Annotated in this window: 50 protein-coding genes and 1 pseudogene (1 of these 51 running past the window's edge); 26 read left to right on the top strand and 25 right to left on the bottom strand. The window is 53.9% G+C overall.

What is annotated here, in order from left to right; all coding sequences use genetic code 11:
• The 6 genes from BBA90_RS00250 to fdhF all read right to left on the bottom strand — a co-directional run.
• Positions 1-492, bottom strand: partial view of a glycoside hydrolase family 5 protein gene (locus BBA90_RS00250; RefSeq protein WP_240484861.1) — the 5' portion only. It extends 702 nt beyond the left edge of the window; only the first 492 of its 1,194 coding nucleotides appear in the window; its start codon is at positions 490-492; the stop codon falls past the left edge of the window.
• 178 nt (positions 493-670) lie between these two features.
• Positions 671-1,585 (bottom strand): alpha/beta fold hydrolase, encoded by a 915-nt coding sequence (locus BBA90_RS00245; protein WP_065647335.1) that lies wholly within the window; start codon positions 1,583-1,585, stop codon positions 671-673.
• A 246-nt stretch (positions 1,586-1,831) separates the two neighbouring features.
• Complete coding sequence (locus tag BBA90_RS00240) at positions 1,832-2,779, bottom strand: cytochrome d ubiquinol oxidase subunit II (protein ID WP_075050685.1); 948 nt, start codon at positions 2,777-2,779, stop codon at positions 1,832-1,834.
• A gap of 7 nt (positions 2,780-2,786) precedes the next feature.
• Positions 2,787-4,154 carry a cytochrome ubiquinol oxidase subunit I gene (locus BBA90_RS00235; RefSeq protein ID WP_065647333.1) on the bottom strand — a complete coding sequence of 456 codons (1,368 nt, stop codon included), beginning with the start codon at positions 4,152-4,154 and terminating at the stop codon, positions 2,787-2,789.
• Positions 4,147-4,632: a DUF1641 domain-containing protein gene (locus BBA90_RS18975; protein WP_065647332.1), complete on the bottom strand. Its 486-nt coding sequence runs from the start codon at positions 4,630-4,632 to the stop codon at positions 4,147-4,149. The genes BBA90_RS00235 and BBA90_RS18975 overlap by 8 nt, the downstream gene beginning before the upstream one ends.
• Positions 4,632-7,604 (bottom strand): formate dehydrogenase subunit alpha, encoded by a 2,973-nt coding sequence (gene fdhF / locus BBA90_RS00225; protein ID WP_065647641.1) that lies wholly within the window; start codon positions 7,602-7,604, stop codon positions 4,632-4,634. The genes BBA90_RS18975 and fdhF overlap by 1 nt, the downstream gene beginning before the upstream one ends.
• 301 nt (positions 7,605-7,905) lie before the next feature.
• Here fdhF and BBA90_RS00220 point away from each other — a divergent pair, with 301 nt between their 5' ends.
• Together BBA90_RS00220 and BBA90_RS00215 are read left to right on the top strand one after the other, a co-directional pair.
• The gene (locus tag BBA90_RS00220) at positions 7,906-8,799 is read left to right on the top strand and encodes an SDR family oxidoreductase (RefSeq protein WP_065647331.1); all 894 of its coding nucleotides are present in this window, start codon (positions 7,906-7,908) and stop codon (positions 8,797-8,799) included.
• Between the two features lie 76 nt (positions 8,800-8,875).
• Positions 8,876-10,690, top strand: coding sequence for a glycoside hydrolase family 15 protein (locus BBA90_RS00215; protein WP_065647330.1), 1,815 nt, complete (start codon positions 8,876-8,878; stop codon positions 10,688-10,690).
• A 53-nt stretch (positions 10,691-10,743) separates the two neighbouring features.
• On the opposite strand, the gene BBA90_RS00210 is transcribed toward BBA90_RS00215, so the two are convergent.
• Together BBA90_RS00210 and BBA90_RS00205 are read right to left on the bottom strand one after the other, a co-directional pair.
• Positions 10,744-11,376 carry a hypothetical protein gene (locus BBA90_RS00210; protein WP_065647329.1) on the bottom strand — a complete coding sequence of 211 codons (633 nt, stop codon included), beginning with the start codon at positions 11,374-11,376 and terminating at the stop codon, positions 10,744-10,746.
• Between the two features lie 113 nt (positions 11,377-11,489).
• On the bottom strand, positions 11,490-12,197 hold the full coding sequence (locus BBA90_RS00205; protein ID WP_065647328.1) for an OBAP family protein: 708 nt from the start codon (positions 12,195-12,197) through the stop codon (positions 11,490-11,492).
• A gap of 238 nt (positions 12,198-12,435) precedes the next feature.
• On the opposite strand from BBA90_RS00205, the gene BBA90_RS00200 reads away from it, so the two are divergent.
• From BBA90_RS00200 to BBA90_RS00190, 3 genes and pseudogenes are all read left to right on the top strand, one after another.
• Positions 12,436-13,326: an oxidoreductase gene (locus BBA90_RS00200; RefSeq protein ID WP_065647327.1), complete on the top strand. Its 891-nt coding sequence runs from the start codon at positions 12,436-12,438 to the stop codon at positions 13,324-13,326.
• Positions 13,327-13,704: 378 nt separating this feature from the next.
• Complete coding sequence (gene proP, locus BBA90_RS00195; RefSeq protein WP_065647326.1) at positions 13,705-15,138, top strand: glycine betaine/L-proline transporter ProP; 1,434 nt, start codon at positions 13,705-13,707, stop codon at positions 15,136-15,138.
• A gap of 128 nt (positions 15,139-15,266) precedes the next feature.
• Positions 15,267-16,550 (top strand): annotated as a pseudogene (locus BBA90_RS00190) (MFS transporter).
• Between the two features lie 114 nt (positions 16,551-16,664).
• Here the strand turns inward: BBA90_RS00190 and BBA90_RS00185 are convergent.
• Entirely contained in the window at positions 16,665-16,874 is a 210-nt protein-coding gene (locus BBA90_RS00185) for a CsbD family protein (protein WP_065647325.1), read from the bottom strand.
• A 325-nt stretch (positions 16,875-17,199) separates the two neighbouring features.
• Here BBA90_RS00185 and treZ point away from each other — a divergent pair, with 325 nt between their 5' ends.
• The 6 genes from treZ (at position 17,200) to BBA90_RS00155 (ending at position 26,467) form a co-directional block, all read left to right on the top strand.
• Entirely contained in the window at positions 17,200-18,984 is a 1,785-nt protein-coding gene (treZ, locus tag BBA90_RS00180) for a malto-oligosyltrehalose trehalohydrolase (protein WP_065647324.1), read from the top strand.
• Positions 18,981-21,476, top strand: coding sequence for a malto-oligosyltrehalose synthase (treY, locus tag BBA90_RS00175; RefSeq protein ID WP_065647323.1), 2,496 nt, complete (start codon positions 18,981-18,983; stop codon positions 21,474-21,476). The genes treZ and treY overlap by 4 nt, the downstream gene beginning before the upstream one ends.
• A 60-nt stretch (positions 21,477-21,536) precedes the next feature.
• Positions 21,537-23,612, top strand: a complete 2,076-nt coding sequence (glgX, locus tag BBA90_RS00170; protein WP_065647322.1) for a glycogen debranching protein GlgX — start codon at positions 21,537-21,539, stop codon at positions 23,610-23,612.
• Between the two features lie 175 nt (positions 23,613-23,787).
• Positions 23,788-25,383 (top strand): methyl-accepting chemotaxis protein, encoded by a 1,596-nt coding sequence (locus BBA90_RS00165; protein ID WP_065647321.1) that lies wholly within the window; start codon positions 23,788-23,790, stop codon positions 25,381-25,383.
• A 343-nt stretch (positions 25,384-25,726) separates the two neighbouring features.
• A complete protein-coding gene (locus BBA90_RS00160; RefSeq protein ID WP_065647320.1) occupies positions 25,727-26,083 on the top strand; it encodes a hypothetical protein in 357 nt (118 codons plus the stop codon).
• Positions 26,084-26,137: 54 nt separating this feature from the next.
• A complete protein-coding gene (locus BBA90_RS00155; RefSeq protein ID WP_065647319.1) occupies positions 26,138-26,467 on the top strand; it encodes a hypothetical protein in 330 nt (109 codons plus the stop codon).
• Between the two features lie 34 nt (positions 26,468-26,501).
• Here BBA90_RS00155 and BBA90_RS00150 read toward each other — a convergent pair whose 3' ends face one another.
• A complete protein-coding gene (locus BBA90_RS00150; RefSeq protein ID WP_065647318.1) occupies positions 26,502-26,708 on the bottom strand; it encodes a type II toxin-antitoxin system MqsA family antitoxin in 207 nt (68 codons plus the stop codon).
• Between the two features lie 119 nt (positions 26,709-26,827).
• On the bottom strand, positions 26,828-27,106 hold the full coding sequence (locus tag BBA90_RS00145) for a putative quinol monooxygenase (protein WP_240484860.1): 279 nt from the start codon (positions 27,104-27,106) through the stop codon (positions 26,828-26,830).
• Positions 27,107-27,373: 267 nt separating this feature from the next.
• On the opposite strand from BBA90_RS00145, the gene BBA90_RS00140 reads away from it, so the two are divergent.
• A complete protein-coding gene (locus BBA90_RS00140) occupies positions 27,374-27,982 on the top strand; it encodes an NAD(P)-dependent oxidoreductase (RefSeq protein WP_065647316.1) in 609 nt (202 codons plus the stop codon).
• Between the two features lie 25 nt (positions 27,983-28,007).
• On the opposite strand, the gene BBA90_RS00135 is transcribed toward BBA90_RS00140, so the two are convergent.
• Complete coding sequence (locus BBA90_RS00135; RefSeq protein WP_065647315.1) at positions 28,008-28,889, bottom strand: LysR family transcriptional regulator; 882 nt, start codon at positions 28,887-28,889, stop codon at positions 28,008-28,010.
• A 138-nt stretch (positions 28,890-29,027) separates the two neighbouring features.
• Here BBA90_RS00135 and BBA90_RS00130 point away from each other — a divergent pair, with 138 nt between their 5' ends.
• On the top strand, positions 29,028-29,504 hold the full coding sequence (locus BBA90_RS00130; RefSeq protein ID WP_065647640.1) for a glutathione peroxidase: 477 nt from the start codon (positions 29,028-29,030) through the stop codon (positions 29,502-29,504).
• 32 nt (positions 29,505-29,536) lie between these two features.
• Here BBA90_RS00130 and BBA90_RS00125 read toward each other — a convergent pair whose 3' ends face one another.
• The gene (locus BBA90_RS00125) at positions 29,537-31,309 is read right to left on the bottom strand and encodes a chloride channel protein (protein WP_065647314.1); all 1,773 of its coding nucleotides are present in this window, start codon (positions 31,307-31,309) and stop codon (positions 29,537-29,539) included.
• 82 nt (positions 31,310-31,391) lie between these two features.
• Between BBA90_RS00125 and BBA90_RS00120 the strand changes: the two genes are divergently transcribed.
• On the top strand, positions 31,392-31,799 hold the full coding sequence (locus tag BBA90_RS00120) for a MarR family winged helix-turn-helix transcriptional regulator (RefSeq protein ID WP_065647313.1): 408 nt from the start codon (positions 31,392-31,394) through the stop codon (positions 31,797-31,799).
• Positions 31,800-32,375: 576 nt separating this feature from the next.
• On the opposite strand, the gene BBA90_RS00115 is transcribed toward BBA90_RS00120, so the two are convergent.
• Together BBA90_RS00115 and BBA90_RS00110 are read right to left on the bottom strand one after the other, a co-directional pair.
• Complete coding sequence (locus BBA90_RS00115; protein ID WP_065647312.1) at positions 32,376-33,233, bottom strand: manganese catalase family protein; 858 nt, start codon at positions 33,231-33,233, stop codon at positions 32,376-32,378.
• Positions 33,234-33,601: 368 nt separating this feature from the next.
• Positions 33,602-34,021, bottom strand: a complete 420-nt coding sequence (locus tag BBA90_RS00110; protein ID WP_065647311.1) for a bleomycin resistance protein — start codon at positions 34,019-34,021, stop codon at positions 33,602-33,604.
• A gap of 98 nt (positions 34,022-34,119) precedes the next feature.
• Between BBA90_RS00110 and BBA90_RS00105 the strand changes: the two genes are divergently transcribed.
• Positions 34,120-34,515, top strand: coding sequence for a prolyl endopeptidase (locus BBA90_RS00105; protein ID WP_065647310.1), 396 nt, complete (start codon positions 34,120-34,122; stop codon positions 34,513-34,515).
• 314 nt (positions 34,516-34,829) lie between these two features.
• Here the strand turns inward: BBA90_RS00105 and BBA90_RS00100 are convergent, their stop codons facing one another.
• Genes BBA90_RS00100 through iolE form a run of 3 tightly spaced genes read right to left on the bottom strand, consistent with a single transcriptional unit; the run spans position 34,830 to position 37,986 of the window.
• Entirely contained in the window at positions 34,830-35,870 is a 1,041-nt protein-coding gene (locus BBA90_RS00100; protein ID WP_065647309.1) for a Gfo/Idh/MocA family protein, read from the bottom strand.
• A 23-nt stretch (positions 35,871-35,893) separates the two neighbouring features.
• Positions 35,894-37,069, bottom strand: a complete 1,176-nt coding sequence (locus BBA90_RS00095; protein ID WP_065647308.1) for a Gfo/Idh/MocA family protein — start codon at positions 37,067-37,069, stop codon at positions 35,894-35,896.
• Entirely contained in the window at positions 37,066-37,986 is a 921-nt protein-coding gene (iolE, locus tag BBA90_RS00090; protein WP_430914163.1) for a myo-inosose-2 dehydratase, read from the bottom strand. Before iolE ends, BBA90_RS00095 begins: the two co-directional genes overlap by 4 nt.
• A 715-nt stretch (positions 37,987-38,701) precedes the next feature.
• On the opposite strand from iolE, the gene BBA90_RS00085 reads away from it, so the two are divergent.
• Complete coding sequence (locus BBA90_RS00085; RefSeq protein WP_065647306.1) at positions 38,702-39,427, top strand: pirin family protein; 726 nt, start codon at positions 38,702-38,704, stop codon at positions 39,425-39,427.
• Positions 39,428-39,557: 130 nt separating this feature from the next.
• Here the strand turns inward: BBA90_RS00085 and BBA90_RS00080 are convergent, their stop codons facing one another.
• From BBA90_RS00080 to BBA90_RS00065, 4 genes are read right to left on the bottom strand one after another with little or no spacing between them, the layout of a single operon-like run.
• Entirely contained in the window at positions 39,558-40,379 is an 822-nt protein-coding gene (locus tag BBA90_RS00080) for an alpha/beta fold hydrolase (RefSeq protein WP_065647305.1), read from the bottom strand.
• A gap of 45 nt (positions 40,380-40,424) precedes the next feature.
• Positions 40,425-42,050 (bottom strand): MFS transporter, encoded by a 1,626-nt coding sequence (locus BBA90_RS00075; protein ID WP_065647304.1) that lies wholly within the window; start codon positions 42,048-42,050, stop codon positions 40,425-40,427.
• Positions 42,037-42,459 carry a DoxX family protein gene (locus BBA90_RS00070; RefSeq protein WP_065647639.1) on the bottom strand — a complete coding sequence of 141 codons (423 nt, stop codon included), beginning with the start codon at positions 42,457-42,459 and terminating at the stop codon, positions 42,037-42,039. The genes BBA90_RS00075 and BBA90_RS00070 overlap by 14 nt, the downstream gene beginning before the upstream one ends.
• Positions 42,460-42,464: 5 nt before the next feature.
• A complete protein-coding gene (locus tag BBA90_RS00065) occupies positions 42,465-44,342 on the bottom strand; it encodes an amidohydrolase (protein WP_065647303.1) in 1,878 nt (625 codons plus the stop codon).
• Between the two features lie 323 nt (positions 44,343-44,665).
• On the opposite strand from BBA90_RS00065, the gene BBA90_RS00060 reads away from it, so the two are divergent.
• The 5 genes from BBA90_RS00060 (at position 44,666) to BBA90_RS00040 (ending at position 51,910) form a co-directional block, all read left to right on the top strand.
• Positions 44,666-45,358: a hydrolase gene (locus tag BBA90_RS00060; protein WP_065647302.1), complete on the top strand. Its 693-nt coding sequence runs from the start codon at positions 44,666-44,668 to the stop codon at positions 45,356-45,358.
• Between the two features lie 63 nt (positions 45,359-45,421).
• On the top strand, positions 45,422-45,658 hold the full coding sequence (locus BBA90_RS00055) for a DUF1427 family protein (RefSeq protein WP_065647301.1): 237 nt from the start codon (positions 45,422-45,424) through the stop codon (positions 45,656-45,658).
• 16 nt (positions 45,659-45,674) lie between these two features.
• Positions 45,675-45,929 (top strand): DUF1427 family protein, encoded by a 255-nt coding sequence (locus BBA90_RS00050; protein ID WP_065647300.1) that lies wholly within the window; start codon positions 45,675-45,677, stop codon positions 45,927-45,929.
• Between the two features lie 42 nt (positions 45,930-45,971).
• Positions 45,972-46,358: a response regulator gene (locus BBA90_RS00045; RefSeq protein ID WP_065647299.1), complete on the top strand. Its 387-nt coding sequence runs from the start codon at positions 45,972-45,974 to the stop codon at positions 46,356-46,358.
• A 41-nt stretch (positions 46,359-46,399) separates the two neighbouring features.
• A complete protein-coding gene (locus BBA90_RS00040; protein WP_240484859.1) occupies positions 46,400-51,910 on the top strand; it encodes an AAA family ATPase in 5,511 nt (1,836 codons plus the stop codon).
• Between the two features lie 76 nt (positions 51,911-51,986).
• Here BBA90_RS00040 and BBA90_RS00035 read toward each other — a convergent pair whose 3' ends face one another.
• The gene (locus BBA90_RS00035; protein WP_065647297.1) at positions 51,987-52,601 is read right to left on the bottom strand and encodes a response regulator transcription factor; all 615 of its coding nucleotides are present in this window, start codon (positions 52,599-52,601) and stop codon (positions 51,987-51,989) included.
• A 639-nt stretch (positions 52,602-53,240) separates the two neighbouring features.
• On the opposite strand from BBA90_RS00035, the gene BBA90_RS00030 reads away from it, so the two are divergent.
• Genes BBA90_RS00030 through BBA90_RS00020 form a run of 4 tightly spaced genes read left to right on the top strand, consistent with a single transcriptional unit; the run spans position 53,241 to position 54,991 of the window.
• Positions 53,241-53,906 (top strand): SUMF1/EgtB/PvdO family nonheme iron enzyme, encoded by a 666-nt coding sequence (locus tag BBA90_RS00030; RefSeq protein ID WP_240484858.1) that lies wholly within the window; start codon positions 53,241-53,243, stop codon positions 53,904-53,906.
• On the top strand, positions 53,903-54,142 hold the full coding sequence (locus BBA90_RS18965) for a carbapenem self-resistance protein CarG family protein (protein WP_139074142.1): 240 nt from the start codon (positions 53,903-53,905) through the stop codon (positions 54,140-54,142). The genes BBA90_RS00030 and BBA90_RS18965 overlap by 4 nt, the downstream gene beginning before the upstream one ends.
• Positions 54,036-54,449 carry a carbapenem self-resistance protein CarG family protein gene (locus BBA90_RS19620; RefSeq protein ID WP_430914156.1) on the top strand — a complete coding sequence of 138 codons (414 nt, stop codon included), beginning with the start codon at positions 54,036-54,038 and terminating at the stop codon, positions 54,447-54,449. The genes BBA90_RS18965 and BBA90_RS19620 overlap by 107 nt, the downstream gene beginning before the upstream one ends.
• Positions 54,446-54,991, top strand: coding sequence for a CpmK protein (locus BBA90_RS00020; protein ID WP_240484857.1), 546 nt, complete (start codon positions 54,446-54,448; stop codon positions 54,989-54,991). The genes BBA90_RS19620 and BBA90_RS00020 overlap by 4 nt, the downstream gene beginning before the upstream one ends.
• 297 nt (positions 54,992-55,288) lie before the next feature.
• Here BBA90_RS00020 and BBA90_RS00015 read toward each other — a convergent pair whose 3' ends face one another.
• Complete coding sequence (locus tag BBA90_RS00015) at positions 55,289-56,191, bottom strand: pyridoxal-phosphate dependent enzyme (RefSeq protein WP_065647296.1); 903 nt, start codon at positions 56,189-56,191, stop codon at positions 55,289-55,291.
• 161 nt (positions 56,192-56,352) lie between these two features.
• Here BBA90_RS00015 and BBA90_RS19445 point away from each other — a divergent pair, with 161 nt between their 5' ends.
• Positions 56,353-56,523, top strand: a complete 171-nt coding sequence (locus BBA90_RS19445) for a hypothetical protein (protein WP_240484856.1) — start codon at positions 56,353-56,355, stop codon at positions 56,521-56,523.
• 333 nt (positions 56,524-56,856) lie between these two features.
• Here BBA90_RS19445 and BBA90_RS00005 read toward each other — a convergent pair whose 3' ends face one another.
• Positions 56,857-57,204 (bottom strand): cupin domain-containing protein, encoded by a 348-nt coding sequence (locus tag BBA90_RS00005; RefSeq protein ID WP_065647637.1) that lies wholly within the window; start codon positions 57,202-57,204, stop codon positions 56,857-56,859.
• Positions 57,205-57,671 lie beyond the last annotated feature (467 nt).

Below are 57,671 nucleotides of genomic sequence, written 5' to 3'. Positions count from 1 at the left end.
CAGGTTATAGGCCGCAATAGCCGGATGATCGCGCAGAGCGGCAGCCAGATCGTGCCAGTAGCGCACGCTGGCTTCCCACCAGACCGTATCCTGCCAGAGCCGATCGTCAAATTTGCCCCCATTATTCTGCGCCCAGCGCATGCCGGGCAGAGAGAGAGGCGTAATAACCACGTGCAGGCCCGCCGCCCAGGCGCGGTCAAGTGTGCGGATGAGCGTCTGCAGATCGCCGTCATCCAGCCCGCGATAGTCGTCTGCGTTACCCAGTAAAAAGTCGCGCTGCTGCGTGGGCCATTTATCCCAGGAGAGCCGTACCCAGCTGGCACCATAGCCGCGCAGGGCCGTAAAATACGCGCTGTCCGGTGGCAGCCGGTTAAAGCTGTTAGCCCCCTGCCGGGGTGCTGACCAGAACGCCATCGCGTCTGCCGCCGTGGCGTTCCGGCCGGACAGGATGAGTATCGAAAACAGAGTGATAATTGCTATACATGCACGCACAAAAAACACCTTCTTTTTTGGCTGCATTTATAGCGATAAAACCGCGCTGGCTGGTGTTATTTTTTGTGAATGTTTCGCCTGCCAGACACTCACAATCCTTTCACGCCTGGCTGGTGCAACGTGTTCAGCCCGCCTCCGCTCAGACGCCTCTGCCGTGCAGTTAAACCTGCACTGTTCGCTATTCAAAGAAGTCACGCAGCACCCGTGCCAGCATCAGGGGCTGCTCATCCGGAATAAAATGACCGCAGTGCCGCAGCGTTTTTCCATAGACATTAACCGCGACGTTTCGCAGCGGAGCGGCCATATCGGCAATTGATCCCTGATCGGCGCTGATCGCCAGCAGCGGCAGAGTAAGCGGCCCCTTGTCGTGCAGCAGCTGCCGGTTTTGTGCAGCGGAAACACTGACCTCCCGGTAAGTTGCCAGCGCCGCGCGCAGCGCACCACGCTGCTGCAGCAGACGGGTATATTCGTGCATATCCTCATCGCTGAACACCATCGGACTGGCCGTTTTGCTTTTCAGAAACCACTCCAGATAGAGCGATTCACGCCCGCTGATTAATGCTTCAGGCAGATCCGGCAACATATGAAAGGCGAAATGCCAGGTTTTCCAGGCTTTATCAGGTGTTGCAGGCAGCATATCAGGCAGGGTTACCCCCGGGATACCGGCATCCAGCAGCGCCACCTTTTTCAGCGTATCCGCGGCCAGTATGGCATAGGGCCAGGCTACCCATGCCCCGACATCGTGAGCGGCCAGATAGTGGGCGCCAATATTCAGCTGTTGCAGCAAACCCTGCACTGTTCTGGCCAGTGACAGCGTGTCATAGCCGGTTAACGGCTTGTCTGACTCTCCCTGCCCCGGCAGATCGGGGGCAATAATCCAGTAACGATCGGCAAGCGCTGCCATAACGTGACGCCAGGCAAACCAGCTCTGCGGAAAGCCAGCCAGTAACAGCAGCGGCTCTCCTTCCGGATTACCGCCGCTCACCACGTGAAGACGTACTCCGCTGACGTTTACATAGCTGTGGGAGAAGCCGGTAAGTGTTGTCACGGGCTGTGACCAGTGTGCTGCCGGTTGTGCTGAAACAGAGGCCATAACTGCTCCGGTTATTTGACATTATGCCGCTGCCTGCACAGGGTGCCTTGCCGCATTTATCTGGTGCGGCAGATGGCTTCTGTATCAGGCATTAAAATAAGGAAATTAACGTTTCCAAAATTAGCAGACTCTTCTGTCATGCACAATTGCTTTTACTGAGGTTTAGCCGGCTGTGCCAGTGCATTGCACACCGGCACGCTGCTGGAAATCAGGCTTATACCTGTGCCAGCAGATCAGCCATATACATCAGTGGTGTGGCCGGCGTTTGAATACCCAAAAGGACCAGCTGTGGTAGAGCAGCGTCAGCGGCAGGAAAATCAGCATACCGGTCAGCACCACGCCCTGCGTTACCGGCGATGACGCTTCTTCCTGTATCTGCAGCTGAAACGGCAGTAGCCAGGGATAGAGCCCGAACGCCAGAGCAGTGACCACTGCGCCGACAAGCAGCAACGTTATCATCAGTAGTGCTACCATCGCTTCGCGCCAGAGTAATATGGCCTGAAGCACAATCAGCAGCGGGATAGCCATCAGGATCAGCCGGCCTGGTTCGCGCTGCCAGCTCAGCTGCCACAGCGTCGGCTCCAGCAATATGACTCCTGTCAGACAGATTACCGCGCAGGTCCATGCCAGCACGGCAAATGACCGGGCGCGTTCTCCTGCCGTCTCACCCAGACGCCAGCAAATCCAGCAGCAGCCCAGCAGCAAATCCACCGCCACCACGCCAGCACCACACAGCAGCGGTGCCAGTGAAAGATCGATGACAATTCCGGCGGGGGGACGCGAAACCAGGATTAGCCCGCTTATCCAGCCGGGCAGAAAGGCCGCCGCCAGCGAACTGATTATCATCAGACGATCGAGCCAGACGCGCCAGGCAGCGCTGACCTGCGCGCGATACGCCAGTGCCAGCGCACGCAGAAACAGTGCCAGTAGCAGCAGAAATACCGGCACCATCAGCGTCTGCAGCAGCAGGCTATAGAGCGCAGGAAATAGGGCCAGCATGCCACCTGCCATCAGGACCAGCCAGGTTTCATTGGCATCCCAGAGCGGCAACAAACTGTGCGCCATCCACTGCCGCTGCTGTGGCGTATCAAACGCGTAAAACAGCATGCCCACGCCAAGATCGGTGCCATCCAGCGCCAGATACATCAGCAGCGAAAAGATCAGCACGGCTGCAGAAAGGTCGGCAAGCATCATTATCTCCTCAGGCCGGCGTTTCAACGCGCTCGGCCAGCACCTCTGGGTCATCAGACAGCGGGGCGTTAATCTGGCGCACCAAATAGATCAGACCAAGCGCAAAACCCAGCGTATAGACCAGCACGATCGCGATAAAAATCGCCAGCGTACTGCTGAGCGACAGCGGTGAAAGACTATCAGCAGTGCGTATCACACCATAGACCGTCCAGGGTTGACGTCCCATTTCAGTGACCACCCATCCGGCCAGCAGCGCCATAAACCCGGCAGGCGACATCAGCGTCAGCAGACGCAACAGGCGCGGTGAATGGTATAAGCGGCCGCGCCAGCGCTGCAGGTTTGCCGTCAGACTGACCACCAGCATCAGCAGTCCACACCCCACCATCAGGCGAAACGCAAAAAATACCGGTAGCACTGGCGGCTGCGCTTCTGCCGGAAAATCACTCAGGCTTTTAATGTGCCCGGTGAGATTGTGGCGCAGATAGAGCGAGCCGATTGCCGGGATCGCCAGTTCAGCGTGGTTGCGCTGAGCATGCTGATCCGGGATGGCAAACAGCCGCAGCGGCTCTCCCTCACCTGGCGGCGGCGCGTGCCAGCTTCCCTCCATCGCCGCCAGCTTTGCCGGCTGCCAGGTGCGCGTATTCTCACCGTGTAAGTCCCCCACCACAATCTGTGCCGGTAGCGCCAGCAGCGTTATTGTCAGCGCGCTGCGCAGCATCAGACGACTCGCTGCTTCATCAGGCCGGCGACGTAAGCGCCACGCGGCTACGCCGCCGAGCAGAAAGCTGACGCTTATTATGGAGGCAAGCAGCATATGGGCAAAACGCCAGCCAAAAGAGGGAGCAGCGAGCAGGGTCCACGCGCTGTCGGGGAGCAGACGACCATCATCGGCCAGATGAAAGTCAGCGGGCGTCTGCATCCAGGAGTTAGCCGCGAGGATCCAGAACGCGCTCAGCACTGCGCCGAGTGCGACAAAGCAGGTCACGGTAAAATGAACGCCGGGCTTAACCCGATCAAAGCCAAACAGCATGACGCCGGTCAGGGCCGATTCAAGAAAAAACGCAATCAGCACTTCATAAAGCATCAGCGGGCCGAGCACGCCGCCCGCACGCGACGCCAGTCCGGACCAGTGCGTACCAAACTGGAACTCCATCACCACGCCAGAGACCGTACCGATAGCGACGGTCAGGGCAAATATTTTTATCCAGAACTGCAGCGCCTGCCGCGCCTCAGGACGTTTTCCCCACAGCCAGCGCGCTTCAAACCAGACCAGGAAGGGCGCCAGGCCCAGCGTCAGCGCCGCCAGCGTAATGTGCATGCCCATGGTCAGCGCAAACTGACCGCGGGCAATCAGCAGCACCCACTCCTGGCTACTCACGGGTCGGCTTACCGCTGTAGCGGGTAATCGGGGTCTCCTCTTCTTTCTGCATCTCGCGCGAAAAGGCCTCCAGTGCCGACAGCAGCGGGCGCACCCCCTGCCACAGCTTTTCATCATTCAGCAGTTTCATCACCCCTCTGATGCCGGGCGCCGCTTTCTCCTGCTGAACAGACTCCGTCGCCGGTTTCATCGCCACCAGGGCGTCACGCACCGCCAGCAGCACATGATTAAACCGCTCGGGCGGGATAGTACTCAGCATCATAAACAGCAGCGACATGTTCTGGATCGCGTTCTGAGTACCAGGGCGATTCAGTCCCCCGGCGAGGATCTTGCCAATATCATTGTTCGCTTTAACCACATCATTAGCGAGACGCAGAAAACCGTGCTGATGAAGATTTTCCAGCAGCGTGTTGAGCGACTCCTGCGCGGTGGGTTCTGTGCGCGCAGGTTCAGGCTGGTAGTCCAGCGGTTCGGCCATTAGCTTTTCTCCGGGTGCGAAACATGTTCAGGGGGTAAACGGTATTCCGGCTGCTGCCATTTCACCTCAATCGGCAGGTGATCAAGCGGCGTGCGCTGTCCGTGACGGAAGTTGTGCAGCGGCAATGGGTGCGGCTGGGGCTGACGCGCCAGCTTACGCAGGCTGACCGCAATCTCTTTATAGGCCGGCGTATTGACATCCGGGTCATGATGGTTGCCGGTCAGACCGTTGACGCCAGGTTTGCCGTAGTGAATCGGAATAAACAGCACATTGCCTGCTGCCCGATCGGTAACGACCACCGGCACCTCCAGCACGCCGCGCCGTGAACGGATTTCAACCCAGTCCCCCTCCTGTAGCTGCCTTTCTTTCGCCAGCTGTGGCGAAATCTCCACAAACCAGTTGGGCGACAGCGACATGATGCGTCCACCCTGTCCTGTCTGATTTGTCGACTGAAAATGCTCCAGCATGCGGCCATTGTTTAGCAGCAGATCGTACTCTGTGTCTGGCTGCTCTGCCGGTGGCTGCCATTCAAGTGCATAGAGACGCGCTTTACCATCCGGAAACGCAAACGCGTCGGTGTAGAGCAGCGGTGTACTGCTGCCATCTGCTTTAACCGGCCAGAGCTGCGACTGCCAGCCCACCAGCTGTTCATAGCTGACACCGGCAAACAGATCCGCAATGCCTGCTGCCTCAGCCATAATGGCGCCCGGATTTGGATAGTCCCAGCGATGACCAAGACGTGCCGCAAGGTCAGTCAGGATCTGCCAGTCGGGCCGGCTCTCACCCAGCGGAGCAAACGCCGGTGAGAAGTGCTGGATACGGCGCTCGGTATTAACGAAAGTGCCCTCTTTCTCCAGACTCGGGCAGCCGGGCAAGACCACATCGGCATAGCGCGCGGTTTTGCTCATGAAAATATCCTGCACTACCATAAAATCGAGCTGGCTGAATGCTTCATCCACTTTCGTGGAATTCGCATCTGAAAATGCGGTATCTTCGCCGATAATGTACATGGCGCGCAGCCGCTTATCGTGAGCGTGCTCAATCATCAGGAAGTTATCCAGCCCTTCCTCATCAGAGAGCGCGTCTGGCGCAACCTGCCACGCCTGCGCCCACTTCTCCCGCACCGCATCGTCCGTTACGCTTTCGTAGCCGGGGTAAACATTGCTCAGACAGCCAAAGTCGCTGGCGCCCTGCACATTATTATGTCCGCGCATCGGATAGCCGCCGGTGCCAGGCCGGCCGTAGTTACCGGTGACCAGCAGCAGATTAGAGAGCGCCGTGCTGGCATCCGCACCGTGGCTGTGCTGCGTGATACCCATTGCCCAGAGAATACAGGCGCTGTTAGCCTGACCGATCATCTCTGCTGCCTCTGTCAGCGCATCCACGCTCAGACCGGTTATTTCACTCGCCATGTCGAGCGTAAACGGCGCGAGCGAGGCGCGGTAAGCGTCAACATCATTTACCCGTTCAGCCAGAAATGCATCGTCCGCATAGTGATGATCGAACATGTATTTCGCCATCGCTGACGCCCATACCATATCGGTACCGGGCCGGATACGCAGATAACAGTCGGCGCGTTCCGCCATCTCATGTTTACGCGGATCCACTACCAGCAGCTTCTGTCCGCGATGTTTATGGCTCTGCTTGATATGTGAGGCGAATACCGGATGATTTTCTGCCAGATTACTGCCCACGGTAATGATGAGATCGGTCTGCTGGAGATCGCGCAGCGTACCGGCATCGCCGCCATAACCCACGGTACGGAATAGCCCCTGAGTAGCCGGGTTCTGACAGTAACGTGAAGAGTTATCGACATTGTTGGTGCCAAAAATCAGGCGCGCAATCTTTTGGGTCAGATAGGCTTCTTCATTGCTGGCTTTACTGGAGCCAATGAAACCAATCGCTGCGCCGCCATGCTGATGCGCAACGGCGCGCAGCCCTTCAGCTACCCGGTTCAGTGCCTCTTCCCAGGTGGCAGGCCGGAATGCTCCATTTTCGCGAATAAGTGGTGTGGTCAGGCGGTTCGGACTGTTAACAAAGTCCCAGCCAAACTTGCCTTTCACGCAGGTAGAGATGCCATTTACCGGCGCCTCAGCGACCGGCTGGACTTTCAGGATATGGCGATCGCGCGTCCAGACTTCAAAGCTGCAGCCAACGCCGCAGTAAGTGCAGACCGTTTTGGTTTTTTTGATTTCAGTTTTGCGTAAAGCGTCATCGATCAGGGAAATGCCGGTTATCGGCTCCATGCCGATGCTTTTCTCCATTTTTTTGATGGCATCAATAAATGGTCGCTTCAGATCCTCATCCATGCGGGTAAACGGACCGGCATCGGGCTGCATGGTTTTCTCCAGCAGCGCATTGCAGGGACAAACGGTGACGCAGTGACCGCAGCTGACGCAGCTTGAGCCGGCAATCTCCGTCCCGCCATCCCACAATACGCGCGGGTGCTCTGCACTGTAGTCGATGGAAAGGGTCTCATTTACCTCTACGTTCTGACACGCTTCCACGCAGCGGCCACAGAGAATGCACTGATCGGGATCGTAGGTATAAAACGGATTGCTGTGATCTTTGTTATAAGGTTTGCGTTCATAGGGATAGAACTGAATGGGCATGTGCATATCGGCTACCGCATTATGCAGCGTACAGTCGCCGGTATTGTGCTCACAAACGGTACAGTAGAGTTCATGACGATTCAGGATCCGATCCATGCCTTCCTGCTGTGCGGCAGCCAGTTCTGCACCTTCACTCACCACCTGTAAGCCTTCATATGTACGTAAGGTACAGCCACGTACCTGTTCTCCATCAGCTCTGACCCAGCAGACGTCACAGCTTTGCAGCGGCGGCAGCGCCGGGTGATAGCAGACATGCGGCAGTTTTTTTCCCTGCTGTTGCAGAAAATCGATCAGCGGTTGATCCGCTGCGCCACTCAGCCGTTCCCCGTTATAAATAATGGTACAGTGTGCTTCGCTCATTTTCGCCTCGTTGACGACAGTGCTCATTATGTTAATCCCGGCAAAAGCCCGGATATTTATTAAAGTTATTCAATGAGCTTAGAGCTAAATTTCTGCTCTGCAATGTTACCGACTCGCTTATTTTATAAAAGTAGACTAAGAGGCGATAAATAATCATTACGTTAGTGAAATTGTAAGGAAAAATAACTTTCTCCGCTGCGTGGTTATTGCACAAATAAAATTCATTCGCGGTTTTTTACGTGACAAATATCACATCTCTGCCAGGCTTATTTCTACACGTTCACTGTACAAGGAGCCCGTTATGAATTCGTTCACTAACAAAACGCTAATCACCAATGAATATCCGCAGCCACCGTTCAACACGCCGTCGCAGGATTTTCCAGGCTTAGCCAGCAAGATGGATCCGCTTCCCGATCACGGTGAAAAAAGCTATCGCGGCTCAGGCCGTCTGACCGGACGTAAGGCGCTGATCACTGGCGGCGATTCAGGCATCGGCCGCGCCGTGGCTATCGCTTACGCTCGTGAAGGCGCAGACGTTGCCATTAACTATCTGCCGGCTGAAGAGTCAGATGCGCAGGAAGTGGTAAAGCTGATTGAAGCTGAAGGACGTAAAGCTATCGCTATTCCGGGCGATATCCGTTCAGAATCATTTTGTCAGCAGCTGGTAAAAGAAGCCGCTGAAAAACTGGATGGTCTGGATATTCTGGTTAATAACGCCGGACGCCAGCAATTTAATGAGTCAATCCGTACGCTCTCTACGGAAGATTTTGATGCAACCTTTAAGACCAACGTTTATGCGATGTTCTGGATCACTAAAGCCGCGCTGGAATATCTGCCACAGGGTGCGTCTATTATAAATACGTCTTCTGTTCAGGCGTATGAACCAAGCGCAATTCTGCTTGATTATGCGCAGACCAAGGCCTCCATTGCTGCCTTTACTAAAGCGCTGGCCAAACAGCTGGCGGAACAGAAAATCCGCGTTAACGCTGTCGCGCCCGGTCCTTACTGGACTCCGCTTCAGGCGTGTGGCGGTCAGCCTGAAGAGAAACTGCAGCAGTTTGGTTCCGGCGCACCGATGGGCCGTCCAGGCCAGCCGGTGGAAATCGCCCCGCTGTATGTGACATTTGCTGAAAATCTTAATGGCTTTACCTCAGGCCAGGTATGGTGCTCAGACGGCGGTACCGGCACGCTGTAATTGCACATTCTGCCCGATACCAGCGTGGCTGCCCCTGTGGCAGCCACGCTGTCGTTTCAGCTGACAGGGAAGCATGATGAATAACCAGATTTTGCAGTCGCCGATGCGCGAAAAAGGGTTTGCGCGCCTCGGCGATTACGCGGCCATTGGTGAAGGCCGTTCCGTTGCGCTTATCGCACCGGATGGCGCTATCGACTGGTGGTGTGCACCTAATCTTGACTCCGCTCCGCTATTTGACCGCCTGCTCGATCCGGAGATTGGTGGCTTTTTCCAGATTGTGCCCACAGCTCCTTTCCGCACCGAGCGCGCTTATCGTGCTGACAGCAACGTGCTGGAAACGACGTTTATTACCGCAGAGGGCTCAGTCCTGCTGACTGAATCATTAAACAGTACGCTGGCCGGTCGTCTGCCGTGGAGTGAGCTGGCGCGGCGCGTCGAAGGCGTTGAGGGCCACGTTGAGCTGACGCTGACGTTACGCTTTGGTACGCTGGCTGAAACCTGCTCGCCGTGGCGTGACTGCACTGACCAGGGCGACGTTTATCATATTGCTGATCTGATGGCGATGCTGCGCACCAGCGACGCGTGGCAAGTGACGGAACGGGGCGATGAACGTATCACCGCCACGCTCAAAACCTCGCCCGGCAGCCATGCGCTGGTTGCCCTGCTGGTCACCGAGCGCGAGCCGCTGGCGGTGCCGGATTTAAGCGCTATCGATACCCGTATAGAAACCAGCCACACTGCATGGTGCGACTGGACGCGCAGCCTGAGTTATCAGGGACGCTATGAGCAGCACGTACGGCGTTCGGCGCTGTCGCTGAAATTCCTCTGGTACTCTCCCACCGGTGCCCTGGCGGCAGCAGCCACAACGTCCCTGCCGGAAGGTATCGGCGGCGAAAAAAATTATGACTATCGCTACGCATGGGTGCGCGACGCCTGCCTGATCATCAAATCCTTTGTTTTTCTGGGTGCGCTGGAAGATTGTAAGGCGGCGTTCTCATGGCTATCAAAAACGATTATTCGTCACGGTACCGCGCTGCGCGCCTGCTATACCCTCGAAGGGGATGAAGTCCCGGCTGAATCTTATCCGCCGCTGCGCGGTTACCACCATTCACAGCCGGTGCGCATCGGCAATAACGCGCGCGATCAGCTCCAGCTCAGTATGTATGGCGACATGCTTGCCACCGCCGATCTGTTTATACAGGCTGGTCACGTGCTCGATCTCTCGACCTCGCGCATGCTGGGTGAGCTGGCAAACCACTGCGCTGATTCATGGCGTCAGAAAGATTGCGGGATCTGGGAGCTGCCCGATGAGCATCACTATACCCATTCCAAGATGGCCTGCTGGCTGGCGCTGGATCGTGCCGTAGCGCTGGCGAAAGCGAAACATATTGAGCCGACCTGGCTCGAGCGCTGGCAGCGCGAGCGCGATCGCATCAGTGAGTGGGTGGAGGCGCACTGCTGGAGCGAAGCCAGACAGGCTTATCTGTTCTATCCCGACAGCGAAGATAAACTGGATGCGGCGCTGGCGCTGATGCACCGTTATGGCAACCAGGTTAACCCGGACCGCATGCGCGCCACCTATCGCGCGATCCGTCAGGATCTCGGACATAACAGCGCAATGGTGTATCGCTACTCCGGCGTGGAACAGGAAGAGAGCACCTTCATTGCCTGCTCTTTCTGGCTGGTAGAGGCGCTGGCCGCGGTGGGTGACGTCCCGCAGGCAGAGCAGGCGATGGAAGAGATCCTCGGCAAACTCTGCCAGCGTGGTAACGTCGAAACCTTTAATGAGATGTTTGATGTCCGCACGGATGAGTGGCGCGGCAACATGCCGCAGGGGCTCAGTCATCTGGCGCTGATCTGCGCGGCACAGTCGCTGACGGATCATGGCTGAAACACGGCCGGCGCTGCAGGCATGGGGGGAAACGGAGCCGCCCCTCATGCTGCTTAGTGACTCAGGCTATACTGTACCGTGAGTTCACCCTTTTTCTCTTTCACTTTGCCAATCACAATGTCACCAATATCTCCGGTATGCAGCACATGCGTGCCGCCGCAGGCATAAGGAGTCAGTTCGCCCCAGCTCACCATTCGTTTACCCTCCTCTTCGCCCAGCAGGCGGGGATAGTTACCCGCCACCAGCGCCGCTGCGTGCTGCGTCAGCGCCTCCGCTGTGACCGGTTCAGCCTGCTCCAGCGCGGTAAACACAATGCGCCCTTCGCCCGGCCGGTGGTTTGCTTTATAGCCGCGCCAGCCAAACACCTCTCCGGCATAAGCAATCACATGCCCCGCTGAGTGATAACGTGAGTGCAGCGCCCGCAGTTCGCCATCCACCACCAGCTCCGCCTCGCCCGGCTCAACTGCCCGATCGGTATAGTGTGCAATATCATCGCCCTCCTGCAGTGCCTGCAGCATGGCTGCACCGGCAAGGGTGCCGCGATCGGAGGGCTGGCCGCCGCCCTGCGGGTGAAACAGCGTTTCAGTGAGGAGGATACGAAACCGGCCATCATCCTGAGGTTCACAGCACAATACCCGGGTGGTAAGCGTCAGCTGGTCGCTGGTGAAATAACGTTTGAGCGTCATAATGCGTCTGGTTCCTTACAGCAGAGAAAAGCGATCTCTCTTTTTAACCTGGTTTGGGTGCAACAGGCGAAAAAAATCCGCAGCGCGAACGCTGCGGATGTGCTTAACGGCGATCAGTGCGCCTGATGTACACGCTGGCAGTTATCTGCGCCTGCGGCCACCGGATGCGCGTCAAGATCGGCGCGCGCCGCGCGAATTTTCTGTGTGTCCACGCCAAAGCGCCGATCGCGATCGTGCAGCAGCGCCGGGTTCATCTGTCCGTCGGCGGTGAATCCCATCATCAGCGCCGGTTCACCCAGCGGCAGCGTTTTGTCGCGGTCAGTATGCCAGGTATGCCAGGTTTTCCCGTAGGTATTTACAATTTTACCCATCAGCGCATGTTCAGCGGCATCCGGAATGCCCGGCGCAATCAGAGAGCCTGATTTCACTTCATAACGGTGGCTGTGCCAGTATTTCTTCTCACCCGCCGGAAGCTGCTTAAACAGCCGCTCGCTGATGATATATTCAACGCCCATCAGCTTGGCGTCTTTTTTGTTGCCGTCAAAAATCACCGCCTGCATCACATCATCGTTCAGAATAGTGACATAGTGATGCGCTTCCATCTGCCCCTGTTTATCGCCACAGTAGTAGTGGAATCCATCCAGATAGGTATTAATCGCATCAATCGGTGGACGGGATTGCAGTGCCGCCGCACCGCTCTCCAGCAGGGCTGTTTTACCCGCTACGGGCGCACCGGGCGCGTTGACCGGTGACGCACTATTATTTGCGCCGCATCCTGACAGCAATAATACGGTGAATCCACTCAAAATAAGATTACGCATAGATCATCCTTTTATTCTTTGAGTGATAACCATAGTTAATATGAATCAGGATGCCAGCGCAGCGGCGGGAACATTTACGTCACTGAATTGCCCGATAAAAACAGAAGCCGTAACAGAGCTGTAATAAGAGATCCGTTTTACCGCGTTTTATGCGGTTAACTGCACGGGCGTGAACAATACTTATCACTCCTCTGCTTCTGCCATCAGCAGAATATCAGCGTAAACCGGAGTTTCATTTATGTCAGATTATCCCTCTGTTGCACTGCTCGGCCCTGGCGCTATCGGCACCACCATCGCTGCTGCCCTGTATGAAGCCGGGCGTCTGCCGCTGCTCTGTGGCCGTACGCCGCACGCACACCTGACGCTGCGGCATGACGAAGGCGAAATCCGGGTGCCCGGCCCGGTACTGATCGATCCTGCCGCCATCAGCCGACCCGTTGCGCTGCTGTTTGTTGCGGTAAAAACCACCCAGGTAACGCAGAGCGCGGGCTGGCTGCAGAGGTTATGTGATGAGAATACCGTGGTGTGCGCGCTGCAAAATGGGATTGAGCAGCAGGCACAGCTGCAGCCACTGGTAAACGGTGCTCAGGTTATGCCTTCGGTGGTCTGGTTTCCGGCGCAGCGCGAAGCGGACGCTTCTGTATGGCTGCGTGCCCGGCCACGCCTGACGCTGCCCGATACGCCAGCTGCAGCCAGCATCGCGGCTGCTCTGTCGGGTACGCGCTGCAGTACCGACCTCAGCGCTGATTTTCACTCAGTGGCGTGGCGCAAGCTGTTACAGAATGCGGTAGCGGGTCTGATGGTGCTGACAAGTCGCCGGGCAGGCATGTTTAGCCGCCCTGACATTGCTGAACTGGCGCTGGCTTATCTCAATGAAGCATTGGCCGTGGCGCGCGCCTGCGGAGCAACGCTAAGTGACAGTGTCACGAATGATATTCTGGCGGGTTTGCAGAGTGCGCCTGCCGATCTCAGCACCTCTATTCTTGCCGATCGGCAAGCCGGACGCCCGCTGGAATGGGAGTGCCGCAACGGCGTAATACAGCGGTATGGACGCAGCAAAGGTGTGCCTACGCCATTGAGTGACATTATTGTGCCACTGCTGGCGGCAGCAAGCGAAGGGCCAGGATAATTATCCTGACATTAGCTGACAGCAGTTGACGCAGCTGTCAATCAACGATGTTTTTTTGTTCACCGGTATATCACAGAGTAATATCTCTGGTTTACGATATTTCTGCCCAGGCAGACTCTGTGACCAGCATAATATCGCGTCTTATCTCTCTGTAATCTCAATTAACGCGATAACCTGTTATGCCGCCGTCGCGCTTTTTGACAGTTCTTTACTTCAGCGCTACGCTTATTGCCAGTGATATACATCACAAAGTTGCGTAAAGAAAAATTATCTCCTAAGGTGTCCGCCTTTCGGCCTCTTATAGCTTTCTTTTCCACCCTGCAATAACCGGCTGCGAAAGCTATAAGATCGCTTTTATTTCATTGTCAAAGGAAGCCTATGAGCACTGAAACAGTAAATAAACCCGATCTCACTGTTGATGATATTACCGTCATCGATAACAAACTGTTAAAACGCGCCGTCGGCGCTGCCGCTCTCGGTAATACCATGGAGTGGTTCGATTTTGGGGTATACAGCTATCTGGCCGTGATTATTGGCCAGGTCTTCTTTCCTGATGCCAGTAACACCGCACAGCTCATCGCGTCATTTGGTACCTTTGCCGCTGCGTTTCTGGTACGTCCGATTGGCGGTATGGTGTTCGGGCCGCTGGGCGATCGCTTCGGCCGGCAGAAAGTTCTCGCCTTTACCATGGTGATGATGTCCATTGGCACGTTCTGCATTGGCCTGATCCCGAGCTATGCCAGTATCGGCATTGCGGCGCCGATTCTGCTGCTGGTGGCCCGTCTGGTTCAGGGGTTCTCAACCGGCGGTGAATATGGCGGTGCGGCGACTTTTATTGCCGAGTACTCAACCGACAAGCGGCGCGGTTTTATGGGCAGCTTTCTGGAGTTCGGTACGCTGGCGGGCTATCTGCTGGGGGCCAGCCTGGTGACCGGAATGATTGCGTATCTGCCGCATGACGAGATGATGTCGTGGGGCTGGCGTATTCCGTTCTTTCTGGCTGCACCGCTCGGCCTGTTTGGTCTCTACATTCGCCTGAAACTGGAAGAGACGCCGGCATTTAAAGATCATATGGATCAGCGCGAAGAGATGGAGCATAACAAGCCGCCGCTGACGCTGTGGCAGATGCTGCGCACCCAGAGCAAACCGTTACTGAAATGTATCGGGCTGGTGCTGCTGTTCAACGTTTCCAACTATATGCTGACGGCGTATATGCCAAGTTACCTCACCGGTATCCTTGGTCTGAGCGAACTCTCCGGCCTGCTGCTGGTCATGGTTGTGATGTTTATCATGATGCCACTGACGCTGATGTGGGGTTACTTTACCGATCGTCTCGGCCGCAAACCTGTTATTGGCTTTGGCGCGCTGGGCCTGATTGTGCTGGCCATCCCTGCCTATATGCTGCTGGGCACCGGTAATATGTACTGGGTATTTGCCGGCCTGGCGATTCTGGGTCTGCTGCACACCTGCTTCAGCGGTACCATGCCTGCTACCCTGCCGGCGCTGTTTGTGACCGATATCCGTTACAGCGCGCTGGCGATCGGTTTCAATCTCTCCGTGTCACTGTTTGGGGGTACCACGCCGCTGATTACCGCCTGGCTGGTGGATACCACGCATAACAAAATGATGCCGGCCTACTATATGATGGGCGCCGGGGTTATCGGCCTGCTGACGGTACTGACGCTGAGCGAAACGGCGCGTAAGCCGCTGAAAGGATCCTCGCCTGCGGTTGCAACCAGAGCGGAAGCGCATCGCCTGATTGATAAGCTGCGCCGGCAGCGCAAACATAAAAAGCAGCAAAAACCTGCCTGATACGCTGGCCACCTTCGGGTGGCCTTTTTTTGTCCGCTCTTCCGTGTGCCTCACAGACATCGCTTTGAGATGTATGCCTTAATGCCGCTCTGTTGCTTCCTCTATTTTATCTTTTATAAGGAAATGCTATGCCTGCAGCTGCACACATGGCGTCCGCACATCGACGTATCTTAATCGCCGGTTCGGTTGGCAATTTTATTGAATGGTATGAGTTTGCCGTTTATGGCTTTATGGCTTCAATTATTGCCAGACACTTTTTTCAGCTGCCGGATGAGAACGCAGACACCAGCGTGATCCTGACCTGGGCCGCCTTTGCCGTAGCGTTCTTTTTTCGCCCGCTCGGGGCGATTATTTTTGGCCGGCTTGGCGATCGTCACGGGCGTAAGCCGGTGCTTATTGGTGTACTGGTCATGATGACGCTGGTAACAACCGCTATCGGGCTGGTGCCGGACTATGCTGCTATCGGCATCGCCGCGCCATTACTGCTGACATTGCTGCGTATTTTGCAGGGCCTGTTTGCTGGCGGAGAGTATGGCGGCGCGGTGTCACTGATGACGGAAGCCGCACCGCCGGGCAAACGGGGGCTGTATGGTGCCTGGCAGTCGCTGACGGTGGCGTGTGGCCTGCTTGCAGGTGCCGCCACCGTCGCGTTACTCCCGCTGCTCATTGGCGAAGATGCGATGTTTGACTGGGGCTGGCGGCTGCCGTTCCTGCTGGCGCTGCCGCTGGGCGCTGTAGCGCTGTGGCTGCGGACCGGACTCGATGAATCACCGCAGTTCAGCGCTGTCCGTCAGCAGGCAGAGCCGGAACGCGCGTCTTTTATTGCCACGCTGCGCGCCATTACGCTTGCCATCAGCCGCCTGATGGTCTGGTCAGCCGCTGGCTACACCTATCTGGTGATCATGCCAACTTATCTGCAAACCACGCTGCATACCGGTTTTAATCAGGCGCTGCTTATTGCCGTGATCTCAAACCTCGGTTTTGCCGCCACGATTCTGCCCGCCGGCTGGCTGAGCGATCGCATTGGCAGGCGCACCATTATGCTCATTGCCACCTTTATGCTGCTGATCTTCGCCCTTCCTCTGCTTAGCGTGCTGCAAAATCCGGCCTCCGGATTGCTGACTAAAGCGCTGAGCGTCTTTGTGGCGGGTGCGCTGGTGGGGATGCTGGCCGGGCCGGGACCTGCCATGCTGGCAGAGATGTTTCCCACGCGGGTGCGTTATACCGGCCTGGGTTTTGCCTAAGCCTTATCCAACGCCTTATTTTCCGGCTGCGCCGGCTTAATTATTTCGGGTCTGATTAAACAGACCGGCAACCCGGATATTCCGGCGTGGTATGTAATGATGACCGCGCTGATTAGTTTTATCGCGCTGCTGAGTTTAAATAAAAACGATCACAGGCGCTCATTATAAGAGGGGCAAATCAGTACCAGCGTGAAAAATATCGAAGGAGATGCGTTGGCAGACAGGAAATCAGGCAGGGCTGAAACAAAATATCCCGGCACGGGCGTGCCGGGAAGCTGAAACTTACCAGTGATATTTGTTGCTGTCTTCCCAGTCTTTCAGCTCTTTTTCTGCCTGGTCTTTACCGTAGCCATAACGTTCCTGAATGCGGCCCAGCAGCTGATCGCGTTTGCCATCGGCAACGTCCATATCGTCGTCAGTCAGCTGACCCCATTTCTCTTTCACTTTTCCTTTGAACTGCTTCCAGTTTCCACTGATGCGATCTTCGTTCATAAGTGCTCTCCTGTTTGACGGTGAAAGCCGTCTGGCTTTATTTGCGCATCGCTTACATGCGTAACCATAACCGTAGCCTATGACGGCAAAAAATAAATGTTCTGCCGCACAAATAGGAAAATTTACTTCTGCAGCGACTTTAAAGCGTGCCCGGCCTTATATTTCTAAATATAGGCTATGATTTTCAGGGTACTCAGCACTTTACCTGAGACCTTTCTTCATTACCGGGGTGATTAGTCTTTTATTTCATAGAGTAAATGATTTCGGGAATGCAAATCGCTTGATGTCGTCCATTGCCCCGCGCGGGGCTTAACGAGGCAATAGAATGGAATCCACAACGTTGGAAAAATCCTGGGGTGCTGAAATCCTTGCTGACGGCACCGTGCGTTTTCGTCTCTGGGCGCCTGGTCAGCAGCAGGTAGTCCTGCGCCTGAACGGCACTGATTATCCTATGCAGGCGGAAAAAGATGGCTGGTACTCTCTGTCGCAGACGGGAGTCAAGCCAGGCGCAGAATATCACTACGTGCTGGCCGATGGCAGCGTGGTACCGGACCCGGCTGCGCGGGCGCAAAAAGCAGAGGTTAACGGCCCGTCACTGGTGATTGATCCGCAAAGCTACTGCTGGCAGCAGACTGAGTGGCGGGGCCGCCCGTGGCACGAAACGGTGGTATATGAGCTGCATATCGGCACCTTCACGCCCGAAGGAACCTTCCGTGGAGCCATTGAAAAACTGCCGCTGCTGGCTGAGCTGGGGATCACCATGATTGAGGTGCTGCCGGTGTCGCAGTTTGGCGGTAATCGCGGCTGGGGGTATGACGGCGTCCTGCTCTATGCGCCACATACTGCTTACGGTAGCCCGGATGACTTCAAAGCGTTTGTTGATGCGGCCCATGCCCTTAATCTCTCTGTGGTGCTGGACATTGTGCTGAATCACTTTGGTCCTGAAGGCAACTATCTGCCGCTGCTGGCTCCGCAGTTTTTCCATGAAGAGCGCCAGACCCCCTGGGGTGCCGGGATCGCCTACGATGTGGATGCGGCTCGCCGCTACATCTCAGAGGCACCGCTCTACTGGCTGAAAGAGTATCACCTTGACGGTCTGCGTTTTGACGCCATCGATCAGATTGAAGACAGTTCAGATAAACATGTGCTGATTGATATTGCAGAGCGCATCCGCCGTGAAATCCCGGATCGTCCGGCACACCTCACTACAGAAGACTCGCGTAACGTGATTTTCCTGCATCCGCGCGATGAACAGGGCAATACTCCGCTCTTCAGCGGGGAATGGAACGACGATTTTCACAACGCTATTCATGTGCTGGCAACCGGTGAAACTCACGCCTACTACCAGGATTTTGCCGATGCGCCGGAGAAAAAGGTGGCGCGTATTCTGACCGAAGGATTTGCCTATCAGGGCGAGGTTTCGGCCCAGAGCGGAGAGACGCGCGGCGTACCAAGCGCCGGTCAGCCCCCTGTGGCGTTTGTTGATTTTATCCAGAACCACGATCAGGTGGGCAACCGTGCACAGGGCGATCGCCTGATCTCTCTGGCCGGAGAGGCGCGCACCAAAGTGCTGTACTCGGCTCTGCTGCTGTCACCGCATATCCCGCTGCTGTTCATGGGCGAAGAGTATGGCGAAACCAATCCATTTCTGTTTTTTACCGACTTTCACGGCGATCTCGCGAAAGCGGTGCGTGAAGGACGCGCACGTGAGTTTACCGGCCATGCCGGACATGACGACGACGTGCCGGATCCCAACGCGGAGGAGACATTCCAGCGTTCAAAGCTGGACTGGACGAAAACCACCAGCAACGAGGGGAAAGCCTGGCTGACGCTGACGCGCACGCTGCTCTCCCTGCGTCAGCAGCATCTGGTGCCGCTTTTGGCGACGGCAGGCGGTCATAGCGGTCAGGTGCTGGCGACCGGTGACGGCTACGTTGCCGTGCAGTGGCGTTTCCCGCAGGGCACGCTCTCTATGGCCTTTAATCTGGGCAACACCGCTCAGGCACTTCCTGATATGCCAGGCGACACCCTGTTTGCCTGGCCGCAGGAGCACCACGAACTCGCACAAAACGCCATCATTGTCCGTCTGGCACCAGGAGCAGCAGCATGACTATCCCGACCTCCACTTATCGCATTCAGTTTCGCAACGGCATGACGTTTGATCGTGCAACGGAACTGGTGCCTTACCTGCAGAAGCTGGGTATCAGCCATCTGTATGCTTCCCCTATTTTTACCGCGACGAAAGAATCAACGCACGGGTACGACGTAACCGACGCCAACGAAATTGATCCGGCTATCGGCGGCAGAGCGGGCTTTGATCGACTGAGTGCTGCGCTGCAGAGCGCCGGCATGGAGCTGATCCTCGACATTGTGCCTAACCATATGGCGGCTTCGCTGGAGAATGCCTGGTGGCGCGATGTGATTGAACATGGACAGGAGAGCCAGTACGCGCGCTATTTTGATATTGACTGGTCGCGCAAGCTGACGCTGCCGTTCCTCGGTGATGATTTTGACCGGGTGCTGGAAAAAGGTGATATCACGATTAAAGCCGATCCGCAGAGCGGTAAACCGGCGCTGGCGTATTTCGACAGCTACTATCCCCTGACGCCTGCGAGCTGGCAGGGGCGTGAAGCAGAACTGCTGGCGCTGACGGATCCCGCCGCCATTGCTCAGCTGCACGAGGAGCAGCCGTGGCAGCTCATGAACTGGCGTGAAGCGCGCAGCGCACTCTCCTACCGCCGCTTTTTCGAGATCACCGGTCTGGCAGGCGTGCGCGTTGAAGACCCGGTGGTCTTTGAAGATTCACACCGGCTTATCCTGTCGCTGGTGCGCAGCGGCGCGGTCAGCGGTCTGCGTGTCGATCACGTGGATGGCCTCGCCGATCCTCTGGGTTATCTGCAGCAGCTCCGCACGGCTGCCGGCGACGAATGCTACATCACCGTAGAAAAGATCCTTGCCGACGGCGAACAGCTGCCGGAAGAGTGGCCCATCTCCGGTACAACCGGTTATGAGTTTATTGCGGCGCTGTCACACGTCCTGATTGATGATACGCACATCGATACCCTTCGTCTGGCCTATGAGTCAGCCACGCGCGAGCGCAATGATGTTGAAGCCGGCCTGCGCGCGGCGCGCGAGCTGATGGTGGACCGTAACTTTGCGGGCGAATTCAGCCGGCTGCTCTCGCTGGCAACCGATGCCGCCGGGCTGGAGCACCGCAATTTTGGTGAAGCGGAGCTGCACGTGGCGCTGCGCGAGCTGCTTATCGCCTTCCCGGTCTACCGCACTTATGGTCAGGCAGCAGGTATGCCGCTGGCGGGCGAAGAGCGTCTGCTGAGCGTGCTTGAGGGCGTAAAGCATAGCGCGTCCCCTGCTACCCTGAGTTTCCTGCAGGCGCTGCTGCTGGGTGCGGTCAGCGAAGAGGGTGAAGCGCTGGCGGCAGAGTTCCGCGCCCGCTTCCAGCAGCTCACCGGACCGCTGATGGCGAAATCGGTTGAAGATACGCTGTTTTTCCGTAATCACGTGGCGCTTGCGATTAATGAAGTGGGCGCAGAACCGCTGCCGCATGCCTTTTCACTGGCGCATTTTCATCAGGAGATGCAGACCCGTCTGCAGCACCAGCCTGATGCTATCTCAAGCACCTCGACGCACGATACCAAGCGTGGCGAAGATGCGCGCGCGCGTCTCTATACCCTGAGCGAAGCGCCTGATGAGTGGGCAGAGAACGTAACGCGCTGGCAGCAGCTCAATCAGGACCACGTACAGCAGCTGGCAGACGGTCCGGCCCCGGAGCCTGCCGTTGAGTGGATGCTCTATCAGGCGCTGGCCGGTGTCTGGCCTGCGACGCTGCAGCCGGACGATCGCGCTGGTCTGGACGCGCTGTGCGAACGTTTTATTCCGTTTGTGGAAAAGGCGCTGCGCGAAGCGAAGCTGCGCACCGACTGGGCAGACAGTAATGAAGCCTATGAAAACGCCGTACTGGATTACGTGCGTCATCTGTTCGCTGCAGAAAACGCTGCATTTCTCACGGATTTTGCCCAGGCGCTGCAGCCGTTTATCCGCGCCGGTCTGGTGAACAGCTTTACCCAGACGGTGATCAAACTCACGGCACCCGGCGTGCCTGATATCTATCAGGGCTGCGAAGCGCTGGATTTCAGCCTGGTCGATCCGGATAACCGCCGCGAACCCGATTTTGAAACGCTGGTCAGCCAGCTTGATGCTGACGCCTTCCCTGACTTTACCAGTCAGCAGGGCTGGCTGAGCGGCAGCCTGAAACAGCAGATGGTTATGCGCCTGCTTCATCTGCGCCGCGACCACGCTGCGCTCTTTCGTTTTGGCGACTATGAAGCGCTGCAGGCCAGCGGCGAACATGCAGAAAAAGTGGTGGCCTATTCCCGTCAGTCTGAAACAGGTGCACTGATTGTAATTGCTCCGCGCCTGATCTTTGCTGATGCCCAGTGGGCAGACGTCTCGGTTGCGCTGAGTGAAACGCTGGCGCACCGCAAGTGGCTAAACGTTCTGAATGGAGAAACCTACGCTATCACCGACAGCATCGCGCTGGAAAACCTGAACTACAGCGCACCGCTGGTCCTGCTCAGCAGCTAACCCTGACTGATGGAACTGAAGTTATGCCTGCATATCTGTTCACTGAATGGAGAGGATTAAATGTCAAACGGTAAGCCTGTTGAGATTACGGCTGGTACAGGGTACCAGCTCGGCGCTAACTTTGATGGGGAAGGCGTTAACTTCGCCCTGTTCTCCGCACACGCTGAGCGGGTTGAACTCTGCCTGTATGATCCGAGCGGTCAGCATGAGATTGCCCGCTTTGATCTGCCGGAATATACGCATGAAGTATGGCACGGCTATGTGCCAGGCCTGCAGCCGGGTGCGCTGTATGGCTATCGCGTGCACGGACCTTATGATCCGGAAAACGGTCATCGCTTTAACCCGAATAAACTGCTGATCGATCCGTATGCGCGGGAACTGCAGGGCGATATCGACTGGAACGAAGCGCATTTTGCTTACGAACTGTTGCATGAAGATAAAGATCTGACGTTTGACAGCCGCGACAGCGGTCCGTTTACGCCTAAATGCCGGGTGGTAAACCCGAATGAGTTTGACTGGCAGGATCAGAACCGGCCTTCCATTCCCTGGTCTCAGACGCTGATCTATGAAACCCACGTTAAGGGCTTCACACAGCTCAACCCGCTAATCCCGGAAAACATGCGCGGCACCTACGATGGCATGGGTAATAAAGCCACGGTGGATTACATCAAAAGCCTGGGTATCACGTCAGTAGAACTGCTGCCGGTACACTGGTTCCCGGACGATCAGCATCTGCTGGACAGAGGCCTGAAAAATTTCTGGGGCTACAATTCGCTGGCGTTTTTTGCACCCGCTACACGTTATTTTGGTCCGCGCGGCATTCAGGGCTTTCGCGATATGGTGCGCAGCTTCCATGATGCCGGCATCGAAGTGATCCTTGATGTGGTCTACAACCATACCGCTGAAGGTAACGAGCTTGGCCCGACGCTCTCCTTTAAGGGTATCGATAACTTCTCTTACTATCGCACCCTGCCGGACCAGCATCGTTACTATATTAATGACACCGGTACCGGAAACACGGTAAATACCTCGCATCCGCGGGTACTGCAGCTGGTGACTGACTCGCTGCGTTACTGGGCAGAGTCGATGCATATTGACGGTTTCCGTTTCGATCTCGGCACCATTCTGGGCCGCGAGCCGGAGGGCTTCGATCAGCGCGGTGGTTTCTTTGATGCGGTGACGCAGGACCCGGTGCTGTCTAAACTCAAGCTGATCGGTGAGCCGTGGGATATCGGTCCCGGTGGCTATCAGGTTGGCGGCTTCCCGCCGGGCTGGGCAGAGTGGAACGACAAATATCGCGATACGGTGCGTGAATACTGGAAAGGCGACAACGTCTCTACCGATTTCGCCGCACGCCTGCTCGGCTCCGGCGATCTTTACGATCAGCGCGGTCGTCGCCCGTGGGCCAGCGTCAACTTCATCACCGCCCATGACGGGTTTACGCTGAATGACCTGGTTTCCTACAACGAGAAACACAACGACGACAACGGCGAGGATAATAACGACGGTCATAACGATAACCGCTCTTATAACTACGGTGCTGAAGGCGTAACCGAAGATGAGGGAATTATCGCGGTGCGCGAGCGTCAGAAACGCAACTTCCTCGCCACGCTGCTGTTCTCTCACGGTACGCCGATGCTGCTGGCGGGCGATGAGTTTGGCCGCAGTCAGATGGGCAATAATAATGGCTACTGCCAGGATAGCGATATCTCCTGGCTGCACTGGGAAAACCTGCCGCCGTCGGCTGATGCGCTGCGTGAATTTACCAGACGCGTTATTGCCCTGCGTGCTAAGCAGCCGCTGCTGCGCCGTGAAAGCTGGCGCGACGGTATGGACATCAAATGGTTTAACGCTGGCGGTGGTTTTCAGCAGTCGGAGCAGTGGGAGGAAGGCTCCACGCTGGGCGTCTACATTGGCCGTCCTGATTTGCAGCCGGAAGACGGTATCTGGCATGACGTGCTGATGCTGTTTAACCCGTTTGAAGGTAACGTACCGTTCCGCATTCCGCAGTTTGGTGAAGGCGGCTGGGTACTGGAGCTGACCACTTCTGAGACCGCCAACGAAGGGCTGGTCATCACTCAGGAGCAGGATTTCGAACTGGAAGGCCGTAGTCTGGCACTGTTCCGTCGTCCGTAATGCACTTTCCGCGGAGCTGATCGTCAGCTCCGCGCTTTTACCTGCCCGTTGTGGTCCCTGATCACACCGTCACGAAAAAATCCTTAACTATTTTATCCTGCTGCCGATGAACCTCCATCGACCCTGCTTTTTGTGTGCCTTTGCGCCGGGGTGTAACGCTATTAAGGATAATAATATGACCATCTCGCAACGCCTGCTGCTCACGTTTTCTATGCTATTCGGCGCGATTATTCTACAGGCTCTTCTGGCTATCTCCCTGCTCTCCGGCTTTCAGGATCGCTTTGAATTCGTGCAGGACAATGCCATCCCTTCGATAAAAAATCTCAGTGAGCTGGTGGATCAGAGCAACCAGCTGGCACTGCTGCTGTATAAACATCAGTCTCAGCCTGATGAGCGCGCACAGCCGGCAGTGGAAAGCAGCATTCATAAACAGCTCGGGCTGCTGAAAACGCAAACCGATGATTATCTGGCGCATGACATATCGGGCGAAGAGGATAAGCGCCTCACCGAAGTCGCTTATGCCAGCCTGCAGCGTGTAAACGAGAGTCTGCCCGCCTTTCTCAGCGCGTCACGTCAGCATCAGAATACGGTCAGCCTGGCGTTGATTGAGGGCGAACAGGGGATTGGTGCCGCTATCCGGCAGCTTATCAGCGGCTATCAGCAGCAGCTGGAACTGAACATCAGTATCAGCAACGCGCTGCGCGCCGCCAACCGCACAACGTTCCATAATGTCCTGTGGGCCACCCTCGCCGGCGTGATTGCAACGGTCATTGTCTTTGGTATTTTCGCTACCCTGACAGTCCTGCGCATTCGTCGCAGCCTGAGCAACGCGGGCCGGATTATGCTGCGCGCCAGTGACACGCTCGACCTGACGCTGAGCGCTGACGCCACGCGCCGCGATGAAGTGGGGAATATGGCCCAGGCGTTCAACACCCTGATAGGTAACGTGGCAACCTCGCTGGCAGCCGTGCAGTACGCCTCACGTTCAGTCAGCGGAGCCGCGGCAGAAATCAGTGCCGGTAATCAGGATCTCTCGGCGCGTTCAGAAGAGCAGGCAGCCTCGCTGGAGCAGACCGCAGCCAGCATGACCGAGCTGGGGGAAACCGTACGTCAGACGGCTGACAATACCCGTCAGGCCAGCAGCCTGGCAGAACATGCCAGTACGCTGTCAGAGCAAAGCAGCCAGTCACTCAGCACCATGCTGACCACCATGGATGATATCCGCAGCAGCTCGCGTAAAGTCACCGATATCGTCTCGCTGATTGAAGGAATTGCTTTTCAGACAAATATTCTGGCGCTGAACGCAGCTGTCGAAGCCGCACGCGCCGGCGAACATGGCAAAGGCTTTGCTGTTGTGGCAGGCGAAGTACGTAACCTGTCGCAGCGCTCAACCTCTGCGGCACGGGAAATTAAAGTGCTGATTGATGACGCGCATCGTCTGACTGAGGCCGGCGCCACACAGGCCAGCCACGTCAGCCTGAATATGCAGGTAATGAACGAGACCATTCATCAGGTCAGTACCCTGATGAGCGAGATTGCCGCCGCCGCCGTTGAGCAGAGTCAGGGCATCATGCAGGTTCAGCAGGCTGTCAATCAGATGGATGACGTGACACAGCAGAACGCGGCGCTGGTAGAGCAGGCTTCTGCCGCCTCGCAGTCGCTGCAGGATCAGGCGGAGATGCTCAGCCAGCTGGCGGCGAAGTTTGTTCTTGCCGCCGCGCCCGAAATCACGCCGGTTTCGCCCGTCACCCCGGCATTTGCATTCTCGTAATGGATCGTTTCGGACAAAGAATAATCTTAAAGTTAGCTTAAGACTTAAGCAGTAATCTGTTCAGCGCGCACTGTACACAGGATGCATGCGCGTATGAAGATGGTAAATACTGGAATAGTTAACCCGCCTCGTGCGGGTTCTTTTTAAGTCAAATCCGCGCTTATCCAGGGTAAAGTCACCAGGCTTTATTGTCCATTAGTACCAGTCAAAACCAGAGGTAGCGATAACAGCTGTAATCATCACGCCCCCGCTCTTGTTTTACCTTCAAAAACAGTACCTTTACGCATCGAAGAGATAGCCTATGCTGGCTGCATAATAAAATTCCACGTCAGAGGGAGCTGTTATGTTTATTGTGCCCGTACCCTGTACTACAGAAGCCTTGCCGGTTCATCATGAAGTCATTGATACCGTTAACCTGAACGGCATACGCTGCCACGTTATTTATAACAGTATGGCCCCTGGTGCCAGCGTGATTAAGATGGACAGCGTGCAGGCAGAACACGAGACGCGCTACCGTACCCTGGCAGCGCTGGAGCTTGAGCGCGTGGGCGGAATTAACACCGTGCTTCGCATCAAGTCGTTTTGGGCTGAGCCGGACGACGCGCTATCAGGCGTCGGCTTTGTTGAGCCGTGTTGTCTGGCAACGGCACTTTATAAGGCACTTGCGACAAAGAAACGGATCACGCTGGTAGGCTTATAGGCAGATAGCTTATGCTGAATTAGCCCGTCAGGCGCGGGTAATAAGGAGCGACTTATGACCCTGATCCCCTTCTCCTACAGTCCCGATACGATAGCGCGCTGTTTTAAACGGGTTGCCTCGTTTAACGCAGCCGGCACGCCCTGCCATGTTATTTATGATGTAAGAACACGACGCATTGCGCTAATGGAAGCCAGAACGTCAAATGTTGAAGGGTTTATGCGGCATAAGGTTATCGCAACGGTGCAGGTAGAGCGCATAAGAGACCAGAATGATCGGTATCACGTAACATCGTTCTGGACTCATCCGGCACAGCCTGAAAGCCTGAAAGCGGCCTTTCGCGCTGCGCTTGGTGATATTGAGGAATTTAAGCTGGTGTGGATATAGCGCAAAAGCGCCCGCAGAATGCGGGCTCTCCAAATCAGTCGGTATGAGCGGATGCAGCTTCCAGCGCATTGACTTTTTCCAGATAAGAATCAGCCTCGGCCTTATCCATAATCACCTGTGCACAGGCTATACAATGGCTGCCTTTTACATCAGGTACGATATCATCCGGATTACCCGTATTAAGCGGTACGTCTCGCGTGTCGTAAACAAAAGCTTCAGATCCACATGCCGGACATTTCATGTCATGACTCCCTTTTTAAACCGGTGAGATAAGCATAGCCGACAGAGATGAACCCGGCTGGCAACCGCTGACCAGATTATGCGGCATTAGCATCAACACTGTGTGACAAAGCCATAAAATTACGTAATTTCAGAAATTTCATACTCCCGTGTAATTGCCTGCGTCTCCCTGCCCCAGCGTGACGCACGGGTTCTGATCTGATGAGCATCAAATGCAGCCTGACTTGTAAACCGCTCTTCAACATTCCAGATGTGCGGGTCGGCCGTTTCTGTGACCTCAAAAGCGACGCACCCGGTTTCCTGTCGCGTCAGTTCCTGATGTTCAGGCAGGTACTGGCGAACCTGCGCTATCTCTTCCGCATTTTTGCATACCAGACGTCCGGTGAGCTTAATCATCATTACCCCGCCTCTTTTCATTACGTTTTGACTGTGTCGGTCAGAAGACCTTACAGGCATCCAGCGTGCAAAGCCGCTGTTTTGCCGCTTTTTTTAATAAAAAAGAACAGCAACCTGCAGACCAGCAGATACCCTGGTCTGCATATGATTCGTTCAGTTTATGCAACAGTTTGTCGCCCGGGAGGCTGTTTATCCCTGTGCTGCGCACGGATAGAGTGTGTGGTGTCAGCACACGGCCTCAGAGGCCCGATACAACTCAGGAGCAGCAAAATGAACATTGCATTGATTGGCGCATCCGGACAGGCGGGTTCACGCATCCTTAATGAACTGATCGCACGCGGCCACACCGTAACGGCTATCGCGCGCAACGCAGACAAGATCGCCCCGGCAAAAGGCGTTATCCCGGCCACTGGTGATATCGATGATCCGGATACCCTGGCTGGTGTCCTTGCCGGACACGATGTCGCGATCAGCTCGGTGCACTTCTCCGCCAGCGATCCCGATAAACTGATTAACGCGGTAAAAGCGTCAGGTGTAAAACGTTATTACGTGGTTGGCGGCGCAGGCAGCCTGGAAGTTGCACCGGGCGTGAAACTGATCGATACCCCGACCTTTCCGGAGATCTACAAAACGGAAGCAGAGGCAGGCGTACGCTTTCTGGAGAAGCTCCGCACACAGCATGATCTTACCTGGACTTTTCTTTCACCTTCAGCGCTATTCACGGCTGGCGAACGCACCGGCAGATTTCGTCTGGGTAAAGATACGCTGCTGACCAATGAGCAGGGCAGCAGCATTTCGTTTGAAGATTATGCTGTTGCGATGGCTGATGAGATTGAAACACCGGCGCACGTTAATCAGCGTTTTACCGTGGGTTATTAATAGCCGCTCAAAAAACAAACGCACCTCAGGGCAGCCTGAGGTGCTTTACCAGATAGTCAATCAGTACGCGCTGCGCCTGCGGCATCTTTTTCTGCGTCAGATAAACGGCACTGACTGTCAGCCGATCGGGTTCATATTCCGGCAGCAGTCTGAGTAGCCTGCCCGCTGCAATCTCTTCCTGCACCGCAAACAGCGGGAGCACAGCCACTCCGCCTCCCATTTTTACCGCTTTCAGCAATATCGCTGCTTCATTGGTGCTGATACTGCCTGTTACGGGCAAATCGATCACCTCATTTTCATGATGAAACCGCCATGCATGACCAAAATAGGTGTAGGTCAGACAGTTATGATCCTGCAACTCGCGCAGGCTGCCGGGCGTGCCATGCTTATCCAGATAGGTTTTACTGGCGCACAGTACCGAAGAGCAATATCCAAGGTGTCGGGCGTAAAGCGTTGGGGCAAGCGTGCCGGCGATACGGATAGCGAGATCGATACCCTCCTCTGCCAGATCGAGTGTCCTGCCCACAATCTGTAAATCAACCTGTATTTCCGGGTAAATCTGCAGAAAATCGATCAGCATGCCCGTCAGGCAACACTCGGCTAACAGGGCGTCAGCGGTAACTTTCAGTTTGCCTCCCGGAACGGCACTGATACCCGGGCCCATCGCTGTCAGTGCGTCTGCCAGCGTCCTGATTTCCTGACACAGCAGCAGCGCCTGCTCGCCGGCGACGGTCAGGCTGAGTTTACGCGTTGTCCGGTGCATCAGGCGCGAACCTGTCCACTCCTCCATGAGCGTAATGTAGCGTGATGCCATGGCCCGTGACAGGCTCAGATGCTTTGCTGCTGCCGTAATGCTCCCGCGCTTTGCCGTCTCAGCAAATACAATAAGCGCTGTGATTCTGTCCATTCACTCACCTCATGCAACACTGCGCCTGAAGTATGCCTGTTTTCAGAGTGTAACGTCTGATTATCATCAACCAGCTATGATCCACGCAGGATGTTGATGATATCATCGCAGAATGTGTTCAGATCTGAGGGAACCAGCATGACCGTTTTTTATCAATTTTCGGCCACCCGCCTGCAGGGGCAGCCGGTTTCAATGGCTGACTACGCGGGCAAGCTGGTTCTGGTAGTGAATACCGCCAGCCACTGCGGATTTACGCGCCAGTATGCCGGTCTTGAAGCACTCTGGCGACAATATGCGGCGCAGGGGCTGATGATACTGGGGTTTCCCTGTAACCAGTTTGGTAAGCAGGAGCCCGGCAGTGCCGATGACATCGCGCAGACCTGCCATATCAATTACGGGGTAAGCTTCCCGATGTTTGAAAAAATTGATGTTAACGGAGCCGCAGCCCATCCGCTGTTTCAGTATCTGAAAACGGAATTGCCCGGCATGCCGGGCGGACGAATCAAATGGAATTTTACCAAATTTCTTATCGGCCGTGACGGCCAGCCACTCAGACGTTTTGCCCCCATCACCCCACCGGCGAAGATGGAGGCGGCCATCCTTGCGGCTTTGTAAAACAACGCGGCTGCTTATTCAGCCCGTCACACTCATTGGTCTGATTTGCGTAACCGCAGGTATTTCATTTTGTGATTTTCTGTCTTCTTTGCCAGATAACGTACACGGAAAATATCATGGCGGGTGATCACGCCTGTTACCTGTCCGGTCTCCGCGACTGTGACCACGACCATTCCCGTTTCCTCATTGAAAAAATGGTCGGCAATCTGACTGCATAAGGTGTCAGAATGAGCGCTGATTTGCGGCTTTTCGCCCATTAGCATCTGCAGCGTGGTGTCGCTGTCTTGCTGCTGCCAGTGCAGCATCTCTTTGCGCGATACCACGGCGATAAACCTGCCCTGCGCATCAACCACCGGATAATGATGATGGGCATGCAGATCGCTCATCATCGCGATGGCCTGACTCAGCGGCATTGAAGCAGGTAAAGTGACGGGCGTGTCGGTCATAATTTGTCGCGCTCTGGTTGTTTCCAGCAGGTCGGTACCATACTCCTGCACAATATGGTGTCCCCGGCGCGCCAGACGTTCGGTGAAGATAGAGCGTGGCATCATCAAAACGCTCACCGCATAAGAAGCCACGGCGGCCGCTAATGCTACCGGCAGCAGATCAAAATGCCCTGTGACTTCAGCCGCAAACAGCGTGCCCGTCAGCGGTGCACGCATTGCGCCGCTCAGGATCCCGGCCATGCCTGCCATTGCCAGCATTCCGCCGTAGCCAGGCAGCAGATGAGCCACCAGGGCACCCGTCGCACCACCCATGATCAGCAGCGGCGCTACCACGCCGCCAGAGGTGCCCGAAGCCAGAGATATCAGCCAGACAATACTCTTTACCAGCAGCAGTGAAACCATAATGTTGAGCGCCAGGGAACCATCCAGCAGATTTTGAATACTGCCGTATCCTGCACCTAATACCCGTGGCTGAATTATGCCGCCGGCACCAACAGCCACTGCGCCCAGCGCGGGCCACCACATCCAGTGAACGGGCAGCCGATGAAACCACTCTTCAAGACGGTACAGGCTCTTCGACAGCGCCACCGCGATTGTTCCCGTGAGTATGCCAGTGCCCGCCGCCACGATAAGTTGCAGGGGTTGCAGTGGCGATGACCACGCAAAAGGAAAAATGGCGCCGGTGCCAGTCAGCGCATCGCGCCAGCACCAGGAGACCAGTACTGCAGTAACCACCGGTATAAAACTGCGCGGCTTCCACTCAAACAGCAACACCTCCAGCGCCAGCAATACTGCCGCAGCGGGCGCGTTAAAGATGGCGGTCATGCCCGCCGCTGCCCCTGCTACCAGCAACGTTTTACGCTCAGCTGCACTGAGGTGAAATAACTGAGCGAATAAAGAACCGATTGCGCCGCCGGTCATAATGATAGGCCCTTCCGCACCAAACGGACCGCCGCTGCCAATCGATATGGCCGAAGAGAGCGGCTTGAGCACGGCTACCCTGGGCGACATCCGGCTTTCACTGTACAGAATGGCTTCAATGGCTTCCGGAATGCCGTGACCACGGATTTTTTCTGAGCCAAAACGCGCCATAATCCCGATAATCAGGCTGCCCAGTACTGGCGCCGCAAGAATATGAAGCGTTCCGGCGCTGCCCGGCATGACGTTCTCGCTGAACGAAAACTGGTGATACCAGAACAGATTGCTCATCAGGGCGATCAGGTGCAGCAGCACAATGGCACCAAACGCGCCGCCGGTTCCTATCAGAATGGCCATTAGCGCGAGTATAATCACGCGCCTGGTGACGCTGTAGTCAGAAAGCGTGCGCCGATGTGGGGAACCAGACAACGTATCCCGCATCTTATTACTCCTCATTACATTTTCAAAAACGCGCAATTTACATCGCAATACGATATAAATTCAATACAGAAAGGGTTTCAGCATGTCACACTCTAAAATGAAAGATGCCGATTACGCGCTGCTGGCTGATTTTCGCGCTACTCTGCGTTCGTTCATGGCATTCAGCGAAACTCAGGCACGTAACGCAGGATTGACGCCGCAACAACATCAGGCTCTGCTGACAATTCGGGGTAGCTCGCCGGGCAACGCCACCGTGGGATATGTGGCAGATCGTCTGATGTTGAAGCCGCACAGTGCGTCCGGCCTGCTAAGTCGCCTCGAAGAAGCAGGACTGGTGCTGCGCGAGCCGGATCAGGCCGATCAACGTAAAATGTTTTTGCGCCTGACGCCGGAGGCAGAGCAGCTGCTGGAGTCACTCTCGCTGGCGCATCTGGAGGAGTTGAGTAATTTAAAACCGATGCTGCTGTCGATGATAAATCAGTTCTGTTAGTAATGCAGAGGGGCATGTGCGCCTCAGCCAGTGTATTTACCTCTGGCCCCCCAATCTTTTTGGCATCACTTTGCAGGATTGACAGCACCATCCTGTGATCCGTTAGCGATAAGTCAGTCAGGAATTAGCCTACTGCCACTGCCAGAAAGGATGAGGCCGTTCCGGCCGAGCCGTAAAAATTCACGACCTCTCAAAGAAAGCTGAAACGATTCTTTCTAAAATTGATGAAGGTGCGGGTGAGGATGATGTCATATGTGATTGCGAACGCAGTGAATCCGATCGACATTTCGCCATGTTCTTATCTGAAAGATTAGAAGACACTGAACTGAATATACCCGACTGTGTGCCTGAAGCTGATATAAAGACGAGTACACGCGGCTGCGCTCTTAAATAAAGCAGGAAATTGTTTACGACTCTCTGATAAATAATGGGCTGTAAAACAGTTATCTTTCTCGCGGCAAACCATACCTCAGCACTAAAATAGCGGTAACCTGAAGATGGCTATAACAAAGCAGGGCTGCTATGCAGCCCTGAAACCCTTTTTACAGCATAAAGTCATGAGGAATGAAAATAGCTCTACACAGCTCCGGTTGCAGGCGGAACCGTCCCGTCAATTTGTTCCTGCTGTGCACCTGAGCCCGGACGCGCTTTACCCAGCACTGGCTCATCTCCCAGAATATCCGGCTGCTCTTTAGCCGTGAACTGACCGTACCCATCATAAGCCGGGCCTTCACTCCAGCGACCTTTGGGAAGAGGCTTGTCCAGAGAGGTATTCAGACAATAATAAGCGTGCTCTTCTGCTTCATTGCCTCGCGGGAAGCTGTTTGGAATGGGAAGTGAAGCGTTCAGTCCCCCCATTTCTTCAATCACGGCCAGCCACTGTTGCTGATGCATCGTGTCGCGCGCAATCAGGAACGCAAGGAAATCTTTCATGCCTTTATCTTCGGTAAGATTGTACAGCCGGGTTGCAAGTACACGCCCGGTTGCTTCAGCGGTGACATTCGCCAGCATGTCGGCAGCCACATTACCGGAAGCGTAGATGTGACTCATATCAAAAGGCATCCCGTTGGCATTTACCGGCATCGCGGCCAGACCGGAAGAGAGAACATGGCGGGGATTCATACCGCCCAGAATAGCGTTCATTACCGGATCTTTTGCTGTTTCTTCCTGATACGAAAGCGGCGCGCCTTCGAGGTTCAGAGCAACAGCATATCCCAGCATTTCAATATGGCTCAGCTCTTCTGTTGCAGTGGAAATCAGAAGATCCCTGATGCGTGCATCGCCCCGGGCACCCATGGCCTGGAAAAAATATTGCATTGCTACACGTATCTCTCCCTCCACGCCCCCTATCGCCTGCTGAAGCAGCATGGCAAATTCCGGATTTGGCTTTTCTACGCGTACAGGGAACTGCATTTTGGATGAATGATGGAACATGGCTTTCTCCTGGTCGGTTTAGAAACGTTAGGCAGCAAAAAAGCCTGGCTGGAGAAAGCAGATAAATAAAGCGTAACGAGACACATTTCCGTTTGTAAGAGTGGTTGCAAAACTCGTTTACCGCGTATGCGGGTTATAAACCCGCATCAAAACTTGCGTCTGGCACGCCTGCTGTCCCGTGTCGTTTCGCATGATTTTGTTGTAAATCATTGTATGGAACTGGTCTGCATACACCCGGGAATCATGATCTCAGTGCACAGGCATGTATGCACGACAAAATCATCAGGGCTGAGCACGTCTGCAGGTGCGGGCGTATTATCATGTTAACGCTGAACGCCGGCAGAGGTTCGTGAAAAACGGCAGGAGTGCTACTCAATATACTGGCTGAACCGCAGAAGGTATCCATCCGGATCCTGCACAAGAAATTCTCTCTGACAGGCGGTTGTTTCGCCAGTACTGTAGTGGTTATCGGTGAGACCCCGATATAACGTTACGCTGTGGGTATTTACACGAGCGAATATCTGGTCAACGTCATCCACTTCTATCTGGAAATTTACACCGCGTCCCAGCGGTCTGACGAGTTCTGCCGTATTCCATCCGTCCGGATGATATTGCTCAAGCATTAGCTGCGCCTCGCCAAGAGTGATATAGGCAAAATCTGGCTCCATGCGTCTGATGATGATGCTAAAGCCAACCACTTCGATATAAAATTTCAGGGACGCGGACAGATCTGTTACGGTCAGCTCGGGAACCATTCGGTTCCAGTAAGGTTTGTTTGATTCAGTCATTTCTTGATCCTTTTTTGACTATAGCAGCATACACCCGATGGCTTTCACAGAATTCGTTGCCAGAATGCCAGGGTAAGCCAACATAAAAGAAGGTATTTATGGTATTGCAGCATATGAGGATAGCCAGACCTGTCACCGCACTCAGCAAAAGCTGTGAAATGTACTGTAACGGTCTTGGGTTAGAAAAAATCGGTGATTTCACAAACCACGATGGATTCAGCGGGTACATGTTAGGACTGAAGGGGTTATCCTGGCACCTTGAGTTTACCCAGTGCCATGATCATCCGGTGCTGCCTTCACCCTCACATGAAGATCTCCTGATTCTGTACATTCCCGGGCAAGATAGCTGGCAAACCACCTGTATAAATATGGATGAGGCTGGCTTCATCAGAGTTAAATCATTTAATCCTTACTGGGATCGCAATGGCGTTACCTTTGAAGATAGAGATCGATACAGAGTTGTTATCCAGAATATGCACTGGGGCAAAGGCTGAGAGAAAGTCGTGGCCGGAAGGTTATATTTGATGTAGCAGAAAAACCCTGTCGTCACCATTTTACCATCGGCTTTTCTCGCTGCGCGGACGATAAGTAAGCCTGTTGAGGTAAGCTGGCTGTTGCCATCAGTATCTGAATAAGGAAGACATTGCTGATTTACCGGCTTAATCCTGTAAGCTCAGGCGGTCGCAGGCGCTGCGGCAAAATTCCGGGCAAGCAGAATGCTATGCCCGATGGCAGGATACTCCGGAAAAAATCAGGACCACTCCTGTGAGGATAAGCTGCGGGTGCTGCTGATCCTCAACCCCTGTTGTCACACGCTTCCGCGTTCTTCATTGAAAACGATCCCCAGCTGTCCTCTCACCTTATCCATCGCTGTAAGGGTCATGAGTGATGTGGATAAAGGCCGAACCGGGGAGTCGTTTAATCCCTGCCCCACACACCAGGAAAAATGCTGGATCTCATGATACAGCTGCGTGTAGCGGTTGGCAGGTTCTTCCCAGAACAGTGAATGATTGCCCTGGCTTGAGGTGAGTACAAAACCACCGGGCGCGTAAAATTGTCCCGCCAGAACCAGGGTAGCATCGCGCCCGGCAATCACTGCACCGCCTGGAGTATTGCTGAACAAGGTTGTGTTCAGAACGGAATGCATGCCGCTGGCATGTTCAAACAGCATCGAAGCCTGTCCGTTAACATTGCCTTGTGCCGGCTGTCCACTGGATTGAACGCGAACCGGCGCGCCTGCCACCATTACGCTCAGCGAAACCAGATAACTACCCAGATCCAGCATTGGTCCGCCGGCCAGATCGGCGTTAAAAATGCGGTGATCCTGCGTAAAAAACTCACCATGATCGGCGGTCAGAGTATGAACGTCGCCTAATACGCCATCTGTTAATAGCTGACGCAGAACATCATATTTTGGCGTAAAGTCACACCACATTCCTTCCATGCACAGCAGGCTTTTTTCCCGGGCCAGTGCCTGCAGGGTCGCTCCCTCTCTGGCATTCAGAGCCAGAGGCTTCTCAATCAGTACATGTTTGCCTGCACTGAGCACTTTCATGCCATCCGGAAAGTGATGGTTATGCGGTGTGGCGATGTAGATCGCATCCAGATCGTCCACTGCCAGCATTTCATCGGGATTGCTGAAAACTGATGGTATTGCCCAGCGTTCAGCAAATGCCTGGGCTTTTACTCTGTTTCTTCCTGATACTGCAACCAGATGCTGCCCGGTATGTTCTTTCAGTGCGCGGGCAAAATGTTCAGCAATCCAGCCGGGGCCAATAATGCCCCAGCGCAGTACGGGTACAGACGTTTCAGAAGGTATTCGCGGAACGGGTAAAAAAGAGGGGAACATAGTGACTCCTTTTCAGCGCTGATTTAGCGATTATCTGCCACAGCAACCCACTGACGGGATGCAATGGACTGCTCGATAGCGGTCAGGATCTGCTGATTTTGCAGGCCAAAGGCAAAGTTCGGATAGCAATCGTCTTTACTGCAAATTCCCAGTACCAGGTCGTGGACTTCAATGACTTTCACATCAAAATAACCGAGCCCGCCGCCACCAAAATCAAAGCCGAAGAAGCCTGAATAAGCCGGGATCTGACTGCCTGCATACAAGGTTTTGAAGCCGCGATCGTTTTTGTCATCACTGAAGCGATACACCTGCAGCTCATTGAAACGTTCACCATCCATATAAATAGTGCCCTCGGTTCCGGAAACTTCCCAGAACACACCAAAAATGCGGCCGGCGGACAGGCGTGAAGACTCAACAACGCCGCTGGCACCGCTTTCAAAGCTCACCAGGCACTGAACCTGGTCATCATTCTCAACCTCGCGCCATTCTGCCTGCTCATCAATGCGGCTGGCATAACCGGCATCCGTCCGGGGAACCGGGCGCTGACGTAAATAAGTTTGTGCGCTGGCTGTCACCTCGCTGATATCCCCCATCAAAAACTGCGCGACCGAAAGGGTGTGGGCGCCCAGATCGCCCAGTGAGCCGCTGCCACCCAGCTTTTTAGAGCAGCGCCAGGACCAGGGGAGTTGCGGATCGTTATAAAAGCCCTGATCAAAGGTGCCACGAAAGCGGATCGGTATACCGATATCGCCATTCTCAATAAGCTGTTTTGCGAGCAGGGCTGCCGGGGTTTTAATGTTGTTAAATGCTACCATCGTTTTGACGCCCGCCTTTTCTGCTGCCAGCGTCATCTGCAGCGCCTCTTCGGTGCTGACGGCCAGCGGCTTTTCACAATACACGTGCTTGCCGGCCGCGATCGCGGCCAGCGCCATCTCATAGTGCAGATAATTAGGCGAGGTAATATCCACTACATCTACCTGTGGATCGTTGATCAAATCCCGCCAGTCTCCATATGCTTTTTCTGCACCGAAGCGCGTGGCATTTGCGTCAGCCAGCGCCTGATTTTGATCGGCCAGTGCATACAGATGAGGACGTTTTGGCAGATCGGGATAGATCATTGCCGCACGGCGGTAAGCATCAGCATGCGCCTGCCCCATGAAACCCGATCCGATTAAACCAATATTGAGTTTTTCTTTCATTGTGCGATTTCCTCTGCTGGCAGGGACAGTAGAAAGGTGTTTTGTGTCCAGCGAAATGCCCGGGAGACGGCAGCAAACGGCTCTTCTTTTTGCGGATCCTGTTCGGCTTCGACAATCAGCCAGCCCCGATAGTCTGAATGCGTAACAAAATCAATTAGCGAAGAATAATCAATGCAGCCTTCACCCGGCACAGTGAAGAGTCCGGCACGTACCGCATCATTGAAGCTGAGATCTTCCTTCTGCACCCGATGAAGAATATCCGCACGGATATCCTTCAGATGTATATGCACTACGCGGTGGCCAAACCGCGTTGTTATCTGTTTCAGATCGACCCCAGCGGCGATAGCGTGCCCCGAATCCAGAACCAGACCGACGCTCTCGGAGGTTTTTGTCAGAAATTCATCCAGTTCATGATGCTGTTCAACCAGCATCATCAGGTGATGATGATAAGCCAGTTTCAGGCCGTACCGGCTAAGCAGAATGTCGGCAAACTCGCTGACCTTGCGGGCATAATCATCAACATTCAGACAGCGTAAGGCCGGAGAAAAAGACAGGGGTTTGTCCAGCGGATGAGCGCCTGGCATTCTGCCGCATTCGCCATAAACCATGACGTTGGCACCCGACGCTTTCAGTAGCTCTGCATGTGAATGTACGGCCGCGATTTCCTCAGCAACGCTGCGATCGGCAAGAAAACCGCTGTGCCAGCCTGAAGCGAGCTGAAGACCGGCCTCATGCAGTAACGGGGCCAATGCAGCGTGCGTCCGGGGGAATTTCCTGCCCAGTTCAATACCCTGATAGCCAGCAGACGCGGCCTGTTTGAGGCAGATTTCAAGGGAAATAGTGTCGCCCAGATCGGGCAAAACATCATTGGTCCAGCTTAACGGGCTGACACCTAACTGAATACGTGAATTCATCAGGATATCCCTCCTTACAGGTCAATGTGAGAGCACTATAAGGAGAGCATCAGCGTAACCGTTATCGGTTCAATGAGGTAAAACCATCATTTATATGAAGGGCTGATGCTAAATAATCAAAGTGTGACCGCTATAAGATTACCCAGAGCAATCACCTGTTATTCGATAAGATTCAGAATAACGGCTCCCTCATTGAAATTAACTGTAACCGCCAGCCCGAAGATTTGGTGCTATATGCGCTCTGTTCCGGCAGAAAATACCTGCAGATGAAAGTAAAGGCGTTTCTGGAACATCTGCAACAGGCTATTGCTCCACTGGATATACACAGTAAGAAAGAACCATGATTGACCTGGCAATTTACTCTTCTGGCTGAAATGAAAAAACTGCGACAAAAGGGTTTGAAGGGGGCGTTTTTTTGTAGAGATACCTCAGACTGGCCTGTTCTCCTTTATCCCGGACCTCTCAATCTGTATGTGATGACAGCAAACAGCTATTCACGTGGTTAAAATCCCATACTTACCCTGAGCTAAGCTTAAAAAAAAGCGCTTATTTTTTGTGCGCGCGCCCTCTTTCTGACAAGGAAAGATGAACCGGGATTGTCCACTAAAATGATAATCTATTTATTTTTTTGCAGCATTTACGGCTTTTTATGTTTACGTTAATTTTACTCCATCGAAGCGAATACGCGTTTTACTGAACACTTCTGGAGAAGACCATCATGATCGAACAACGTCTGTCAGATTCCCGCGGTCTGGGTGACCACGGCTGGTTACATTCACGTCACACCTTTTCATTTGCAAATTACTGGGATCCGAAACAAACCGGTTTTTCCGATCTGCTGGTTATTAATGATGACCAGGTTGCTGGTGGGCGTGGCTTTGGCGCTCACCCACATAGCAACATGGAAATCATCTCCTATGTGCTGGACGGTGCACTGGCGCATAAGGACTCTATGGGCACGGGCTCCGTCATCGTTCCCGGGGATGTCCAGCTGATGAGTGCAGGATCCGGCGTCACCCACAGTGAATTTAACCACTCACCACAGGCGGGCGTGCATTTCCTGCAGATCTGGGTTATTCCTGCCGAAAAAAACACGGCCCCGAAGTATCAGCAGGTTAGCTTTGCGGAAGAGGATAAGCGTGGGCAGTTCAGGCTCATCATCTCTCCGAACGGAGCTGATTCTTCCCTGAAAATTAAGCAGGATATTCGCATCTATGCCGGGTTGTTTAATGAGGGTGAGGAGCAAACCGTTACATTACCGGAAAATCGTTATGCCTATATTCACGTTGCGCGGGGCAGTATTACCGTCAACGGCGTCTCTTTCAGTGAAGGTGACGGTGCGCGTGTACGCAATGAGACTGAGCTTACGTTTTCCGATGGGCATAATGCTGAAGTGCTGCTGTTTGATTTGCGCCCGGTAGAGGTTAATCATCCGACGCGTTAAGTAAAAAAACGGCTGGGAAGCCGATTAAGCCCTCCGCCCTTTGTATTAGATGAAACAGCCCGGCAGTGATGTCGGGCTGTTTTTTATGCGGTCTCCGCTGACCGGATGTGTATGCTTAAGTTAGCTATTTTTAAAGCGACTTCAGGAATGCCAGCAGGTCCGCATTAAGCTGATCGGAATGCGTAACCGCAAAACCATGCGGCGCATTGTCATACACTTTCAACTGTGCGCCCTCAATCATTTCTGCTGCCAGTTTGCCGGTTGATTCAAACGGAACAATCTGATCGTTACTGCCATGAATAACCAGTGCCGGCACGTCAACTTTAGCCATATCCGGACGGAAGTCCGTCGTGGCAAATGCCGTTACGCAGTCCAGCGTCCCTTTCAGAGAAGCCAGCAGCGCGATATTTAACGTCTGCGTCAGCACGCCTTCAGACACCGTCTGTCCGGCATTGATACCGTAGAAAGGGGCAGCGAAATCACTGATAAACTGCGCGCGGTCCTTACGCAGACCGGCCTGGATGCCGGCAAACACGGAGTGATCAACACCCTGCGGGAAATCATCTGCTTTACCAAAGATAGGCGTGACGGCGCCCAGCAGTACCAGGCCGTCAACACGTGCGGTGCCGTAGTTGTTGATATAACGTGTTACATCACCGCCCCCCATTGAGAAACCAACCAGCGTCACGTCCTGCAGGTCCAGGCAGGTGATCAGATCGTTGATGTCGGAGGCGAATGTATTGTAATCGTAGCCGGTCCACGGCTGCTCAGAACGGCCAAAGCCACGGCGGTCAAACGCGATGACGCGATAACCCTTCTCAGCCAGAAAATTCAGCTGACTGTCCCACATGTCGCCATCCAGTGGCCAGCCGTGGCTGAACAGCACCGGTTTTCCTTTGCCCCAGTCCTTGTAATAAATCCGGGTACCATCTGCAGTCTTGATTGTACTCATTATTTATCCTTACCTTTAAGTAAACACCATTGAGAAACGCGCTTTTTATACCGGCGCAACCAGATAGCGGGCCTGCGGCATCTTTTCACCCTGATGGAAGGCATAGACCCTCGTCTGAATTTTCTGGTCGTTCATGGTGTAGCGCTCCAGCTGGCGCAGATGTTCCATCCACGAACCGACCACAAAAGTTTCAACAAAGATGCCAGGCTGTAAAATGTCTTCATATACTGCCCAGTTATCAGCCCCGCCACGGCGACGAACGCGGCGCATATCCTGTATGCAGAGAGTAAAGTCACGCGCATCCTCTGTGCGGATCAGATACTCGTAACTGACGCGCACCGGGCCACGATCGTGATGAATATCCAGCGCCGGCACAGTCTCACTGATATTGCTGACGTCCAGGTTGAGATTGGGGTCCTGATCCAGCCGCCAGCGCAGTACGGTGAGACAGCCCAGTACCATGCCCAGCGTGGCAACGCAGAGTGAAAGCGGTATACCAAAATGGGATGCCAGCTGGCCCCAGATAGTGCTGCCCACGGTCATCGAACCAAAAAACACCGTGAGATAAACCGCCAGCGCACGCGCCTTCACCCATTTTGCGGCGCTGCGTTGCGCGCCGACGTTGAGCGTTGAGAGCACCGCAATCCACGCAAAACCGGTAAAAAACTCACATGCGTTCAGCAGCCAGAAGTGACGCACGAACGCCAGCGCCAGCATGGTGGCAGCAAACATCAGGCTGGCCAGCACCATGAGCCGGTCCGGATTAAGGTGCTTACGCAGGCGCGGCAGCAGGACGGCACCGCAAATCGCGCCGACGCCAATGAAGGCCAGCAGGATGCCGTACCCGCCAGGGCCTAAGCCCAGCTCGCGGCGCGCGACCAGCGGCAGCAGTGCCCAGCCAGCGCTACCAAACAGAAAAAACGCCACGGTACGCATCAGCACGTTGCGCAGTACCGGCGCCGCGTGCACGTAGCGTATGCCCGCCTTAACGGCAGAGAAAAAGTGTTCCGGCGGCAGGCGCTGCACGCCGGGCGCTTCTTTCCAGCGGTACAGCACCCACGCCACGCCCAGCACCGACAGAGCGTTGAGCATGAACACCATCCACGGGCCGGCAAACGACAGAATCAATCCACCCAGCGCCGGGCCGATGGCGCGACTGATATTGATCCCCAGCGAGTTAAGCGCGATGGCCGGGCTGAGCTCATGTTTTTCAACCAGGTCCGGCACAATGGCCTGAAACGGCGGTGAACTCATCGCCGCGCCGGCGCTCATCAGAAAGGCGGCAATCAGCAGCACCAGCGGCGTCACGTGTCCGGTAAAGGAGAGCACGGTCAGGCCGGCTGCGGCGATGAATACCCAGAGCTGCGAAAACAGCAGATATTTACGCCGGTCAATAATGTCCGCCAGTACGCCGGACGGCAGGGCAAACAGGAACATGGGCAGGCTGGCCGCCGCCTGCACCAGCGCCACGCTCAGCGGATCGGCGCTGAGCGTCAGCATCGTCCAGTTGACGCCCACATCGTTCATCCATGAACCCACGTTGGACACCACGGTAGCAATCCACAGCATGCGGAACACCGGCTGGCGCAGCGGCTGCCACGGCGAAGCCGCCGCAACCGCAACCGGCTCTGATTCCGGCGTGACCGCGTGAATATCGTTAACCTGCGTCATGACGTACTCCTTTTTGCATATCAGCACCCGGGCGCCACTTGCCCGGTCCGGTGATGGCCAGTGTGGCGAAGATGATCAGCAGCAGCCAGCCAAACTGGCCTTCCGCGATGCTCCAGTCCGGATGCACAAACACCATCGCCACCAGAAGCACGCCGATGATGGGCAGGCAGGCAAGCCGGGCAAACACGCCAGTCAGAATGAAAATCGGGCAAATCACTTCGGCAAAAATAGCTGGCAGCAGGCTCATAGAGGGACCGAGGCCAAACGGATCCTCTATGCGCGTCAGTTCTTCACTGAAATGAAACACCTTCGGCAGACCGTGCACATGCAGCAGCAGCAGGCAGCCTGCCAGCCGCAGAAAGAACAGCCCGGCATCAATGCGGGGCGGCTGCGAAAATAGACGATTCATGATGCTCAGAACGCAAAGCAGCTGCATCCGAGCGCGCCCCAGAAGGCGTTCTCTTCGGATACAGGCATGTTTGCGCCGCGCGCAATATCATGCGAGTGGCTGTGGACACCGCAGGGACCGCTGCACTGGTGCGGCATTTGCTGCATACCCACGCGGGTATGCGCAGTTGGCGGCGCGCTGCGGTAGTGTCCCGGTACCCTGACCACGGGCGACCACTCCGGCAGCACCGGAATAGATGGCGGAGCTTCACTGCTAAAGGCGCCGGCGGCATAGACGATGTTGCCATCCACGAGGGTCAGCACCGATTCGATACCCTTGATCTCCTCTTCTGGCACGCTGAAGTAATCGTTGCTTAGCACCGCCAGATCGGCCAGCTGACCCGCTTTAATCTGGCCTTTCTTACCCTGCTCACTGGAGAACCAGGCGCTGCCCTGCGTCCACAGCATCAGTGCGGTATCGCGATCCAAACGGGCGTTAACGTCATACATCTGCATACCGCCCACCGTGCGACCGGACACCAGCCAGTAGAGTGCGGTCCAGGGGTTGTAACTGGCGACGCGCGTGGCGTCAGTGCCAAGGCCCACTGGCACACCGGTTTCCAGCATGCGTGCCACCGGCGGTGTGTGACGGGTAGCTTCAATGCCGTAACGCCCGGCAAAGTATTCGCCCTGGAACGCCATACGGTGCTGCACCGCGATGCCGCCGCCCAGCTCTTTGATGCGATCAATATTACGCTGCGTCACGGTTTCAGCGTGGTCGAAGAACCAGTGCAGGCCGTTAAACGGAATGTCGCGGTTGACCTTTTCAAACACGTCGAGCATGCGGCTGATGGATTCATCGTAGGTGGCGTGCAGGCGGAATGGCCAGCGGTGCTCAACCAGATGACGGACCACGCGCTCCAGCTCATCTTCCATGCCTGGCGCGAGGTCAGGACGCGGCTCAAGAAAATCTTCGAAGTCGGCTGCCGAGAATACCAGCATCTCGCCCGCGCCATTGTGACGGAAATAGTCGCTGCCCTGACCAGGCGTCAGCATGTCCGTCCACTTCTCAAAATCTTCAAGTTCATGACCAGGACGCTGGGTAAAGAGGTTGTAGGCGATGCGAATGGTCATCTGCTTTTTCTGATGCAGCTCGGCAATCACCTCGTAATCTTCCGAATAATTCTGGAAACCACCGCCGGCATCAATGGCGCTGGTCAGGCCGAGACGATTCAACTCACGCATGAACTGGCGGGTGGAGTTCACCTGCTGCTCAAGCGGCAGCTTCGGCCCTTTGGCCAGCGTGGAATAGAGGATCATGGCATTCGGGCGCGCAATCAGCATGCCGGTCGGATTACCGTTGCTGTCACGCTGGATTTCGCCGCCCGGCGGATTTGGCGTGTCTTTGGTGTAACCAACCACTTTCAGCGCGGCGCGATTAAGCAGAGCGCGATCGTAAAGGTGCAGGACAAACACAGGCGTATCCGGCGCGGCTTCGTTGATCTCATCCAGCGTCGGCATGCGGCGCTCGGCAAACTGGAATTCAGTCCAGCCACCTACCACGCGTACCCACTGCGGTGAGGGAGTACGCAGCGCCTGCTCTTTTAGCATGCGCAGCGCATCGAATACAGACGGTACGCCTTCCCAGCGCAGTTCCAGGTTGTAGTTAAGGCCACCGCGGATCAGGTGCAGGTGCGAGTCGTTCAGACCCGGAATTACTGTGTGTCCTTTCAGATCGACCACGTTAGTCCCTGCACAATGGTGCTGCATTATTTCTTCCTGCGTACCAACCGCCAGAAATTTGCCGTCACGAATCGCAACCGCATCGGCGATCGGATTGCCGCGATCAACGGTATGAAAGCGGCCATTAGTCAGAATGGTGTCGGCTTTGCCAAGGGTAACCATAGGATCTCCTGAAATGAGTTGTCCGGAACGGAATAAGGTCTGCGGACACGGAATTGCCCTGCCCGGTAAGCAGGATATGGGATGGCGGAATTATGATCAGGAGGTCTGGAGAACGTCTAGTTATACAAAGGGATAGTATACGTTCGTATAGTTATACCTAAAGATAATAGTCTGAAAATAAAAAGGTTCCTACACTGCGCTCAGACAGTAACCCACCGGAACGGCGAAAAGTGATGACGCCATTCAGCTGACAGGGATGCTGCAAATTAACGCCGTTAAAACGTTTTACGGGACTTAGCAACATTAACCTCAATGGGCAAAATATGACCAATCGTAAGCTTGAAGTACTGACGCCGCAGAACTGCCAGATCATCTTTATTGACCAGCAACCACAGATGGCGTTTGGCGTGCAGTCAATTGACCGCCAGGTACTGAAAAACAACGTCGTAGCGCTGGCTAAAGCGGCTAAAGTTTTCAACATCCCGACTGTACTGACCACCGTTGAGACCGAAAGCTTCTCCGGTAATACTTTTCCTGAACTGCTGGACGTGTTTCCGGGCCAGGACATTCTTGAACGCACGTCAATGAACTCATGGGATGATCAGAAAGTCCGTGATGCGCTGGCAGCTAACGGCAAGAAAAAAGTGGTGGTTTCAGGCCTGTGGACCGAAGTGTGTAATAACACTTTCGCACTGTGCGCCATGCTGGAAGGCGATTATGAAATTTATATGGTTGCTGATGCGTCAGGCGGCACCACGAAAGAAGCTCACGACTATGCCATGCAGCGCATGATTCAGGCTGGCGTGATCCCGGTAACCTGGCAGCAGGTCATGCTGGAGTGGCAGCGAGACTGGGCGCACAAAGAGACTTACAACGCCGTTATGGATATCGCTAAGGAGCACTCTGGTGCTTACGGTATCGGCGTTGACTACGCATACACCATGGTTCACAAAGCGCCTTCACGTCAAAAAACTGAGCACCGTACCCTGGCGCCAGTTCCGGCAAACGTTCGCTAATGTAGCCTCTCCTTCCGGCCAGCTCCTCTCCGGGCTGGCCTGCTTTTTCAATAAGGAGGACCCATGAGTCCTTTATTAATATCTCTGGGAGCCGGGGCGCTTATTGGCCTCGTTTATGCCGTGATCAGAGTTCAGTCACCAGCGCCGCCGGCGGTTGCGCTGGTCGGGCTGCTGGGTATGGTCATCGGCAGCTCATTGGGTGGAAAGCTTCTGCACCATGAATCGTCGGCCTTGCTGCCTGCGGGCAATCATAGTCCGATCGCCACACACATACCTTCGGCGACTCATCAGCCAGAGTGAAACAGGCAGGGTAATTATGCTTAAAAAGTATTCAGTTTCATTTGCAGCAGGCATACTGGCTGGTGTTATTTACACGGTACTGGACGTCAATTCACCGGCGCCGCCCATCATTGCGCTGGCAGGCCTGCTGGGGATGCAGATTGGCGAGCACCTGATCCCGCTGGTTAAAAGGTTGAAAACCGGTCAGCCGGTTAACCTGCTCTGGTTTCGTCATGAGTATCACCATAAAATCGGCGATAATCCGCCGCCCTCAGGTGATAAAACCTCCTAAGGAAGCGCCTTCCGGGGCCTGAGTTTTATAAAGGAAAACAGCATGCAGCTGTCGCAGCGCATTGTCGTCGTCGATGATGAACGTTCTGTCCGCAATGGTCTTACAAACCTGCTCCAGTCTGAAGGCTATCTGACGTACGCTTTTGAATCAGCAGAGTCTCTTCTCTGTAATGAAGCAGCTATAGCGGACGCCGCGCTTTTTATCATTGATGTGCAGCTAAAAGGCATGAATGGTTTCGAGCTGTTCATCAATCTTACCCGGCGACTTAGAAAACCGCCGGGTATTATTATTTCTGGCAATGGCGATGAGAACACGTTGCGGTATGCCATTAACCTGGGCGCCATCGCTTTTTTGCCTAAGCCCATTGATATCGATACATTGTTTGTATATATCCGTCAGGAACTCTCTTCGCAGGCCTCCCGTCCATGAATACAAACCTGCAGGCGTTAAACTCAATAGACAATCAGGAAATGATTCTATCAGAGTACATGGCCTATACGCCTCTGGCGCAGGAGGGCAATATAGACTGGTTGCTGTGCCGGCATACGATCACCGGTGAGTCTTTTGTGCTGGCAACCGCAGGTAACGAAGAATCGCTTTTGCATGTTACGCAACGGCTGAAAAATGAGTTTGCCCTGCGTGCCAGGCTATCGGAAAGCTGGGCGCTGAAACCCCTGCGGTATACGCATTACCAGGGCCGGTATGCGCTCCTGTACCGGCCTTTCAACTACAAAACACTTGCGGATGTGCTGTGTATCCCGCCGGGCAGCATTGATGAATTTTTGACTACGGCAATTATGCTCTGCAGTACGCTTGGGATCCTGCATCAGAACGGGTTGGTACACGGCGATATTAAACCTGCAAATTTCATTTATACGGATGATGGCGCTGTGCATCTTGCCGGCTTTGGTCTGTCATTCGTGCATAAAGATAGCCTGCAACAGTCACGTTTACCGGTTGCGGGCGGCACTCTTGCTTACATGTCCCCTGAACACACGTCTCGATCTGCTTGTCAGATCAGCCGGGTAAGTGATTTATACAGTCTGGGGATTGTTCTTTATCAGCTACTGACCGGCAAGTTACCTTATGGCACTGTAGAAGGGAGTCATATTGAATGGGTACACCACCATATTGCCTCTGAAGCCCTGGCCCCCCATGTACTGCGTCAGGATGTCCCCGCTGTACTCTCCGCCATCGTGCTTAAACTGATGGCGAAATCGCCTGAATACCGTTACCACAGCGCGGAAGGGTTACTTGCCGATCTTCGCCGCTGTGCGGCTAACTTTAAGCCGGACGGAATGATTGAACCTTTTCCTCTGGGACTGCAGGATTTACCGGTCACAGTATTATCCCATGACGTGCTTTTCGCCGATCATTCTCAGGCTATAGAGATTCTGGCGGCGTTTGAAGAGGTCAGCAAAAGCGGCAAACATACTCTGGTAGCGATAAGAGGCGTTCCAGGTTCTGGTAAGTCTTCACTGATAGCCTCGTCGCTCAGGATGCTGCGCGGGAAAAAAATGCTGCTAACGTTGGTAAAGGCTGAACAGCATTCCCCGGTATTACCGTATGCGGTATTCACATCTGCTTTCCGGACGCTGGTCCTGCATATTCTTGGGCTACCGGCAGAAGAAATGACGCGCTGGAAGGCGCATATTACCCAAGAATTAGGAAATTATACCGGCCTGGCGATTAACATGGTGCCGGAGCTGGGAATACTGCTGGGCCAGAAGGCCGCGATTCCGGGGCACTCACATTCTCTTGATGCCCGGGATCGTTTCAATCTTGTTGCGTGCAGTCTGGTAAAAGCATTTACGGCACCCGGCCGTCCGCTGGTTATACTGATTGATGATGTACACTGGGCCGATCAGGCCACGCTGATTTTATTGCAGAATCTGCTCAGCCAAAGCGAAAATATTCCTCTGTTGCTGGTAATGACGCATCGTGACAGCGAATCTTTACCCTGTCCGATGATTGCCGGCAACCTGGATCGTATCCGGGCCAATGCAGCCCGCATCAAAGATCTTGCGCCTCAGCCTCTGACTGAGAAAAACATTGCCAGCTGGCTTGCCGGCCAGTTCCATACCCGCAGTTCAGCAACAGCAGAACTGGCCCGGATTATTCACGAAAAAACCGGTGGTAATCCTCTCGCTACCCATGAATTCTTCAGACAGGCCGTGCACGACGGATTGATCACGCACAACGCCCCGTTCAGGTGGGCCTGCGATACACATGCGCTTAGAAACCGACCCTACACGGCAAACGTTGCGGCCAGCGTGCTACAGCATTTAACGTCATTGCCGCCTGAGACGTGCCAGCTTCTGGGTCGTCTGGCCATCCTGGGATGTGCCGGAGAGCTGAGCACTGTTATTACGATGATGAACATTGCAGCGTCTGAAATTGCGCTGACGCTGCTACCGGCCATAAAAGTCAGGCTCATTTCGCTCAGCGGATCAGAGTACGCTTTTATGCATAACAGTATGCATGAAGCAGCGCTGAAGCTGTTGCCGGACGAAGATAAGGATGTGGTTAATTATGCCGCCGCGCTGTATTACATGCATGCATCGAGCCGTGATATCACCGATGCCTTACTTTTCAGGGCCGCGCATCATCTGCTCTCTATAAAAAATGTCGCATTGCTGATCCCTGACGCCGACAGGTTCAGCAACCTGCTGCTGAGAGCCAGCCGTCGTGCAAAAGCAACGGGCGATTATGCTTCTGCTCTGCGTTATCTGCAGACTACCCGTTCGCTCAGCGGCGAGCCCAGCCCGGTTGAAAATCATGATTTTCTGCTTGAAGAGGCCGAGTGTGAGTTTCTGAACGGCAACCTGCCCGTTGCCCTGGCATTAAGCTCACGCATTCATGCCTCACCGGGTAAGGTAACAGATAAAGCGGAAGCTGCCTGTCTGATAGCGGAAATTCATATGCGACAGTCGGACAGCAAACTGGCGCTCGAAACAGCTCTTGCGTGGCTTGCGGTGTTTGGCATTCAGCTCAACCAAAATCCAACCCGCGAAGAGTGCGATGAAGCAAGGATTGTGCTGAAAGAAGACGTGGGCAAAAATCCTTACGCCCGCTTCCGCTCACTGCCACAGGTAAATTGTAAAAATACTGAGGCCGTCATGAACCTGCTGGCAAGCGCCAGCACGTTTGCCGTCTTCATTAACCCCCGCCTTCATTTTATGATTCTGTGCAGGCTGCTCCATCTCTCTATGGCGCACGGACTGTCGGGGGCCTCCACGCTTGCGCTGTCATGGTATGGCGTCGTGTGCGGCGATCAGTATGATGAGTACAGTCGCGGCTTTGCCAGTACGCTGCTGGCGCGCGAGCTGATTTATAAGCATGATTTTGTCAGCTTTAAGGCACGTACCCTTCTGCCTCTCGATCAGGTCAGCGTCTGGACTATGCCGCTGACCTACGCTATCGAACGGGCAAAGGCCGCTTTTGATGCAGGTGTTGAAACAGGGGATCGAACGTCAGCATGTCTGGCGCTGCGCCATATCATTATGAATTACCTGGCCCGTGGCGATCATCTTGATGCAGTGCATACCGCCATCACGCGCGGCATGTTATTTGTGAAAAAGGTACAGTATCGCGATGTCGAGATTATTCTGGGCATGCAGCTTGATTACGTCATGTTCCTGCGAAAATCGCGGGGAGTGACCTTCAGCGGCGCAGATTTTTCACCCCCTGTTATCGAGGAGATGAAACCTGAAGATGCCGCTGAGCCAATGTATCTGATGCAGTTCTGGGCACGGCTTTATCAGGGTATGGCGCATTTTTTTGCCAATGAATACCCTGCAGCTAACCAGTGCTTTCAGAACGCAGCGCTATTGACTGCGCGTATTCCGGGTAATGTGCATATGATTGATTTTCATCTTTACAGCGCCCTGAGTCTGACTGCTCCGCTTCCTGCAGGAACCATCACCAGGGCGTTACGTCAGCAGCTCAAACCCCACCTCGACAAGCTTGTTACCTGGTCAAATGAGAACGCGAAAACGTTCGCTGATAAAGAAGCGTTACTTCGCGCTGAAATATTTCGCCTTGAAGGGGAAATGGCTCTGGCTGCAGAGCAGTTTGAAAGGGCTATCGCCCTGTCACGTGAAGAACAGTTTCATCATATCAACGGGCTTGCCTGCGAGCTGGCCGCGCGGATGGCCTACGACAGAAGTATGTCTTTTGCCGGCGACGCTTATATCAAGGGTGCCATGGCGGCCTGGGATCGATGGGGAGCCAGTGCAAAAGTTCGCCAGCTGGAGACAGCCTATCCAGCCCTCTCCAGTCATCATAGTCATACGGCCCTTAGCACGATGCCATTTGAACACAGCCCGGTCATCAGCGATCTGCAGAGTATGGTAACGGTCATGCGTGCGCTGACGGAAGAGATCAATCTTGATCGGCTTATTCATATTCTTATGATGATGCTGGTTGAGCGTGCCGGTGCACAGCACTGTATGCTGATCCGCTTAACTGACGGTAACATCCCGGAGATTCAGGCCAGGGCCAGCACCACAGCTGAGGGTGTTAAGGTTAAAATCGTTCAGGAAATACCGGTTGAAACCGATCTTCCTCTTTCCATTCTCTCTGCGGTTATCCGAACCGGGCAGGAGATACGAACCGGTAAGCCTGAGGTTTTCACCCCATTCAGTCAGGATAATTATCTGGTTACGTCGGGAGCCGCAGTGATGTGCGTGCCCATGTTCCGTCAGGCGCAAATGGTCGGCGTGCTTTATCTGGAAAACCGCCTGATGCCCGATGTATTTACGGCTGAGCACTCCAGGATAGTCTCTATGCTGGGCGCGCAGGCAGCCGTTTCTCTGGAAACCGCACGTCTTTATGCAGAGCTGGTCGAAGAAAACATCCAGCGCCGCAAAATTGAGAAGCAGCTGCGCGCCAGCCAGACTTCACTGATGCTGGGTGAGAAAATCAGCCATACCGGCACATGGCACTGGCTGATTCAACCGGATATCCAGTACATCTCAGATGAGTACAAACGCATCATGGGGCTGCCCGATGAGCAGGTCACAACTTCCATGGCAGAGTTCCAGAGCCGCGTACATCCGGACGATCTTCCCTGCCTCAGGGAACAGATAGAAAACTGGGTCATCACGGGTGAAGTGATGCAGGCCGAGTTTCGCATTATTCGCGATGATGGCGAGTGTCGATATATTAAAGGGATTGGCGAGCCTAATGAAAACTGGCCAGAAATCGCCGAGTATTTTGGCACACTGACGGATATCACTGACCAGCGTCAGGCCGAGGATGCTGTCAGAATCGCACAGGCGGAACTCGCCCGCGTTGCGCGCGCGACCACTGTCGGGCAGCTGACCTCATCCATTGCTCATGAGATAAACCAGCCACTGATGTCAATTGTCTCTAATGCCGGTGCCAGCCAGCGCTGGCTCAAACGCGATCCGGCAAACCTGGAAAACGTCAGTCGCGGGCTTGATGAGATCATCCGTGAAGGGCAACGGGCAGGAGATATTATTCGCGGACTGCAGGCGCTGACGCGTAACCAGATAGCGGAGTTTGCTCCAGCAAGATTACACGCTATTGCGCGGGATATTATTGTGTTATCCCGCCTCGAACTTGAGCGTCGATCTGTCTTACTGGAACTGGATTTAACGGCGAAGAATGATAGGGTTTTCTGCGAGAGCGTGCAAATTCAACAGGTGATGCTCAACCTGGTTATCAATGCGATTGAAGCCATAGCGGATAACCCCGGCGTGAGAATATTGCGACTCTCTTCATCACATCCAGCCAGCAATGTTATCCGGTTTGACGTTGCAGATAATGGCACCGGACTTTCTGATGAGGTTATCGGCAAGATCTTCGACTCATTCTATACCACTAAGCCGGAAGGAATGGGAATGGGGCTGACTATCAGTAATGAGATCGTAAAGCGGCATGGCGGCACATTACATGCTGAAAACCGCACTGAGGGCGGCAGCCTGTTCTGGTTTACATTACCCCTTGAATGCTGAAGTAAACCTGGGCTCCTCGCGTCTTAACCAGCGGGAGGAGCCTCCCGGAAAGCCTTCATCATGCATGACCGGGCGATTAATTATCCTGAATCAAATTCAGCCGTTCAGCCATCCGGACAATTTCAGAAACAGATCGCACCATCATCTTTTCCAGAACCCTGCGCTTGTGAACTTTTGCCGTAATTTCACTGATGCCCATTTCTGCTGCAATCTGCTTATTCAGCAAACCTCTGACGATATATTTCATGAGCTCTTTTTCACGCGGAGTGAGCGAATTATAGCGGGCGGTCACTAAGCGTTTTTCCTGAGATAGCGTGGCACTTTTTTCTGACAGTGCCAGCGCATCTTCAACAACCTTTATAAGATCGTCGGGCATGACGGGTTTGGTCAGAAACTCAAACGCACCGGCTTTCATCGCCCTTACGGTGATAGGTATGGTACCAAAGCCCGTCAGGAAAATAGTGGGAATAGAATATCCCCGTTCCGTCAGCTGTTCTGAAACATCAAAGCCGTCAAATCCAGGCATGTTTAAGTCGGTGATGAGGCAGCCTGGCGTTTTATAATCTGCCTCGCTGAGAAAGTCGGATGAAGAGGTAAACGCTGAAATAGCGTACCCTTCAGCTTCAAGCAGGTTTTGCAGCGAAGCGATGACGGATTCTTCGTCATCAACAATATAAACAGTTTTACTCATGACGACTCATTTGACCCTTACAGGTTCTGCTCTTACAGGAAACCCAATATAACGCTTAACCATTGGGGAGCAAATCTGCATTTTTTACATTATATAAAGATTATTATCTTTATGTGCGGTTTTAACGTTTAGGCAGAATCGTTTGGTATGTAAACCGGAATTCAAGCAACAAAGTTAACCAGTTGATTTACTTGCACTCTACTTTTATGTTAGTTGAAATATTTTTTATTTCAGATTTATGTGATAGCAATAATTAATTAACAGGGTGTGACTGATCAAATAAAAGACAAATCAGACAATATATTTCTTACCCTATTTCGTCTTGTATCTGAAGGTCGATCGTCAGCACGCATAAAACGCTATCAGTATACGTATCCAGACGATATGATTTTCCGGCACTGCAGACGCCAGTAGCATTCCGGATAGCAGCGTTTCGTGAGAAAAAAATCATCCAATATAGGATTTCATTCATCATCGGTACGGTACACAGGATGCCACCAGCTCGCTGTCCGCTTTTGCCGCTGCAACACAGTCTCCTGATGAAGTCGTTATTGCTGCTGGCAAATATTACGCGGTACCGTTCCTGGCCAACATGACTATGCAGTACACGCTAACTTCACGGTGAATGCTTTCAGGATCATGCGTACTGAATTCACCTACCGTTTTTATTCAGATGTTTACGCGTGGGCTGTTGAGCGTGATTATGCATTTGGTATCGGATGTAATGGAGCCGCTTACGAGGACTGCCGGCCGGCGGATACAGATCACGGCGCACATCCGGTTACCAGTGTTGAATGGTCAGATGCGGTGATTTTTGCAAATGCCCTGAGTGAAAAGGCGGGGCTGAGACCGGTCTATCTCAATAATAAGGGCGTACCGGCACGTGACAGTTCCCGTTACGGATTTACACAGGATACCCGGGCTAATGGTTACCGTTTACCTACGGCCGAGGAATGGCAGGTTGCTGCCCGTGGAGGACAGGCTGGACTGGAAAATAACTCGTATGGTTTCAGATTTGCTGGCAGCAACAATGCAAATGCTGTCGCCTGGTTCCCTGACTTCAACGATCTGCATTTCGGTACTGTCCGTGTGAAAAGCCTGCGGCCCAACGCGCTCGGTCTGTATGACATGAGCGGTAACGTTTCGGAATGGGTTGATGCTTTCGACACCCTTTCCGGTATGAAAATGTACTATTTTTGTGGCGGCAGCTTCTTGTTGCATACGGGCAATCTGACCAGCTGCGACACGCACAGTGCCGGCTACGCCCTGCCGGACACTGGCTTCAGACTGGTGCGGAAATTTTGAACCTGAAAATGCCTTTTATAATACTGACAGCCATTCTGATAAGCCTTCCGGCTTCATTACAGGCAGACACCCATATTTACCTGAAAAAAGGGCTGAACAGCATTGATTTGAATGGTGATGGCATACAAGATGCCGTCTTTTCCGCAACTTATGACAATAAGACTTCTCATCCCAGTGAAACTCTTAACATTTTTGTCAGCCAGGAAAAGCTGGCTTATCGTACCGGTCCCGGATGACGATGACTTTACCTGGACCGATTTAAGGCTATCAGCATCTACCCTTAAGATAAGCGGCACAGAACTTCACCGCTATGAAGGGCGGTTTTACCTTATCAGGGCGACCAAATATGTCGGCAGCGATGGCGACGGAGATCTTACCGATAAATCGCGAGTAAGGTTTTCGCGATTCCGACTGGTGCAAAATAACGACGATCCCGGGACGTCTGTTTTTTACTGGGATCCAGCAGGGATTTATCTTACTGAACAAACTTTTGATGACGTGAATGAAGCTTTTCAGATTCTGGATATGGAGAAATTTCGTTGAAATGTATCACAGGGATTTTGCTTTTTTTCCTGTCGTTCTGCTGTTATGCGGGATATAAAAGTCAGTATCGTGAGCTTATACAGCAGTCACTTAATCGGCAGTCTCTTTGTCTGGGTGAAAAGCAGTGGCCGGTTTCAATAAGAACAGGTACTGACCGCTGGATTAATGCAAAAATGGAGGCGCTTGTCGATGCCGGCCTTATCACTGCTCATGTGAAAGCAGGCAGTAAAATCTGGCAGCTAACCCCGTACGGCCAGGCTTCATTCACGAAATATCATGATTTCTGCTATGGAACCATGCGCGTCAGAAGCATAAAGGCTGTCTCGACAGATAACAACGGCATGACTGATGTGATATTTACCTATTATATTCATGCCCTGCCAGACTGGGCGAAAAATCACTCAGTACGCGTTGCCAATACTGATCTCGATAATCTGGTCATGGGTATTGATTCAGTGCGCTACCAGGCCCTGTTTAATACGGACAACCAGGGAAACCTCCGTCTTATCAGTGAACCTGAACAGCTTGATTTACTGTATTAGCAGACGGGCCTGAAAAATTTTTTGGGGCTTAAAGCTTCGCAACCCACTTCGTTTAACAGTATAAAAAGACTGACGCTCCAGCAATAAGCTCTCACGCCGGGGCCGTCTGTTCTTAACAGCTTCAGCATCGGATATGTTTACAAAGCCAGTGTCTGCTGTTAGCTAAGAGTAAACTGCACGCTCCTGGTCGTCTGGTACCAAAAGCAGACTTACCTCACATCACCATACGTCGGTCAACCGGCTAGCTCACCAGCATTTCTCAGGAATAGACTCCAGAGTAATCATTCCATTCTTTTGTCAGCCCGCTATCTCTTCCAGCGTGATCGATGCCCCGCCGCAAACAATGACCAGTACATTGTCGGCAGGAGTGAACCTGATTTTGTTGTCATACAGGAGTGACAATGATACTCCGCATGCCGGCTCAGTGAGTACGCGATGATCATCGAGAAAGCGCCGGCAGGCATGCAGCGCTTCCGCATCAGAAACCAGCATACTTCTTACATCCAATCGGCTGGCCACGTTAAAAGCATTTTCGCACACCTGGCTTGCGGCCAGTGTTGTGGCTATGCCGCTGACCTTATCAAGACGCATCAGCTTATTGGCATTCAGCGAGGCATTAAGCGAGGCCGTACCGTGTGTTTCAACGGCATAAACCGGAATGTGGCCAAGCTGATGTTTTTCCAGTCCCAGCGCTATGCCGGACAGCATGCTTCCGCCGCCGACGGACAGAATAACGGCATCAGGTTTTACACCCTCACTGATGACTTCATCCACGATTATGCTGATGCCTTCCCACAAAAGCGGGTTATCAAAGGGATGGACATAGATGATGTCCTCTGTCGCCAGTGACAGGGCGTAATCGTTAGCCTCACTCCATACTTTCCCGTGCACAATGAGGCAGGCACCTTCCTGCTCAATAAGCTGTCTTGCTCTGGCTGACGTGGTTTCCGGCACAACCACAGTTACCGGCAGCCCCAGTCTGCGACCGCTGTGTGCCACCGCAATTCCGGCATTTCCACCGGATGAACTGACAAATGCTGTAGCGCCCTTACTGGCATAATAGCAACAGGCATGTCCCGCGCTGCGGAGCTTAAAAGAGCCGGTGGGCTGGGAAGACTCCATCTTCAGCCAGACACGACATCCGCTGTGCTGGCTTAAAGGGAGAGAATGTATGAGAGGGGTACGGATACCTATTTCCATTAATCTAAATCCTATGAATGTATCTCACAGCATAGTTGCTGTTCTGTCCGAAGCCTGTCCAGGATGACATCATAAGGTTTATCAGCAGAACGCAGTAGATACACATCTGAATGGTTGTGCTGGTTACAGACTGCCACGTCGGGTACGGAGCGAAATATGATATGGATTTCCCTAAAATGCATATTATCTCGTTGCCAGCGCCTTTCTGGCCGGGCAAGAAAATTGATGATGATGCGATGATCGCAACCCTGCAACAGGGTATTTCAGAACTCGTCAGGGCAAAAGTGAGTCTGATCGCTGTTCCCTTGCACACTGCTATTTTGCTGAAATGAAAGCAGCGAGCGCTGGTATTCCACTTCTGCATATTGCAGACACCGCACTTAAGTCACTGCCTGCAGAAGTCACCAGGATAACTGAAAATACTTTCAGCTTTGTCATCGTGGATACAGCAGCCAGCCTTTCCAGCGCGACCATTAAAAACTACAGGAGGCTGTCCGGGAAAACTACAGGCGAAACCCCTATTACCGGCTAACCTGAGGTCAGCTTCAATGGCCCTGAATAGAGCGGCTTTGTGCCAGAAACATGTGTTGTAAGTACTCAGGTAGGTTAATACACAGTACGTTGGCCTTGCGTTAAGACAAACCGTAGCCGTTGTTCATAAGTCGTCAGCAGGATGAAGGGAGGTCAGAACGATCTCCTCGCGTCGTCGGATGTGAAATTACAATAAATTCTACGGAAGACCCTGTGTCGTTTCTGGCTTGATGCTTTGTTCCCGGTGGAATTTCCAGCCCCTGAAGGGCTTTGATATTATGCAATTTACCTTCTAACTCCATCGAAAGAACGCCATTGAGAACAAAGAAAAACTGTCTGGAAACGGAGTGAAAGTGTCGCTTTTCATAAGTGCCGGCAGGCATTTTCTCATGAATAATCAGCATGTCCTGACGGTTTACCAGATACCAACCATCGCAATCTTCGCCCCAGAAATAATGCTCTGCATTTTCCTTTGAAATCATCATCCGTCTCCTGTTTACATGCGCCCATCTATAAAGACCTTAAGAAAGTTATACCGGGAAATGCTGTCGATTCGCAACAGGCTATGATTTGATTATTTACCTAAAGACGTGAACTGCATCGTTCAACATATCTGGTAGTTATCAATGTATTGGGATAGCAGAATTTTATCTGGCCATAATGTCCGCTTTTCGCTCTTTGCGGACGTTAAGGTACGCAGCGGGCTGAGTTCTCCCGGAGTTGATCAGGACGGGGGCTCAGAACAGTAAGCGCATTTGCTTAGGACATATCTCAATTGCCCGTTATTTGTTCAGAAACACCTATAATTTAAGTTATCTTAAATTATACATCTGTCAGGTATCGCTATGGCCAGTTATACAGTCCGGATTGAGCTAAAGGAGCAGACCGAAAAAGCGCACATTGAGCTGATGTTTGCCATGCTTGAGAACGGTTTTTCACGAAGCGTCGT

Origin of the sequence: Pantoea eucrina (genome assembly GCF_001691555.1) — a bacterium.
Lineage (GTDB): Bacteria > Pseudomonadota > Gammaproteobacteria > Enterobacterales > Enterobacteriaceae > Pantoea > Pantoea borealis.
This window is presented reverse-complemented; position numbering and strand designations above follow the sequence as displayed.

Coding starts and splice junctions, on each gene's coding strand:
- BBA90_RS00155 (WP_065647319.1), top strand. CDS start 26,138: ATGACCCTGATCCCCTTCTCCTACAGTCCCGATACGATAGCGCGCTGT.
- BBA90_RS00245 (WP_065647335.1), bottom strand. CDS start 1,585: ATGGCCTCTGTTTCAGCACAACCGGCAGCACACTGGTCACAGCCCGTG.
- BBA90_RS00145 (WP_240484860.1), bottom strand. CDS start 27,106: ATGATGATTAAGCTCACCGGACGTCTGGTATGCAAAAATGCGGAAGAG.
- BBA90_RS00110 (WP_065647311.1), bottom strand. CDS start 34,021: ATGACTGAATCAAACAAACCTTACTGGAACCGAATGGTTCCCGAGCTG.
- BBA90_RS00030 (WP_240484858.1), top strand. CDS start 53,241: ATGCGTACTGAATTCACCTACCGTTTTTATTCAGATGTTTACGCGTGG.
- BBA90_RS00240 (WP_075050685.1), bottom strand. CDS start 2,779: ATGATGCTTGCCGACCTTTCTGCAGCCGTGCTGATCTTTTCGCTGCTG.
- BBA90_RS00220 (WP_065647331.1), top strand. CDS start 7,906: ATGAATTCGTTCACTAACAAAACGCTAATCACCAATGAATATCCGCAG.
- BBA90_RS00050 (WP_065647300.1), top strand. CDS start 45,675: ATGCTTAAAAAGTATTCAGTTTCATTTGCAGCAGGCATACTGGCTGGT.
- treY (WP_065647323.1), top strand. CDS start 18,981: ATGACTATCCCGACCTCCACTTATCGCATTCAGTTTCGCAACGGCATG.
- BBA90_RS00200 (WP_065647327.1), top strand. CDS start 12,436: ATGTCAGATTATCCCTCTGTTGCACTGCTCGGCCCTGGCGCTATCGGC.
- BBA90_RS00205 (WP_065647328.1), bottom strand. CDS start 12,197: ATGCGTAATCTTATTTTGAGTGGATTCACCGTATTATTGCTGTCAGGA.
- BBA90_RS00130 (WP_065647640.1), top strand. CDS start 29,028: ATGACCGTTTTTTATCAATTTTCGGCCACCCGCCTGCAGGGGCAGCCG.
- treZ (WP_065647324.1), top strand. CDS start 17,200: ATGGAATCCACAACGTTGGAAAAATCCTGGGGTGCTGAAATCCTTGCT.
- BBA90_RS18975 (WP_065647332.1), bottom strand. CDS start 4,632: ATGGCCGAACCGCTGGACTACCAGCCTGAACCTGCGCGCACAGAACCC.
- BBA90_RS00140 (WP_065647316.1), top strand. CDS start 27,374: ATGAACATTGCATTGATTGGCGCATCCGGACAGGCGGGTTCACGCATC.
- BBA90_RS00060 (WP_065647302.1), top strand. CDS start 44,666: ATGACCAATCGTAAGCTTGAAGTACTGACGCCGCAGAACTGCCAGATC.
- BBA90_RS00080 (WP_065647305.1), bottom strand. CDS start 40,379: ATGAGTACAATCAAGACTGCAGATGGTACCCGGATTTATTACAAGGAC.
- BBA90_RS00165 (WP_065647321.1), top strand. CDS start 23,788: ATGACCATCTCGCAACGCCTGCTGCTCACGTTTTCTATGCTATTCGGC.
- BBA90_RS00185 (WP_065647325.1), bottom strand. CDS start 16,874: ATGAACGAAGATCGCATCAGTGGAAACTGGAAGCAGTTCAAAGGAAAA.
- BBA90_RS00070 (WP_065647639.1), bottom strand. CDS start 42,459: ATGAATCGTCTATTTTCGCAGCCGCCCCGCATTGATGCCGGGCTGTTC.
- BBA90_RS00005 (WP_065647637.1), bottom strand. CDS start 57,204: ATGATTTCAAAGGAAAATGCAGAGCATTATTTCTGGGGCGAAGATTGC.
- glgX (WP_065647322.1), top strand. CDS start 21,537: ATGTCAAACGGTAAGCCTGTTGAGATTACGGCTGGTACAGGGTACCAG.
- BBA90_RS00120 (WP_065647313.1), top strand. CDS start 31,392: ATGTCACACTCTAAAATGAAAGATGCCGATTACGCGCTGCTGGCTGAT.
- BBA90_RS00100 (WP_065647309.1), bottom strand. CDS start 35,870: ATGTTCCCCTCTTTTTTACCCGTTCCGCGAATACCTTCTGAAACGTCT.
- BBA90_RS00045 (WP_065647299.1), top strand. CDS start 45,972: ATGCAGCTGTCGCAGCGCATTGTCGTCGTCGATGATGAACGTTCTGTC.
- BBA90_RS00210 (WP_065647329.1), bottom strand. CDS start 11,376: ATGACGCTCAAACGTTATTTCACCAGCGACCAGCTGACGCTTACCACC.
- BBA90_RS00035 (WP_065647297.1), bottom strand. CDS start 52,601: ATGAGTAAAACTGTTTATATTGTTGATGACGAAGAATCCGTCATCGCT.
- BBA90_RS00160 (WP_065647320.1), top strand. CDS start 25,727: ATGTTTATTGTGCCCGTACCCTGTACTACAGAAGCCTTGCCGGTTCAT.
- BBA90_RS00125 (WP_065647314.1), bottom strand. CDS start 31,309: ATGCGGGATACGTTGTCTGGTTCCCCACATCGGCGCACGCTTTCTGAC.
- proP (WP_065647326.1), top strand. CDS start 13,705: ATGAGCACTGAAACAGTAAATAAACCCGATCTCACTGTTGATGATATT.
- BBA90_RS19445 (WP_240484856.1), top strand. CDS start 56,353: ATGGATTTCCCTAAAATGCATATTATCTCGTTGCCAGCGCCTTTCTGG.
- BBA90_RS00135 (WP_065647315.1), bottom strand. CDS start 28,889: ATGGACAGAATCACAGCGCTTATTGTATTTGCTGAGACGGCAAAGCGC.
- BBA90_RS00095 (WP_065647308.1), bottom strand. CDS start 37,069: ATGAAAGAAAAACTCAATATTGGTTTAATCGGATCGGGTTTCATGGGG.
- BBA90_RS00085 (WP_065647306.1), top strand. CDS start 38,702: ATGATCGAACAACGTCTGTCAGATTCCCGCGGTCTGGGTGACCACGGC.
- BBA90_RS00065 (WP_065647303.1), bottom strand. CDS start 44,342: ATGGTTACCCTTGGCAAAGCCGACACCATTCTGACTAATGGCCGCTTT.
- BBA90_RS00150 (WP_065647318.1), bottom strand. CDS start 26,708: ATGAAATGTCCGGCATGTGGATCTGAAGCTTTTGTTTACGACACGCGA.
- BBA90_RS00115 (WP_065647312.1), bottom strand. CDS start 33,233: ATGTTCCATCATTCATCCAAAATGCAGTTCCCTGTACGCGTAGAAAAG.
- BBA90_RS00075 (WP_065647304.1), bottom strand. CDS start 42,050: ATGACGCAGGTTAACGATATTCACGCGGTCACGCCGGAATCAGAGCCG.
- BBA90_RS00015 (WP_065647296.1), bottom strand. CDS start 56,191: ATGGAAATAGGTATCCGTACCCCTCTCATACATTCTCTCCCTTTAAGC.
- BBA90_RS19620 (WP_430914156.1), top strand. CDS start 54,036: ATGCCGTCTTTTCCGCAACTTATGACAATAAGACTTCTCATCCCAGTG.
- BBA90_RS00105 (WP_065647310.1), top strand. CDS start 34,120: ATGGTATTGCAGCATATGAGGATAGCCAGACCTGTCACCGCACTCAGC.
- BBA90_RS00215 (WP_065647330.1), top strand. CDS start 8,876: ATGAATAACCAGATTTTGCAGTCGCCGATGCGCGAAAAAGGGTTTGCG.
- BBA90_RS00040 (WP_240484859.1), top strand. CDS start 46,400: ATGATTCTATCAGAGTACATGGCCTATACGCCTCTGGCGCAGGAGGGC.
- BBA90_RS00055 (WP_065647301.1), top strand. CDS start 45,422: ATGAGTCCTTTATTAATATCTCTGGGAGCCGGGGCGCTTATTGGCCTC.
- fdhF (WP_065647641.1), bottom strand. CDS start 7,604: ATGAGCGAAGCACACTGTACCATTATTTATAACGGGGAACGGCTGAGT.